Source organism: Candidatus Hydrogenedentota bacterium (genome assembly GCA_035450225.1).
GTDB lineage: Bacteria > Hydrogenedentota > Hydrogenedentia > Hydrogenedentales > SLHB01 > DSVR01.
In genome coordinates, this window is the sequence record DAOTMJ010000004.1 from 60,551 (window position 1) to 118,221 (window position 57,671).

Sequence of the window (57,671 nt, forward strand, 5' to 3'; positions counted from 1 at the left end):
TTTCGTCCGTTTCGCATGCAATCCGACACCGGCGGCGCATGAAGAAGGTCGAATGTGACAGATCCGGTTTCAGCCGTAGATGATTGGGAAGGCGGCTAGGGAGATGGCGATGCGCTGGAAATGGCCCTTGATTGTGCTGGGTTTGATGGCGGGGCTTGCGGCCCTGCCATGGGCCATCCTGATTTGCGCGATTCCGTTCAATTACCGCACGCCTTCAGAACAGGACCTCCGCAAAAGCCGACTGATGGCCGAAGCGCCGCCGCCGCTGTCCAAACCGGTGACCCTGAAAGTGGCGACTTTCAACATTCACGACATGTTATTGATATCCTTCAACCGCCCGGAACGCATGGCGGCCATCGGCGCCCTCCTCACGGAACTCGATCCTGATATTGTGGGCCTTCAGGAGGCATGGGTCGAGGCGGACCGCGAGACGTTATGGCGGGCGGTGCAGGGATCGCGCCTCAAATACCGTGAATATTATCCTAGCGGCTTCGTCGGCAGCGGCAAGTACATCCTCAGCGCGTATCCCATCAAAGAGGCGTTTTTCCACCGGTACACGCTGGGAGGCAAATGGTACAAGCCCTACCACGGCGACTGGTGGGGCGGGAAAGGCGTGGCGCTCGCGCGCATCGAATTGCCGGACAACGCGGGGTATGTTGATTTTTACGACACGCATGCGCACGCCGGATACGGTTCGCCCGAATACGACGGCGTTCGCGCGGTCCAACTGCTCGAACTGGCCGATTTTGTCAATCGCTCGGCGGCGGGCGCGTCTCCCGCGTTCATCGTCGGCGACATGAATTCGCGCGTTGACCGCCCGATGTTGCGGGACGCCATGGATCGCGGGCGATTCGTGCGCATGATGAAACTCGATTCGCATATTGACCACATCTTCGCCGTGCGCAATCCCCGATACATTTTCGAAGTGCTCGACACGCAGATCATGGACAAGGAAATTGACCTTGCCGGCGGCGGCCGCACCCACCTCAGCGATCATCCCGGCTACATCTCTACCATTCAAATTACACCCGTGCCCCATCCGCCCTCCGCCGTTCCGTAAAACGCGGGGAACCAGGCATTCGGTTTGTGCGGGAAAGCGATGTCCCGGTATGCTTCCCGTGTCGTGGAGATTTCGCGGTGCACACAAGAAAAAACCATGCAGGCCGGCCGATTGTGCGCGCGTTGCGGGCGTGGTTTCGCGCCAACGCCCGCGATCTGCCGTGGCGGCGAAACCGCACCCCATACACGGCCTGGATCGCCGAAATCCTGCTTCAGCAAACGCGCGTCGAACAGGGCACGCCCTATTTCGAACGGTTTATCGCGGCGTTTCCGACTGTCCAGGATCTGGCCGCCGCTACGGAAGACGAGGTGCTCAAGTGCTGGGAAGGGCTTGGATATTACTCGCGCGCGCGCAATCTGCACCGCGCCGCGCGGATGATCGTGAAGGAATACGGCGGACATTTCCCGCGCACGGCGTCCGAGTGGATGCGGTTACCGGGAATCGGTCGCTACACGGCGGGCGCCATTGCGAGCATGGCCTTTGGGGAACGGACGCCCGTATTGGACGGGAACGTCATCCGCGTGCTCGCGCGCGTGTTCGACGTTTCGGGGTGCGTGGACGCGGCCAAGACCCGCAACGATTTGTGGGATCTTGCCGAATCGCTCGTGCCCGAAAAAGATCCCGGCGCGTTCAACGAGGCGATCATGGAACTGGGAGCGCGGGTGTGCCTGCCGAGGCGGCCGCGTTGCGGGGAGTGCCCGTTGCGCAGGGTCTGCCGCGCGCATGCCGAAGGACGGCCGGAGTCGCGGCCGGTACGCCGTCCGGCCCAAGCGGCGCCCCATCGCGACGCGGTGGCCGCCGTGATTCGGCGAAACGGTAAAATCCTGATAGCCCGGCGTCCGCCGAAGGGCCTGCTCGGCGGCCTGTGGGAATTTCCCGGCGGAGACGTGCAGGACGGCGAATCGCATGCGGATGCGCTGGGCCGACTGCTTTCAGCGCAGTTCGGGATTTCGCTGTCGGTCGGACGGGCCGTCATGAGCACGGATCATGCGTACTCGCATTTTCGCGTCACGCTGTACAGTTACGGCTGCCGAATCCTCCGGGGCGAACCGGCGCCCGTTTTCCACACCGAGTTTCGATGGGTCGAACCGGGGCAATTACAAACATTCGCGTTCCCCAAGGTACAGCATCCGCTGGCCAGGTTGGTGGCCGCGCGAAAGAGGGACTAAATGGCCGCCGGCCTTGATCGTGTTTTTGTTCCTATTGTCCTCGCCACTTTTGTCTTGTCCGTTTTTTCCTACTCATTTCAAATGACCTCGTTCCTGCATGCCAAACTGGCCGTGTTGTGCGCGGGCGCCGTCGCGATGGCCGTGGTTTCCCTTTTCGGCAGGGGCATGGGATGGCGCGGTTTCGGGGCGCTTGCGCCGCTGTGGGCGCTGGTTGCCTTATGGCTGGCCCGCTTGATCGCGTCGCCGGTGCGCGTTCCCTCCGACGCGGTTGTGATTCTGATCCATGCTGCGTTGTTGTTGACCGTGGCCGGCTTTTCGGCGGAACATGTCCAGATGGCGCGCCGGCTCGACCTTGTGGCCAAAACGGCGGCGTTGTCGGGCGCCGCCGTCGCGCTTCTTGGAATCCTTCAATTTTCGGGCCTGTTGCCGGTTTTGTTTCCCCCGTTTCCGGAATACGGCCAGCGGATGTATGGCGTGTTCGGCAACCAGAACCTTACCGGCGGCTTTATTGCCGCGACGCTTCCCCTTCTGTTTCGACAGGCAACCGTCGCCGCGCCCGGATGGTTTCGCCGCGCGTGGTTTGCCGCGCTGCTCGTCGCCTTGGCCGGTGTTTTGCTGTCCGAGTCCCGATCGGCATGGCTTGCGGGAATTGTCGGCGTGATCGCGGCATGGGCCGCGCAGGAATCGGGGCCGTCCCGGATGAAATGGATTGCCGCCGGCATGGCGGCGTTCGTGTTCATGATCGCCGCCGCATTTCCGCAATCCACATTTCGCCGTATTCCGCAAACGGCGGGCGTCCAGTCGAGGCTGGCCATGTGGCAAGCGGCCATCGGGATGGCGCGCGATCATCCCTTGATCGGTGTCGGTCCGGGCCAGTACGCCTACTGGAGCCCGTCGTACATCGGACGCCAGGGTACGCAAACGATCATGCCCAAGGACGCCATCGAGCGGCACGCCGATCAGCCGCATTCGGAACCGTTGCGCCTTCTAGCGGAAACGGGCGTGCCGGGCCTTCTGTGCTGCGCCTGGATGGCCGCCGTGTGGTTCCGGCGGGCACGCGGTCCCGCGGCGTGGATCGCGGCGGGCCCTTTGGCGGCCCTGTTGACGTTTTCCCTGTTCAACGGAATTCTTGAAAGCGTTCCCCACAGTTTGACGCTTCTGATCTTTTTGGCTGTCCCCCTTTTGGATAAATCGCCGAGTACGCGCGGATCGCGAATTGCCGCGATACCTGTCGCGGCGGCGGCCCTGTTTTTGACATGGGCCGTCGTCGTGCCCAGCGTGATGATTCGGAAGGCCCAGGATGTCCAACTCGACAACAGTGAAGCATCGCTGGAATATTACGCGCGCGCGGTCGCATGGCCATGGCCGAATGCCGCGGCGCACCGCGCCCATGCGATTGCGCTCGCCGAATCGGGACGGGACATGGAAGCCCGGCGCGAGTTCCAGCGGGCGCTTGAAGGATTGGACACGGGGGACATCCACCTAGGGCTGGCGCTGGTTGCATACCGGCTCGGCGACAGCAATGCCGCCCGCCGCCATGCGGAGGACTGTCTGCGGCGATGGCCGGCGTGCGCCGATGCGGCGCGACTTGCCGGCGCGGACCTTACTCGTTGAATTCGGGCCGCAGAATGCCCCGGACAACCAGATCGATACGCGCGCCATGCTTGCCGTCCAACGATAATTGGTAGGGCCGGCCGGGCACAATCTCGCAAACGAAATCGAAGGGATCCGAATCCGCGTGGCCGTAATAGCGCGTGCGGTTTTCATCCTTCAACTCGATGGTCAAATTGTCCTGCGGCTTGGCGCCGGTGATTTCAAACCCCGTTACCGATCCCTTCGCGTCCAGCCACGACGATCCGGTTGAATGGAACGTGATCGTGAATTGCTTCGGCAACGAAACGGCCGGGATCGCCGTGCGGCCCGGTTCGTCGTTCCGCCCAAGAACCATGTCGTGCACGCGGGCATACCGCGCCATGGCCGGGTATTCGACGACGATGGAAAATCCTTCCATGGCGGCCAACACGACCAGCAGCACGCTGATCAGCATGGCGGCATGAATGCCCCATGCGGCAAGAGCCGGCCGTATTTCCAGATGGAATGTCATGACGACCGCCCCCGCCGATATTACCAGCATGGCCAGAAAAAGATACCCCAGCCATTCCGGCGGCGCCCAGGACGCCACATACCCCAGCGAGGCCAACGCCCCGCCGAGAATGACGACCGTCCGCACCGGAACTTCCGCGCGGGGCACGAGCGTGGCAGCCAGCCACAGGCTGCCCGGCCATGCAAGCAACAACACGATACCCATGATGAGATGGGAGGCGGCCAAGCGCCGCGCAAACAGCTCGTGTACTGTTGTATATACGGTTGTGGCGCTTTCTATGGCGCGCAACTCGGACAAATGGGCCGCCGTCAAATAGATGCCCGCAAGCAGCAGCAGGCCGCCGGCCGTCGCGACGGGAATATGCCACGCCTCGTTCGTGGTCCTTTGGCGCACGGGTCTGAAACGCGGCGTGCTGTCCGGCGACGGTGTGGGAACAAAGGGGTCGTACACGGCGCTCGCGATATTTCCCGAAGACGACAAAACCGGCGTAAACGGATCTATCGTCTTGTCCATGTCGCTGAATTCGGTGCGGCATTTCCAGCATCGCTCGAAGCCTTCCGTATTTTGCGCGCCGCAAGAAGGGCAGGTCCGGCTCATGGCTTGGGCGGCGCCCGCGATTCCGGGTTGCCGAGGCTTGTCCTGCTTCTTTTCGGGGGGCGCGGGCGCCATGCGCGGCGTGTCGGAGTCGCGCAGGGACATGCGGCTTGGATCGCGCCGGGCAAGTTCCTGCCATACGTGATCCGCCTCGGCTTGGCGGCCCGCCACTTCGAGAACCCGCGCGAGTTGTTCGCGCAGAGGCAACTCGTCCGGCCATTCCTCAACGGCCGACTCCAGTTCCGCCACGGCCTCGTCGTATTTCTTGAGGCGATAATACGTCGCGCCAAGATAGCGCCGCACGTTGACTTTCGGCACCCAATGCGCTTGCAGGAAGAGCAGGTGTTCCAATACGCGTTCGTATTCGCCGGCCATGTAGAGTTTCTTGGCCAGGCGCCAACGCGACTCATGATCGTCCGGATTCTCATTCACAAACCGGACCAAGTCTTTTATTTCGGTCATTTCGGCTTATCGTGTTTCGGGAGACGCGGCGATCATTTCCGTTTCCGCGCCTTTTTTCTTCGCTCGATGCGTTGCCTCTTCTCTCGCCACTGGAGCGCCGCGTTGACCGCCCACGAGATGAAACCCGCCAAAATGGCGGCCACCACGAAGCCCGTTCCTATGGGATAAAGCCGATTGGCCTTCGGATCGATTATTTGCCATGCCGCATACATGCAGGGTCCCGCGCACAACACGAACACCACCGTCCAGAACAACCATCCCGCCGCATCGAAACGTGAATTCGACACCATGCACTATCCTTCTCTTTGCTTGTCGGCGCCCGGAATGACCATGCGAAACAGGGCCCCGCCTTCCGGGGCGCGTTCCACGAAAATATCGCCGCCATGTTCGCGCACCACTTTCCGCGTCACGGGCAGCCCCAGACCGGTTCCACCCGAACCTTTCGTCGAATAGAACGGCTCAAAGATGAGGCGCTGTTGATCTTCCGGAACGCCAGGCCCGTTGTCGGCCACCTCGATAACGAGGTCCTTGCCGGACTCGCCCGGGGTCATCCGCGCCGAAATACGGATCACGCCGGTGTTCGGCGCCACCGCGTCCCCCGCGTTGGTCAACAAATTGAGCACGCAACTGAAGATGCCTTCCGGATCGATATAGGCCGTCGTTTTGCCGTCGGCCGGCGTCACGACGATTGACAGGTTCTTCTGCGCCTGCAGGCCAAGAAAGGTTTCCTTGGCTTCCGCGACGACGGTTTCGATGTCGCAAAGGGTGTAGGCAGGCTTGCGCGGCTTGGAAAAGGCGAGCATGTCCTGCACGAAAATCGTTATGCGTTTGGCGCTGCGCCGGAAGATCGGCCAGCATCGTTCAAGCAACTCGAAATTCTTGTCGGCCAGTCCGCGATCCACCAGATCCACGCTGCCCGTCATGCCGGTAAGGATATTCTTGATGTAATGGGAAAGACCGGCCACGGCCTGGCCGATGGCGGCCATGCGTTCCGCGCGCAAATTGTGTTCGATCAGCCGCGCATTCGAGATGGCCGTCGCGGCCAGCGAGGAAAACATTTCCATCACGCGAAGATCCGTGTCCGTGAACGCGCCGCCCCCGACCTTGTTGACGACTTCCACGACGCCTATCAGCGCGTCGCGATCCACAAGCGGCACCGCCAGCAGCGATCGCGTCTTGAACTGCGTGATGGCGTCCGCCGCCCCATAGAACCGGTGATCACGGGCCACATCGGGCACATTGATGCTTTGTCGCGCGGTGGCGGCGGCGCCGGCGATGCCTTGATCGAGTTTCAGCCGGACTTCCGTCTTGAGCGCCTGCTGATCGCCCGTCTCGCCTTGCGCCACCTGAAAATACAACTCGCCCGATTCGGGATCATAGAGCATCAGGGAACACGCCTCGGCGTTCGCGACGCCTTTGCTCTCCTCCATGATCCGTTCGAGCAGCGCGTTCAGATCGGTGATCGCGGACAGGAGGCGGTGAACGCGATACAGCGCGTCAACGATCCGTTTCATGTCCGAAGGAGGGACATCGCGCAACCATGGTATGTCGCTGTCCATGAACAACCTGGATAATCCCGCTTAGGGCCTGTCGAGAAATCTGTCTATTTCGGGCAAAGCATGATAGATCACGTCGCCCACGGCCTGCAAACTCTCCGGACAGATCCGCTCGAGGGTGTCCCGTTCCGTATGCCACGTTTCGGCGTGTTCCTTCGCCGTCGCGCCGTAGTTGAAATCTATTATATTCATGGCGGGCACGCCCGCGCGCCGGAACGGCACGTGATCGTCTTCTATCGCGTGGGCAAACGCGAGGAAGGATCGCCCGTGCCCGATGCGCCGCGCCGTGCCCCAGACCAATTGCGTCATCCAGTCCGGCGCATCGCGATCCTGCCGGATGCCGAGATCGCAATCGCCTATCATGTCCACGTTGATCATCGCCTTGATTTGCGGCAGTTCACCCGTGCCGCGCAACTCGTCCACAAACGCCCGGCTGCCGTACAGGCTGTTCGTCCTGCTCCACTCGCCGAAGGCTTCCTCGCCGTCGAAAAAGCACAGCCAGACCGTGCGTCCCTCGCGTTTTGCGCCGAGAACGCGGGCCATTTCAAGCATCCATGCCGTGGTGGAGCCACCGTCGTTCGCGCCCACAAACACGATATCGGAAAAGTGCTTCGTGTCGTAATGGTTGCCAAGGACGATGACGCCGTCTTTCGTGCCCTCCACCACGCCCACGAGGTTCACCATCGCTTTTTTTCCTATCGGGGTATTCGCCTCGAAAGCCTGTTCCCGGACGCGCACCCCGGCCTTCGCCAGTTCATCCCTGATAAATGCCCGTGTTTGCGCCAAGGTCTCCGAACCCGGCGGGCGCGGTCCGAACCCCACGATTTTTCGCGCGTCCGCATAGGCCCGCCTGCCGTCGAACGGGCTGGCCCGTTCCGGCGCCTTTGCGTCGGCCAACGGCGCGGCCCGGTTGCTCCAGACTATCGCTGCGGCCACTAAGGCGGCGGCCAACAGAACCACCGCAACCGAAACGATTACCGCAATCCGTTGAACGGCGCGCTGGCTGTACCGTCCACGCCGTTTCTGCCCTGTTTTCTTTTCCATGGCCTCATGGTACTAAGAGCGTGCAGGAAAAGTCACTTTTACCGCGGATGAAATGGACATCGTGGACGAGGGGGACACAATACTTTTGTGGGTCCCTCGAGTGCGGCGCGTCCATGCGATCATCCGGGGTCTTCCCATTCCCGCGGTCGTATTTTTTTGGCGTTTTCATGGAATAAGGGCGGGGGCTGTGACCGTAAAAGCAAGCGTATCGCCCTGTTGACCGTAATGGCCGCCCCATCCCACGCGAATGGCGCGGATTTTCGCGAGATTCAGCGGGCCTTCGGGCTGGTTCTCTCGCCAGCCGGCCCGCTCGAATTTGAACAACGGCAGGATGCAGGCCGCTTCGCCGGCCGTGCCGAGCCGCACGCCGGATTCGATGAAATATTCCCGTCCGTCGGCATCCGCCGCGACGACGAGAACCGGGGTAGATGCCTCCTGGCGTCCGGGAATCGAAAGGTTCATCGTGACGAACCGTTTTCCGCGGAGGTCCTGTGGTTCGGGGTAGGCATATTCGAGAAACAGAAAACTGTTCGTGCCGGATTTTTCCAATACGGCGACAGCCGTTGCCGTTTGGCCGTTTACGTCAACGTTTTCCCGCACGTGCGCCCCGCGCAGGACAATGGGCGGAACTTCCGGCAGCGCTTCCGAACGCCCGGTCACTTCGTCGGTTTCAAGATGCGTCCGCTCCGGCGGCGCCGCCTTGCGAAACCGAAAGATCATGCCGCCGAATGGGCCAAGTTCGAGCGGTATTTCCTTGGGACCGCCCACCGCGGTCATGCGCCCGGTTGCGGGATCCCACTGTTCGCCCGCGCCTTTGGCGGCGAACGACACGGCGCCGCGCCATGGCTGGGCGGAGTCGTTGACGACAAAGAAGACTTCGCGGCCGCCGATGCGCCGGTGCGTCGCGGGCAACGGCGATCCCTCCGGGTAGGCCACATCGCGTCCGATGAATGCGTTCAGCGCCGACGAAAGGAGCCGCTGGGCGCCGTAGGACAAGTAAAGCCCAACGCCCGCCCGATTGTTCTCGCAATACCGCCCGCTGGCGCCGTTGCCGAATATCGCGGTCCGGATCGCCCCCACCTCGTCCGACGGAAACGCCGAGTCGCTGTTGGCGGGCAGCGCGCCGATTGCCACGATGACGCCGCCTTCCCGCCAGAACCGTTCAAGATTGCGCCACGCATCGAGCGGAAGCGTGTCCACGCCGGGCAACACGATTATCCGCCATGCCATGCCGCCCAGTTCGAGGCGCCCCCCGCGCACACGCGCTTCCGCGAGGGCTTGTCCGTCGAGGATGGTGAAATCGCGCCGCGTCTCGTACAGTTGATTGCAGGCCAGCCGGTACGCGTCCGCGATCTGATGCGCAGCGGCGGACGCATCCCTGACCCATTCGCGCGACGGGGTAAAACGCGGCCACAGACTCTCGACCGGATAGACAAGGGCGACATCCGCGACCTGCCGCCCGCCTTTCAGCGCCGTGCAACATCGCCCCACCCATTCGTTGAGGCGCGCGAGTTGTTCGTCGGACAAGCCGGCGAACCGGTAATAACTCGTGATGGTCGTGATGCCGTTCATGATGAGGCGGTTGCAGGTTCCGCGAATCTCGTCTTCCGTCACCTGATAGACGGGCCGTTCGTCACCCTTCGGGCGATAGCACTGGCAATGGTCGGACGTTTCGCTCATGGTGACTTCCCGTCCGTGGAGGTCCGCCACGCTGCCAATCAGCCGCGCGACATACCACGGCGCTTCATGCGGAATGCTGGTCAGGCAGTCCATCGAAGGCGCGTCCAGCCGGCACAGACACCGGTAGAAATCGCCGTACAGCGGCACATGGGTCAAAATGTCTTCTTCCATGAGCAGATGCCCGCCGGAAAGCACGTCATGCGCCCGGCACCATGCCTGAATCTGACCGAAGAAATTTTCCGCCACCAATTCGCCCACGGTCCGCCAGAAATCGTGGCGCGTTTTAGCCGTGTCCGGTCCAATATCGGCTATCAGTTTCGGCACAGCCGGTTCCAACGCATAGCCCCGCCGCGCAAGGAATTCGCCGGGCAGGTTCGGCGACCACGGAAGCGGCATGAAGGGCTGTTTTTTCAGGAACATGCTCATCAACGACGGCTCGTCGGTGAACGTCGAAACGAAGTATCGGCCCAAATCCGCGCCAAGCCGGTCCGCATAGCGCTGGTGCGTGACTTCAATGAACCGCTTTGTCGGTTCCGGCATCAGCAGGTTGATGTACGGCAATCGATCCGCAAGACTCAATTCGGCGTGGGTTCCCTCGTACAGCCGGCATTCGGTGACGGCCAGCAGAAACCAATTGCCGGCGGGCGCCTTCCAGGTTATGGACCCGTTTGCGGCAAGCCCGGAAAGATTGATGCCGCTGTCGTCCATGCGGCCCTCGCGGACGGGATACGCCATGGCATGCACAAGACGGCCCGGGGGCAGATTGAGGACCGCGTGTCCCTCGCCGCAACGCGCTTGGACCGCGAGCAATCCGCGCGCCTCCCATTCCGGGTGATCGCGCAAGGTGATGCCGCCTGCATTGCCGGAGGGATATCCCTTTTCGTCGTACAGCCATAGGCTCATGCCGCGCCGCCGGGCTTCGGGCACGGCCCGCAGAAACGCCTTCCAGCGATCCTCGCTTTCGACATATCCGCCGCTGAAACTGACGTTTGTGGTAATGCCGCCGCACCCTTTTGTAAGCAGACGGTCGAACAACTCGTCCTGTTTTTCCGGTTCGTCGGGAAGGGTATGAACGATGGGCAGTATCCGCGATTCGGCGGGCGGATTCGCAAAGCGATCCTCGAAGGACCGGGCGGCGCCCAGCAGTCCAAACAGCAACGTCATAATCATGTTCCGCTCCCATGGGTTACGTTCGTTTCGTCGTTCGTCAGGTTCCGACGGATTTCCATACGCCCGGAATGGCGTGCCGGCACAGGGGGCAGGCCCCGTCGGTCAGACGGTTCACGCGAACATGGAAACCGCATCGCTCGACAAGCAGCGCGCCGCATTGCGGGCAATAGGTGTTTTCCGCACCGGCCATGCGGCCGGGAAGATTGCCCGCGTACACGTAACGAAGACCGGCCTCCTTGCCCGCGTCGTAGGCGCGCCGGAGGTCGCCCGCATTCGTGTCGCGCCCCTGCGTGCGGCGGTAATCGCGGTGAAAGGCCGTGACGTGCCACGGAATGCAGGGATCCAGCGCGGCCAACGTCCTTGCCATGCCGGCCAACTGTTCGGAATCGTCGTTGAAGCCGGGCACGACAAGCGTAACCACCTCGACCCAATAGTCCAATTCACGAAGAAGGCCTATCGTTTCAAGAACCGTCTTGAGCCTGCCGCCCAGTTCCCGGTAGCCCGATTCGCTGAAACATTTAAGATCCACCTTGTACAGTTTCATGACCGGACGCAGAAACGCAATGACCTCGGGCGTCGCGTACCCGTTGCTCACAAACCCGCAGACGATGCCCCGCTCGCAGGCCTTTTCGAACACCTCGCGCGCCCAGTCGGCGGTTATCAGCGGCTCGTTGTAGGTGCTGACCATGACGGGAGCGCCGGCCTCGACGGCCATGTCCGCCAGCCGTTGCGCGGTGACGGGACGAATTGAGCCGCCCGATTGGGCATCCTTCAAGGCCTGGCTCGAAATCCAATTCTGGCAGAACGAACAATGGAGGTTGCATCCCAGCATACCGAACGACAGAGCGGTTTGCCCGGGGAAGACGTGATAAAAAGGTTTTTTTTCGATGGGATCCACATTCAGGCCGGCGACGTATCCGCCCGGCACGCGAAGTTCGCCGCGGCAATTCATCCGGACCCGGCAAATGCCGCTGTCTCCGTCCATCACGCGGCACCGGTTGCCGCAGGCGAGACAACGCAACGCGCCGTCGTCCTCGCGCCGGACCAGATCCGGCGCCGCTGGCATGCTGTGCGAAAAAAGAATCTGGCGCAATTCCTCGGACATTCCGCGATCTCCGGCCCCATGATAACCCAATCCGGAACCGCGCGCCAGCCCTTTGCGTAACATCCCGGCCTCTCGCGGGTAAACTTGACGGGATCAAGCCATGTTGACATTGCGGCTGGATTGCGGCATGCTGCGGGAGTCGAAACACGAATGGGGTCTGTCCGCCTGTTGTCGTGGGCGGTCGAGGGAGACGATTATGCGAGTATCGCGAAGCGCGAGGCTGGCGGGTCTGGCGTTGGCGGCCATGTTGCCGGTGTGGCTGGCGGGGTGTCCTTCCCCCACTAATGCCATCGCCGTTTCCAATCTTTCTTACGATTTTGGAAAAAGCCAGCAATCTTGGAATTTCGAGGTCTGGAACAACGGCGCGTTGAACTCGGTCACGTTCACCGTCAAGCCCGACGTTCCCTGGATGTATTGCACGCCCGCCACGGCCACCAGCACCGGACCTGCGGACAAACGTGTCATCACGGTCGCCGTCACGCGCCAGGGATTGGCCGCCGGAACGTACCAGGGCCGCCTCAACATCACCGCGCCGGGCGTGGCCCCCGTTCAAGTGACGGTTTCCCTCTATTCGGACGGCACCCAAGGCGTAACGGGAAGCGATCTGAATGTGGCCGGCCTGACCTACGCTTATTCGGCCCCGTACCTGCTCGATTTCACGTTTTCACTGCATGATCGCTTCAAACAGCCCGTCATCGGCGAACCGGCCCAATTCAAGGTGTCGTGCCGGGAAAGCAACGCCCCCATCGTGGCCGACGAAAGCCCTCCCCGTTTCGCGAAAGCATCGAGCAAGCAGGCCAATTGTTTTCTGGTGCTCGATTATTCGGCGAGCATGGCATCCATTGCCGCAAACGGCGACCTCAACGAGGATGGCGTTTCGGACGCCATTCAAACAATGGAAGCCGGGGCGAGAAATGTCTTTCTGCCCGCGCTGAACGCCGATGCGCGCGTCGGCGTCTACGAATTTCATCGCGAGACCGAACCGGAAAAGGTGTGCGAACTGACCGCCGACAAGGACTTTGTCTCAAACCGGATCAAGGGCATCTGGCTGCAATTCGTGTATCCCTATTCGGGCATCTCGCGCTGCTGGGACGCCGTGTATTCCGCGGTCGAGGAATTCGCGCCCGAAAACCAGAACGACGAAATACGCGACGTCGTTTTCCTGTCGGACGGATTCGACACGTCGAGTTTTCACACCAAGGAGGAAGCCGTTGAAATCGCGCGTGAACGCGGCGTGCGCATCTACGCCATCGGCTACGGAAAAAATCCCAACACGGGCGTGCTGCAATCGGTCGCCTCGCAGACAAACGGCGCTTTCTATGCCGCCGAAAACGCCGTCCAACTCGAAACGGCCTTCCGCCAGATCGTGAACGACTTCGACGCGCGCTACACGCTTCGCTGGGCGACGCTGAAGCGGTCGGACGTGAAATTCTTCCCCTCGTTCTATCTGACCATCGCAAACCGGACGGCATCGTATGAATCGCCCTACGCCTACGCCGTCGCCGACTACGCCAGCGATGAACTCCGGGGCCGCCTGCGCACAGTGCCCTCGAAAAGCGGCAATCGAACGACCATTTTTCTTCGCGCGAGTTACGTGTGCCGGTATATTTGGAAACTGCGTTTTTACATCGAAAGCCCCTACGCGTTCACCGTGCAGAAGGTGGAGGCGCCGGATGGCGGCCTTTGTGCCTCATGGACCCAGTCCATCGAGCATGACGGCGTCCTGCCCGGCGTGTGGGTCGTGCTCGAAAGCCCCTCGCCCGGTTTGACGGACACACAACTTCCCTTCGCCGCATTCGGGCCTATCCTGCGGTTCGACTTCAACACGCTGATTGACGAGGACGTGGATCCGTTCCAAATCCTGTACGTGGACAATTCGTTCTACACCGGCGGCCAGGCGTTTTCGATAGACGGCTGGACCAACACGCCCCCCGGTTCGTGAAAAAACCGGCGAGGAAGAGGCGCTACCTCAACGGGTCGTGTCGTCCGGAACAAGCGTCTCCAAAAAGCCGGCGGCCGTCTTGACGGCGGAACCCAAGGCCGTCGCGAAGATGATGGAACCGATCGCCTTGCCCGCACCCGAAATGATGCCCCCGATGTCCACGCCGTCCGATGTCTCCGAGGCCGCCACTGGAAACTTCGAGATACTGCCGATGTGCTTCATGTCTTTCCCTCTCTTGGCTGTAGATCCCATCCCTGTAATCTGAATTGTGTAAATCTTACCCCGGCTTTTTACCACCGGTCAAATCGCCGATCGTCGGCCCATTGACGATCGGGAAAAGCGTCGAGGGGAAAAACATGAAGGCCGCAAACGACTCAAAGGACTTTCTCCATTGTTTTACTGTTCTTGAGGTCCTTTTCGTCCCTTTTCCCTAAAATACATCCGACCGCCACTCTGTTCGTGCGCGTGCTCGTGCGTGTAATCGTGATCGAAACAAGGAGTTACGACATCTTCAATCGCTTGCGCGATTATTCAAGAGAATTCCATTTCATCCCCCACAGGGGAGACCCAAGGTCTCATGACAACTCGTATCTCTTTCGTTGAACGGAGCTCCTTCGATTATAACCGCTGAATGCACGTTTTCCCCTTACCGCCCTCCGGAAGAACGTTTTTCCTGGGGCAGGAGCCGGAAGTCGAACAGGGTGGGCCCTTCAGTGGCTTTGAGGATATTGAGACGGAATTCCCGTGCCTTCACGGGCGCGAAGGCGGCGCGAAAATCCTCGCCGATGGTCTTGCCCTGGTAGCAGGAAATCCATGTGCCGTTTTTCATGTATTCGATGGCGAAGGATTGGACGCGCGATCCGCAGGCCTCGCGTATGTGCACCCCCGCGAACGTCGCGGGCTTCTTCAGGCGAACGGCAAGCCATGCCTTGTGCGTGCCTCCGTCGGTGGCCCAACGCGAGCCGGGGTCGTCGTCGAAGGCCATGGCCGCCGCATATTCCGGCATGTTTTGAAACACGTTCGAGGCGGACGGGCCGATCGCCTTCGATTTCGGATCAACGGCCGCGACAGGCGGCACGTCGAACGCGGGACGATCGAGCGTCAACACGACGATCGTGTCCAGATCCTGCCGAGCCGTTTCGGGAATGTCGAGTCGAATCCCCTTGGGCGTCCGGCGGACCTTGACGTTTCCACCCGTCAACATGGACGCCTCCTTGATTCGCGCATCTATTTTCGGCAACCGCCATGACGAATCCACGGCCTTCCAGTCGAGGATATGGACGTAAACCTTATCGCCCTTGCAGGTGCTCGCGCCCCACATGCCGGGCTTGAACGGCCCGCCGCGCGTTCCATAAATGGTCTCGCCGTATTGTTTCAGCCATGCGCCCATTTCAGCCAAGCGCGAGACCATCCGCCCCTCGATGCGCCCGTCCGGCATCGGGCCGACGTTGAACAGCAGGTTGCCGTCGCCGCCCGCGCAGCGGACAAGTACGTCGAGGCACTGCTTGAGCGATTTCACGCGGTCGTTGGGTTTCCACGCCCACTGATCGCCGATGGTCATGCAGGTTTCCCAGGGCCGCGAACGCTGAAACGTGCCGACGGTCTGTTCGGGCGTGTCGTGATCTTCGGGAAGTCCCGCGCGATTGTTCACGATGATGTCCGGCTGCAACCGGCGAATCATCGCAACAAGTTTTTCGGAATCCCAATCCTTGACGGTTCCGCCCAGCCCGTCGAACCAGAAGATGTCGAGCCGGCCGTAATTCGTGCACAACTCGCGCACTTGCCCGTGCAGGTATTCGAGAAATCGCGCATGGTTTTCCGTGCGGTAGTCGGGGTGATGCCAATCCGGCGGCGAATAATAAAAACCGAGGCGCAACCCGGCCTCATGGCACGCCTGCGCCAATTCGGCCACCACGTCGCGCTTGAACGGCGAATTCGTGATTTTGTAGTCCGACAACGCCGTGTCGAACATTGAAAATCCGTCGTGATGCCGCGTCGTGAACACAAGATACTTCATTCCGGCCTGTTTCGCGATTTCCACCCATTCCCTCGCGTTGAATTCGACCGGATTGAACTCTTTGTACAGGTTGTCATACACCTCCACGGGAATTTGCCCCGGCGCGCCGCCCGTGCCGCGCCGCTCGCCCCCCCGCGACCACCCGATCTCCGTGCCCTTGAGGCTGACCGGGCCCCAATGGATGAACAGGCCAAACCGCGCCTCGCGCCACCATTGCATTCGATCCGGCTGCCGATCCTCCGCAACAGCGCCGCCATTTAGCGCCATCGCGGCAAACGCCGTCATCAAAATCAAACCCAGCCACATCCGCATGCCTTGACCCTCCTCGGTTGCCTTGCCGCTCCACGGTAGCGCGTTGCGCATGCCGTGTCAACAAAGACGAAGAAACCACCTGCCCGATCCGCCCCGGATTGTTCCCGACCGCCCTGTGCATGAAACCGGGGCAACAGAGAAAGTTGCGGTTTTCCGTGTGTTCTGTTGCGTCCTCCCGTAACGGACGGACGCAGAAAGGATCAGGGCGCTACGGAACACGGGATGGAATTCAATTCATAACTTATTTCACAAAAGCAATTTATGTAACTTTTACGACACGATTATCTTTGCGATCAATCTTGGCCCTTTTCTTGCTGTAAGGATCAGTGCTCTAACCAATTTGGAAGAAAAGCATGTGAAATGGGCACGCCTGCGCACAGGCAAAAACGAAAGGATCGGACACAATGTTGAGAAGTTTGAAAGCAACGCTGGGTTTCCGCATTGAATCAACGGATGGTTCTTGTGGAAAGGTCCGGGATTTTCACTTCGACAGCGATACCGGCGCGCTGAAATACGTGGTCGTGGGCTTGGGCTTCCGCTACCCATGGCGCAATGTCCTTATTTCGGCTGACAAGATTGTCCATGTCGAATGGCGGGATATGGCCCTATGCGTGAACCTAACCCGCACCGAAATCGGGCATTCGCCGCTCATTTCCGCCGATCCGCCCATTTACAAACAAATCGAGGAACAGATGCGGGAATATTCGGCATGGGTATCACATTGGACTCCCCTCAGCGGCATGCCGGAACCGGAACCGGCGCCTCATCGCCGGCCCGGATCCAACCGGCAAAGTTTCAAGCACCTGCTGGGATACCAGATTGACACCCTGGATGGCCATGCCGCCCGGCTGGCCGATCTGTTCGTGGATGACGGCACGTGGCGCGTGCGGGCGCTCGCTGTCGAGATGGGCCGACAAGAACAGGCGATCATCTTGACCGAATGCATCCGTTCGATCGTTTGCGAGCGCCGCGTCATTTGCCTCGAAATAGACCGGGCGGGCCTTGTCTCCGCGCCGGTCCATAATCCGTTTTTAGCCGACGACGACACGCTGGAGGAACGCCTCAAGGCGCATTACGCCCGCACCCTTCAACACGCCTGATCCGGAAGAACATTTTTCGTTCCGAATCCGGCCGTTTCCGCCTCATTTTTTTTCGCGATAGACGAAAAACCCTTCGCCGGGTCTGCGCTCGATGGTGACCGGCAGACCCTTTTCCAGGAGTTCCCTGCCGGTGAGAGTCATGGGGGCATCGGGCCTGTCGAGATCCGTCACGGCATAGGTCTTGTCCGCATCGAGTCCGTGGAGCGGCAGGCGCGCGGTTTCGTAGGGGCTGTTCTCGCGCCGGAAGACCTGCGCCATGCCCTCGTTTTCGCCGGCGCGATGGAATTGCCACGCGATCCATTGATCGTTGCGCAACGAGTATTCGGTCAGCGGATAGTAGTCGCCGTAATAATTGGGTGCAAAGGCCTTCCATTGATCCACGATACGCTTGATGTTGGCCCAATCGATCGCGTCGTCGCGTTGGTCCCAACAGGCGATGTAATGGGGACACAGCGTGCTGCGGATGAGGTAGGTGTCGGTCTTCGACGATCCCGTGCCGTAGAAGGGGAACCAGAGCGGAAGCGCCCATGAGTGGCACTGGTTGCCGGTGGGCTCCATGATGTAGTCGCTGCGCAGCAGCGGGACGGCGCGCCGCAGCGTTTCGAGATCGTTGCGGCGTCCGCCGCTCGCGCACGAGTCAATGAGCATGTTCGGATGCCGCCGCCGGAGTTCGTCCCAATACTGGAAATAACCCTCGACGTGGCGAATTTCGGTGATGCCCTGCCGATCTTCGGCATCGTTCTTTCGCCAGAAGTCGAGCGGGTCCATGTTGAAATCCTGCCGGTACAGGTCAATGCCCTGCTCCGTCAGAAGTTTGTCCACGTGGTTCGTGAGCCATTCGCGGGCTTCGGGGTTGCCGAGATTGAGCAGGCCGCCGTCCTTGCCGCCGAGGATCCATTCCGGATGGTTGTCCGCGAGCCACGTGCCCGCCGTCACGCGTTCCGGCTCGAACCACACGATGATTTTGACGCCTTTCGCGTGGGCGTGATCCGAAATCGGGCGCAGGCCGCCGGGAAAGCGGTTTGTGTCTACTTCCCATGTGCCGGTGTTGGGCCACCCTGTCTTGTTCCAGTACCAACCGGCGTCCATCCACCAGTAATCGAGCATGAGGCCGCGTTCGAGGTATTTGTCCACGAAAAATTTCTGGGTGTCGCTGTTCGCGTGGATCATTTCGCCGTACTGATGCGAACTGCACGCGGCGAGATGCGGCACGGGCGGCCGTTTTCCGCCGGGCCGGGGCAGGTTGTGCGCAAGCATCCATGCGCGCCATACGTTCTGGGCGTGCAGGCGGTGGCCTTTCCAGAACTGGAGGACAACCATGGGCTGCCGGACCTCCTCGCCCGGATGCAGCGTGAAATGCGTGCGCTCCTGCCCCGCTTTCAGCGACAAGCGGACGCCTTCGTCGCGCGCGAACGCCGCGTCCCATTGTCCGGCCCAACTCAACACGAAAATCAGCCCCTCGTTGCCGGCGGAAATGTTGAAATAGGGGAACGCGATCTGCGTCGGACGCCCGCCGGTGTTGGCGATCGTCTTTTCCGTTTTCGGGCCGAGGGTTGTCTCTTGCGGCTCGAAACTGTCGGCGGTGCAATTGTCCCCTTTGTGGTAGTGCAATACATACTCGCCCATTGCGCCCCGATCGAAAACCGTATCCAGGGCGCGGATGTTTTCGATGATGGGCGTGTCTTTCGCACCGGTGTTCGCGAAGCGCAATGTCCATTCGACCGTTGGAAAGTCGTCGTAGACGATACCGATGCACCGCGCGACGAGACCCGTGTCCGGATCCGTGTACGACAGCGTGTATTCCGTTCGGTTTTCATCGAGTTTGCGCGAAGACCGTTCGAATTTCCACGAGGAAAGAAACTCCGACGAAGGGCGGCCGCCATAGGTGAACGAGATGAACGGATCGGTCGAATACGGCATGCGCGCCGGTCCTTCCAGCGGCAAATCGCCCAGCCACAGCACAGTTCCGTCGGCCAACGTGACGCGCGCTTCGGCCCAGTCGGCCTGATCGCAGCTGATGCCGTCGCCCGCATCGTCAATGTCGAGATGAAAGTCCCTTGCGCCGTTCAGTTCCACCGACACGGGCACGCCCGCCATGCCTTCGCGCATGACCTCGGATTTCCACGCTTCGCCTTCACCCACGCGCACGTGGAAGACGACACTGCCGCGTCCGCCGCTGGTCTGCTCGTTCGAATCCATGCCCGCGATGGCGTCGAACCGGGCGCCCGGCCCCGGCAGCCGCACCAGAAGACGGCTCACGGCATGGCAGTACAAACCGCGGGTGTATTCGACGCCGGCGATGCGCATGGGGCGGCCGTGGCGCGCGTTGGGCTGGACGGGATCGTTGTTCGCGAACACGACGATGCCCGCCGCGGGTTCCGGCGCCACTTGGATTCCCTCGAATTTCGCGGCCACCCAGCGCCGCGCCTCATCCAATTCCGCGGGCGTGGGCGCCGCCCCGCATGCCATTTGCGCGACCACCGTCATCAAAATCCCAGCCATGGTTCCTGCCACCTTCCGAATTGCGGGGTTCGCCGCTTCCGCGCGCGGCGCGCATGGGCGGCAAACGACGAAACTATTGGAACACATGCCGCATGGGATCTTCCAATGGACAAACGCCCGCGTGGTTGCAAACTCGGCGCCTTCACGTTATTTTGGACGGCAGTAAACGGCGGTATGTGCGCGAAAACAATGGGCGATTTGGAAAAAGCGATATGGAGTTGCGCGATTTTGGAAAACGCAGCGGGTTTCGGATACCCCGCGTGAACCTGGGTCCGATGCGGCTGCCGGCGGATTTCGACGAGGCGGCGGCGCTGATTCGGAAAGCCATTGACGCGGGCATGGTCTATATTGACGCCAGCCGCGGCTACGAGGACTGCGAATTGAAACTGGCGCGGGCCTTGAAAGACGGTTACCGCGAGAAAGTCATTCTCTCGACGAAGTGGTCGCCATGGGGGATGCCGATAGAAAAAAGCGACGATACGTCCGCGGACTGCGTCCGGCGGCGCATGGACGAGCAGATGAAACGGCTCGATGTTGATTACCTGGATTTCTACCAGATATGGAGCATCAACAGCCGCGAACAATTCAACCAGGTAACGCGGCGGGGCGGCATGCTCGACGGGATCCGCAAGGCCATGGACGAGGGAATCGTCGGCCATGCCGGCTTCACGACACACGACGAGCCGGAGAGTCTTGTTTCGTACTTGCCCGAGGCGGACTGGTGCGAAATCATCCTGTTCACGTACAACATCCTGCAAACGCGGTATGCGCCGGCCATCGCCGCCGCGCACCGGCTCGGAATCGGTACACTGGTCATGAATCCCGTCGGAGGGGGACGCCTTGCCGAACCCAGCCCGGTGCTGGCGCGGCTGGCGGAAGAAATCGGCGCGGCGTCCGTTCCCGATCTTGCCATTCGGTACCTCATGTCGAATCCAAACGTGGACACGATTCTTTCGGGCGTGGGCAAAGCCTCCGACATTCGCGATTCGATTGCCTCCGCCGAAGCGGGACCGTTTTCCGGGGATCAACTTCGCCGCATTCACGAATACATGGCGGAGGTGTCGGAGGGCGCAAGCCGGCTGTGCACCGGATGCGAATACTGCCTGCCCTGTCCGGCCGGCATCGCGATTCCGGAGATCATGGCCTGCGTGATGGACGATCGGTATTGGGGTTTCACGGCGTCGGCGCGCGAACGGTACCGCCGACAGGCAACCGGCGCAGACGCATGCACCGAATGCGGCGCGTGCGAGGAAAAATGCACGCAGAAACTGGCCATCCGCGAGGACATGGCCTATGCACGGCAACGTTTCGGCGCGTAACGCCGGCATCGCGATTCTGGTAGGATAAGCGAAGTTCGAGTTTCGACTGCACGGAGGACATTCTCGTGGTAAAGGGCCGCGGAACGGCACGGCGGCGCGGCGGCAACACGTTCGCCATTCTCGCGGGACTCTTTGCGATAATGGCGGCCGGGGTCGTGTTGGCGCTGTTTTTTGCACCGCGAAAACCGGAAGCGCCGCCTGCATCCACCATCGCCTTTCAACCCAAGCCGGAGCGGCCCGAAACGGATTTTCCGCCGGATGCGCCGTCAAGTCTTGTGCCCAGATCCCGGCGGGACCCGCCGAAACCGGTGGAACCCGCCTCGAACACCATCGAGGAAAAACAGGAAGGTCGCTGCATTTTGGAAGGGCGCGTCACCGAGGCCGGAACCGGAAAACCCGTCAATCGCGCCCTGGTTTCGTGCATCTTGACGGCGCAGGACGATCCCGAACAACGTGCGAAGGCGCGGGCCTATGCGGACAAGGACGGCCATTATGCGCTGCGCGTCGAGATCAAGGGCACGTATTTCGTCGAGGCCGCCTTCAACGGCTTTCTCACGGCCCGTCAAAAGGTAGATCTGTCGGAAGACCAAATTGCGCGCGCGGATTTCAGCCTGTCGCGCGGGGCCAGCATTTCGGGCCGCGTAACGGAACGCGGTTCGGGCACGCCGGCGGTGGGCGTCCACGTTTTCACGAACGGCAGGGCCCATTCGTCGGCGCGAACGGATCCCCAGGGGCGCTACACGCTTTCCGGCCTGCTGCCGGGCGAGTACGAAGTGCGCCTGGATGTGTCCCGTTCCCCCTACATGATTACAGGAATGGTTCCCATGCGCAACGCATCCATACGGACCGAAACCCAGGAAGTAACCGGGGTGGATTTCATGGTGGATGCGGCCGGTCAGGTCTGGGGCTATGTGACGACCCGCGATCGCAAACCGCTGCCGGCCGACATGGTGCTGTGTTCATCGGCCAGCATGATCTCGCAAATCGCCGATGCGGGCATCCGCCAGGCGCCGCCGGTCGCCGGGCGCGCCGACGCGAACGGCTATTACGAACTTTCCGGTGTGCCGCTCAACAAGGAATGGCGCGTCATGGCCATGCCCCGCGAATGCGCCCCCCAGTTGAGCGCGCCGTTCATGCTGTCGGGAACACAGCGGACGGTGCGGATAGACATGCACGTCAGTCCCGGCAGCAACGTGTATGGATACGTCGTGGACACGGACAACTCGCCGATTCCCGAAGCGGAAGTGGTCTGCATACCCGCCTATGGCCGGTTCTTTTCCCCGCTCGATTCGCCCCAGGCGCTGCGCAACGCGACGTCGGGCGAGGATGGCAGTTTCACCATTCCCAATTTGCCCATCGGCGAATATCAGATCATGGCGCGAAAGGAAGGCTACAAATTCGCGGCCATCGGCGAGCCCGTCTATCCGGACGGCACAAACGACATCCGCGGCGTGCGCATCGCCCTCACGCCCGTCGAAAGCGGAAAATCCACCGTGTACGGAACCGTCACGGATACATCGGGCGCGGCCCTGTCCGGCGTGCGCATCGAATTGGCCATGGTCGGCCAAGCCGACATGAGCGCGGGCGGCAGCAACACCGAAACGGACGCCAACGGCGCGTACCGGTTCGACAAGGTGCCCGAAGGCTTCCTCATGCTCACGGCGCAAAAGGCCGGATACCAGTCGCAAAACGTCACCGCCGTCAAACTCGACGAGCCGACCGATATCGTCATGCAATCCGCGTCGGTCATTTCCGGGACCGTGCTGGTGCGCGAAACGGGAAAACCGCCCACGGGCGGGTACTCGGTCCGCGCATCCGCGGCGAATATCGGCGGCGGCCGCACCATCGGCATGATGCTCGACGGCGCATCGGGCGGTTCGTTCAACGACCCGCAGGGTTCATTCAGCATTACCGTCGGGGGAGGCGACTACACGGTTGAAGCCCGCGCGGCGGGGCTGACTCCTGGGCGCGAGTTTGTGTCGGTCGCGCCGGGCCAACATGTCGGCCATATCACCCTCTACCTGCGCGAAGCGGGCGGGCGTATCGAGGGCCGCGTTTCGACGCCCGACGGGAAGAGTCCGCAAGGCGCCCTTGTGTGGACCGGTTCGACCGCGAATCCCGTGGCGGGCATGTTGCCCGGCATGGAGGGAGGCGGCCCGGGCAACGGCATGCAGGTCGGCGCGGACGGATCGTTCGCATTCACCAACCTTGCGGCGGACACCTATCAGATTCATGCCCGGCTGGAAGGATACGCCCAGGCGCAAACGCCTCCCATCGCGCTGGCCGAAGGACAACAAATCACCGGTGTCACGATCGCGCTGGGCTACGGCAACGCGCTTCAGGGCACCGTTCAATTCAACGGTTACCTCGAACCGGGTGCGTTTGTCGGCGTCGCCGGCAACGGCGTGTCGGAGATTACCTCGACCGACGCCCAGGGCCGGTACCGTTTTGAGCGGCTGCCCGCCGGCATCTATCTTGGGACGGCCATGTCGCTTTCGGCAGGCGGCCCCATCATGGGGTTCTTCTCGCCGCTTCACGGGAGGATTGAAATCGTGGAAGGACAACCCACGGTCTTCAATTTCGGCGAACCCACGAATACCGCGCTCGAAGGCCGCTGCGTGCCCCCGCCGCCCGGCGGCTACCTGGGGTATGCGATTCTCCAGCAACCCGGCGCGCCGCCCGTCTCGCTCAACGTCGCGAATCCACTGGCATGGTTCCAGGATCAGGCCGGTCCGTGGCAATATGTGATGGGCATGGCGCCGGTCGCGTCGAACGGCTATTTCCGCATTGACAATCTCGTCGGAGGCCAGTACCAACTCGACGTGTTCATGAGCAATCTCGGCGAGGTCATGCTGGGCAACATGCGCCAGGTGTTCCACGGCATGGTGGACATCGCCGACGGGCAAGTCGTGAACATGAATGTCGAGATCGCCAATCCGGAACGGGCACAGGGCGCGCCGCAATGAAGGATATTACATGTCGTTGACAGCCATTTCATTGAACGATGTACACGTTTCCTACGGCGACCTGAACGTGCTTCAGGGGATGACGTTCGACGTGGCGGCGGACGGTTCGACGGGGCGCGCCGTGGGTCTTCTGGGACCGAACGGCGCCGGCAAGAGCACCCTGCTCAAAACCCTGCTGGGGTTCCTGCGGCCCCGGAAAGGTTCGGCCGCCCTGTTCGGCCTGCCGATGCCCGAACGCGCGCTCGAAGCCCGACAGCGGCTCGGTTATATGCCCGAACGGGACATCGTGTCCCCGAAAGTGAGCGCGGTCTCGCTGTTGACGCATTGCGGATCGTTGTCGGGCATGTCGCGTGTGGACGCCATGGAACGCGCCCACGAGGTGCTCAACTACGTGGGTTTCGGCGAAAACCGCTACCGAAAAATGGAAACCTACTCGACCGGCATGTGCCAGCGCGTCAAATTCGCCCAGGCGCTCATCCACGATCCGAAATTGCTTCTGCTCGACGAACCCACAAACGGTCTTGATCCCGAAGGCCGCATCGAAATGCTCGACCTCGTCCGCGAACTCGCCCACAAACGCAAGGTCATTGTGCTGTTGTCGTCGCACCTGTTGCCGGATGTCGAGTACGTCTGCGACCGGATCGTCGTCATGGCGCGCGGACGGGTCGCCATTGACGATACGATCGATCGGATTACCGCGCAGCGCGAAGGGCTTTACGAAGTGCGTGTGCGCGACAACCGCGAGGCCTTCATGGCCGCGCTCGAATCCGCGGGCTGCACCTGGCGCGACGAACACTCCGGCAACCTGCTGGTCGAAACCCCGCCCGCCACGAGCGTCCGGCTGTTCTTCGAGATCGCCAAGGCGCAACAGACCCAGATTCGCCACCTGCGGCCGGTGCGCCAAAGCCTGGAAGAAGCCTTCCTGCAGGCCATATCCGCCAACGATCCCGCGGCGGATCGCTGACATCCCGCGCAACCGGACTGCCCTACGCATAGCGCGCGGCGACGGCCAACCCCGTCGCGACGCTCGTGAACGTGTCGCGCTGGATGATGCGTTTGGCCCCGTAGCGCGATTCAAGCATCTGACGCACGGCGGGAACAAGGCACGTGCCACCGGTCGTCAGCACATAGTCAATGTCGCCGGGCGCAATCCCGGCGGTTTGTTCCGCCTCCTCGATGCTTTCGAGCATGGCGTCGAGATCGTGCCCGATGATATGGGCGAATTCGACCTGCTCAAGTCGTTCACGGATTTGGATGACCTCGCGCGCGATGACGATATCGGTTTCGGTGACGGACGATAGCCGTTTCTTGGCGGCCTCGGCTTCGCGCGCCACGAGATAACCGTAATTGCGTTGGACAAGATATCGAAGCGCGCGGATCGCTTCCGGTTGATCCGAACTCATTTCGACGGCGGTAAGCCAGTTGAGCGTTTCCTCCGTGTTGAGCTTGTAGAGGTTTTGCCAGTCGAGGATATGGTTGAACAGGAACTGCGGGATGGGAAGATTCGACGGACCGTAGCGCGACTGGCTTCCAAAACGCGGAAAAAGCTTGGCCTGAACGATTTCGCGATCGATCGCGTCGCCCGCCACCGGCACACCGGCCACCCCGAGGATGCGGCTTCCCGCCACGCGTTCCATGGCGTTTCCCCCGGCGCCGAACGTCATGACGCATACGTCGCAGGTGCCGCCGCCGATGTCCACTACCATGAGCGTCAGATCGCGGTCGGTGGTGACGGCGTATTCCAGACAGGCCGCGACCGGTTCATAGAAGAAAATCACTTCCTCGAAGCCCGACAGGCCCGCCGCGACGCGCAACCGGCGTTCGGCAACGGCATCCTCGCCGGGATTGGCGCTGAATCGCACCGGACGGCCCATGACGACCTTGACGACAGGCGCGCCCGTTTCCGCCTCGATGGACTGTTTGATGCGCCGGAGGATCATGGCCACGAGTTCTTCGATCTGGTAGGTCTGGCCGAAGACCTCGGTGCCGCGAAACGCGCGGTAACGCAGAAGGCTCTTGAGCGACTGGAACAGCCGACCCGGCGAATTCACCTCCACTGTGGCCGACACACGGACACCTTCCGTCACGCGCGGCTCCATCAATTCGATCGGGCGATATCCCTCGCTCTTGTCCGGTTCCGACGCGACATAGGCCTCGATCGCCGTGTTCAGATCCACCTGTTCCAGCCGGACCTCGCGATCCACATTGCGTTCGATGAAGGCGTCGGCGGCCGCGCGCCCGACGATCTGCTCGCCCTCGCGCGACAAGTACAACAGCGACGGCAGCGATTGCGGCGCGTCGTTCAGGCGATCCAGTTCAAGCACCCACGTTCGTTCGCCGTCCGAGATCGCCGCGCTGGAATTGGTCGTGCCGAAATCTATCCCGCAATACAACTTGCTCACACGTAACACCTCGGTGTTTTCCCCGCGCATCCGGCCATGCGGCGCGCCAAAACAGCGAAGTATAGCACGCGTGCCGATAAAACCAAAAACGCGCTGGGATCAGGTGAGGCGATCCTATTGTTTGGATTTTGACCGGTCGAAACGGTAGTTGCGCTTGGGGGTGGGAGCGGACCGATCTTTTGGTTTGGATTGTTCGTTTTGCGGGGGCACGAATTCGAGTGTTGGAGGGGTGTCCGCCTTGGGTTGTTGCAATTCTTGCGGTATGACGATCGGGGCCCTAGACTGTTTCGGCGGGACGCCCCGCATGGGGGCACTGGATTCGGTTGAGGGCATGTCTGTTTCCGCGGGCACGGAGGCATTGTCGGATTGGTTTTGCTGATTCATGGCGGCCCCGGTTTCAGACCGGAAGGGTTCGCCTGGGGAAGCGCCGGACGTCTCGCCGGGAATCACAAGCCGCGAGGCGCGGAATTCCGCGGGGCCGAGAATCGCGTAAACGGCGGGTCCCTGTTCGTCGTCTGCCGTAAAGGTTCGCGATTCGGCGTCCAGCGTTTGCGCGGGCAAACGCACCCAGTCGCGCCGCGTATCGCAGGCGTGGACGGCAAGGGATGGAAGGTTTTCGCGCGCGCACAGCACGGCGGACACCGGAATTTCGAGCCGGATGTGAACAGGGGCGGCTTTGGGCGCTTTTTCGATTTCCATGTATACGGTGAAAGGCACAAGACCCTCGGGCGGGGGCGCGGGCGGTTCCGACAAGGCGTTCAGGCGCGCCTCGACGGGCGCTTCCGATGTAAGGATAATCTGGCCGCCGGTTCCCTTGGGGCGTAGACATAGGGACCGGCCCCGGGCGCTTGTCGCATGGCGCTGGACGTCTTCGAGGGCAAACCGCGTGACCTTGAAACGACGTTCCGCCATCAGGTCGAGTTGATCGGCGAAATGCGGGGATTTCGGATCCTCCGAACTTCCAAACGGGACCATCGAGACGGCCGATGTTTTCTCGCCGAACGAGACGGCCATCGCAAAGCCGTAGCCGTAGGTCACGCGCCACTTTTTCGCGTCGAAAGCCGTGTCGGACGCAACCATAATCGGTTCGCCGCTCGTGGCGCCCGCAAGTCCCGCCTCGCGTGCGCCGCGGGTGAGGGTGTGGACGCTGCCCCAGGGCACTGACACGGAATCGAATTCGTTCCGCATCATGCGGGCGGCGTCGAGCGCCGCGCTCATGATCGCATCCTGAAACGGTTCGCTGTTTTCCTGGAACGCAATCATCAGGGCGTCGTCCGCTTGCCACGGGGCGCTCATGCCCATGCCGTTCATCGGCTGGACATGGCGGCGCAGCGACGTCCACCATGCATGGTAGAACGTCATGCCCGTGCTGGCGGTGTCCGAAAGTCCGTTCCACGAACGCAGGAGATCGATCCCCGCGGCGAGATCCGGGTGGGCGTCGTTCACAAAATCGGCGCGTTGATCCGCGAGTTGAATCAAGCGCTGCACCGCGCCGCCCGCGCCCGGCACGACCACATCGTAGAGCATGGCCTGGCAATCGCGAAACGATCGTTTTCCCATGGCCAGCAGTCGCCGCACTCGTTGGGCGCGCAGGGAGTCGCGGTCGCGCGAAAACCAGCCCGGCAACCGAGCCGGATCGAGACCCGTGCCGTCTGTGACCGCCCAAGGCGGCGTGCCGCAGGCTTGCAGATAACCCGAAGGCGGATTGGCGAGCGACGGCAGCGCATCGGGGGGGATGATGCCCTGCCAGCGAAAGAGCGGATTGGCGCCGTCCAGGGGGGCTGTCCAGTCAATGAGGGCCGGTTCGCGTTGTTTCGATGCCGGCGGCCGTTCGGGCGGGGCGAGATTGGGCATGCCGGGTTCGGGTTCCTTCGGGGGCGCGGGCGGTTCGGGCGGAGGGCCGTCTGCAACGGGCTTGTCGCCCATTTTGGCATTGTAACGATAAAAGATGTTTCCCTCCCGGTCCGCGTACACGATGTGGAAACACGGCAACTGGTGCATGGCCAGCGCCGCCAGAAACGCGTCGAGATTCTGCGCGTGCGCCATTTCCATCAACTGGGCGATTGCGCCGAAATCCTCGTATCCGCCGACCAGATAGCCGCAGGGATGGCCTTTGTCCGAACCGACGATCGGACCGTGCGGGCCGGTCATGCACGACACGCTGCGCATGTCCGCGCCATGGGGAGTATGCACATAATAGGGACGGGCCGTGGCGATCATCAATTCCTGCAGGAGCCGTTCCTCGTCCGGCAGCGGCGGCAGGTTGAGGATGCGCGGATCGCGTTTCTGCATGCCGAACGATTCGACATACACGTCGGCGAAATCCGGCTGATTGGGCGTCAACGCCCAGCCCAACACCTCGTTGTGTCCCTGAAGGATTACCGGCAACCCGAACAGCGTCGCGCCCGCCATGTTGATTCCGGGGCAATTCAGGTGCGCCTCGTACCATCGGAACGGGCTGTCGTAATGCGTGTGCGGATTGATCGCCAGCAACGTCTCGCCCGATTCCGTTTTGGACGGCGCGATGGCCCATGCGTTTCCCGACAGGGAAGGCGGATCGCGCCGCCAGACATTGGGTAGATCAAACGGCGCGAAACTCATCAGGTAACAGTGCAACAGGGCCAAGGGATCGTGCGGCCGCACGCCGTCGCACCAGACCGGCACGCGATCCGGATGTTCGACGATCCACGCGTTCGCGCCCACGGCAAATCCTTCGCACAGATCGATCGTCAACGGATCGAGCGAGGCCAGCGCGCGTTGCGCCTGATCCGCATGCGCCATCTTCAGCGCGAACTCGTCGGACGGCGCCAAGGCCTCGCCCAGAACCTCGGCCGCGCGTCCGCCGGCCACCCGGTACGCCATGAGCATCGCTTCGAGGTGATCTTCCGCCTGGGCGTATCCGAAGGCGAACGCCATGGCGCGCGGCGAGTCGCCGTAAACGTGCGGAACACCCCATTCGTCCCGGTAGACGGATGCCTGCGCCCATAACGACGCCGTGTCGCCGCTGTATTGCGCGAACGCCGCGCCGAGCCACAACGACAGCGCAAGGCAAAACCCACACGCGCGAAAAAGCCGTTTGGCCGACGCGAACGACACTCCCTGCTGCGCTTGAAGCCGACACCACAACATGGCGTTTATTGTACGCATGCGGGATGACGCATGTGAAATTATGATTTCGGGAAATTGGCCGGATGAATACCGTGTGCTATAATCCGCCCGCTTTGCCGAACTGAAAAGAAGACGTTGACGATGGCATCGATTATGACGGGAAAAGTGTACGATTTGTACGGATTCGGGATCGCCGCCGTGGACGATCTCATCGAAATCGCCCATTTTCCGCAGCCGGGCACGAAGGCCGAGGTGCTTGGACGCCGCCGCCAGGGGGGCGGACTTTGCGCCACGGCGCTTGTTGCGGCGGCCCGTATGGGCGCCAAGTGCATGTACGGGGGCTTCTTGGGCCGGAACGAACTGTCGGATTTTACCCGGGCGGTCTTGCACAACGAAGGCATCGGCACGCCGGAAGACATTCCGTATCCGGACGCCGAGCCGTTTCATTCGACCATTCTCGTGGATCGCGCAACGGGCGAGCGCACCATCCTGTATTCACGGGAAAAGGTGGTCGCGCCGTGGGCCCGCGACGTCCGCGCCGATCTAATTGCCGCCAGCCGGGCGCTGTTCGTGGACCATTTTGCGCCCGAAGCGACCGCCCATGCCTGCAAAATTGCCCGGCGGTTCGGCATTCCCGTCATTGCGGATATCGAAAACGTCAACGAGGCCGGGGTGCGCGAGGTCGTCGCCTTGGCGGACCACCTGATCATCCCCATCCGGCTGGCCATCGAACTGACCGGCGCGGGCGACATCGAGTCCGTGGTGTTTGCCCTCTCGCAGCAGCGCGCATGCACGGCCGTGACGGACGGCGCCCGCGGTTGCTGGTATCTCGAAGGCGGCAAGGACATGCGCGTCCGGCATCAGCCGGCGTTCACGGTCGAGGTGGTGGACACAACCGGCTGCGGCGACGTGTTCCACGGCGCTTACGCCGCCGCCCTCCTGTCCGGAAGCGCCATTCCCGATGCCATCCGCTTCGCCGCGGCCGCCGCCGCGATCAAGGCTACGCAGCTCGGCGGCCAGCAGGGCATTCCCGACCGCGCCGCCGTCGAGTTTCTCCTACGGGATCACTGATTCCCGGAAAGGGCGACGAGTATCGGGCCGGAATCATTGCAGGCGCACAATCGCCGCCGACCACCCTTCCGGAATCCGAATCTCGCTGAATCGGTTTCCATCCCGTTCGACGGTCGGCACGACAAAATCCGCCTGTTCGCGGCCCGTGTCGTCGAAGACGTGCGTCTCGTGATGCGAGGCATCGCCCCAACCGTAGCAGCCGCTTTTCTTGGTGACGATCCGTTCTTGCCCAATGATGTATCCCTCATGCAACTCGATGGGGGTAATCGGAAACATGTATTGCGTCAGGTGCGGATGCGTCGGGATCACGGTCACGTCGCCGTACCAATGGTAGACGCACCCGTAATCGAGCGCGGCCAGCATCACGGCATACGCATCCGCCTCATTCCGTTCGGTCAGGTGATCGCCGAGCGCAATCGGCGAGTGCAGATGCGCCTGCGTGCAATGCGTGATACTGCCGGTTTCCACAAAGCAGGGAAAACGAAGCGCCGCCATCGCGCGCGTGACCGGCGGCCCATTGCCGACCAGCGGTCCGCGTTGCAGGATGCGTTTGGCCAGCGCCACGCGCCACGATTCCGACAGCAACGTGACCGACGACTTGAGGCCGCCCAGGGTAAACTTCACCGGATCGATATCGCCGGAACAGCCGTCCCACGGATCGCCGTAATGGTAATGCCAGCGGCTGTACTCGTGCTCGTCCCAATAAACACCCTCGGCGCCGATCTCGTCGAAGATGATGTCAATGTTCTTTGCGATGGCGGCGCCGTAACGATTCGTCTCCGTGGGAATGAAGATACGATCGTGCGGTTTGCCGTAATCGGCCTGACGGCCGTCGGGCCGCAACAGGCGCGCGTCCGCGTAACGTTCCGGCGCCTCGTCGAGCACATCAATGAAACAATGAAAATACACGAGGCACTGGGTGCCCGGCGCCAGGGAACGCCAGCGGTTGAAGGAAGCCGTGTAATTGTCGTGCGGGACCTCCTGGAACGACGTGCCGTGCGTGTACTGCCCTTTGTAACGCGGATAGTCAATCGAGGCGCACGCCCACCGCGCGCTCTTGAAGCGTAGGAAGTGGGCGATCTGTTCATCGGACCATGCATCCGTCAACGGGCCGGAACGCAGGAAGGCAAACCCGCCTTCGATCGTGAAATTCGCATCCAGCAGACGGCGCACGGCGTTCAGAAATGTCCAGTAGTCCGGCGCGGCCGCGGGGATGATCGCCCATTCCGCCGTGTACGTCGCGCCCGGCCGCAAGACGAGATTGTTGTCCGCGATGCCCGCATGGCCGGAGGCCGCGAAATTCGCGATATGAACGCGGAACACGTCATCGAGGGGCAGCAGTCCGATGCCTTGTTTTTCCGTTGCGGCGAAGGTCGTGGGATTGGAGGGATCCCCGCGCGAACCGCTTCCCGCGCTCTGTTCGAGTCCCGAAAGCCACACCTTGCGAAGCCGTTCGCCCAAGACGAGTTGATGGCGGTGGATCAAGGGCAGTTGTTCGTTCGTCCGGTTCGTCCAGGTGTCGCGCACGACCAGGGCCTCGGGACGCCGTTCGATCGCGCGTTGATGATCGAAAAATGCGCACGCGGTATGTGCCCACGTGGACACAGGCATCGAGAATTGGCTTTCGATCCGGAAGATTTCATCGTTGAGCTTGACCTCGATAACGGCATCGGGCTTTTCCTCGACTTCGTAGGCGACGGCCGCCACGGACGGTTCGATAAACGGCAATTCACCCGTGGGCGGACCGGCCTTGGCCTTGGCGGCCGGTGGCGGAATGCGGAACGAGACGCGGCCGTTCGCGGCGATCAACGGATTCTTCACCGAGGCCGCCGCGACGTTTTCGAGGATCAGCGTATTCTCGCCGGCGTAAACGAGCCCGGTGACGTCCCATTCGAACGAACAGGCCCTGATTCCGTCAAGCAGGCCGTAGTGCGGGTCGGCGTCTACGCTCGTGTAATCCGGCGCGTAGAACACGTTGAACACGTTGCCGCCGCCCGTGGAATACACGTCGCCTCCGCGCGACTTGACGCGGGCCGGCTTGTTGGCCAGCATCGCCATCGTCACCGGCTTGTCGTTCAGCGTCAGCCGCAGAGCGGATGTAAAACCGGCCGGACGTTCCGTGTGAAGCCGTGCGTCGAAGGCAAGGACCGCCTGTTTGCCTTCCGGGGCCGGTTTCATGGTAAACGTAAATATCTGTTTGCCGCCTTGTTCGAGTTGAAGCGCATCGAAAACGATCGTGGGCGATTCGGATGCCGGCACGGTTCCATCCGTTCTCGCCAGCACGGCGGCGCGCAGACGCGATCGCGTATGCCCCCATTTCCCGGACGAAGTCGTCATAAGCGATTCTTGCCGCGCATCCGGCCCGTCCGTATCCGAGATTCCCGCCTCGATCCGCAGCGGCGTGCCTTCTGCCGGTTTAGCGACGCCCAGCACGTTCCACGGAATCGCCGCCTCCAACGCATATCCCGCCGCCGTGGGTTTCGCGGCCACCGCAATTTCCGAGACGGACGTCCCGTGAGGACGGTAGATGAATGCCTCGGGCGGACAATCAATCAGCGGATCGCCCGAGTTGAAGAAGTTGCCAGGACTTAGCGCTATCTGGAATTGCCCGTCGCCGAACGCATCGCGCGCGGGATCCAAGTCCGGTTGCGCATCTACATAGAGTTCAACGTGATCGCCCTGCCAGATCGTATCGCCGCGCCGCGTCTGGCGAAGGTTGTCGTCCGTCACTTCCGCAGCCACGAAGAGGCATTCCGCACGCCACGCCAAATGGACAATGCCGCTGAGATCCGCGGGCGATTGCCAACCGCCCGAACCCCAAACGACCTGCTCCGGTTTATCAATAACCATCGCATTCGGCATCGTCGTCCATTCGTCCAAAACGCCATCCACGGCGATCGGCGGATCCGGACGCAGGGGAATGGCGATGGCCGATGGAGTCTCAGCGACATGAACAATCGCCAGCATGAAGATCGCAATTCCAACATTCATGGCATGCCTCCTTGCCGGATTGATGACGGCCAGACGCTTTGTTCCTTGGACTGGATAACGGGCTAAAACAGGATAGAGCGTTCTGGCCGGCTATCCCGCGCAATCCAACGCCTCGTCCACCATCGCCAGGTAGTTTTCGACGGGAATGTAACTCGGAATCGAATTTCCGGAACCGATTGCATACCGTCCGCGCGCGCCGCAGGTTTCGATGAGATGCCGCGTATGGGCGCGTACGGCTTCGGGCGCGTCCTGCGACAGGCGGTTGATGTCAACGCCGCCAAGGACGCCGATGCGATCGCCGTATCGCGCATGGAAGTCTTCGACCGGCATGATGACGTCCTCGAACGAGTGCTTCGCGTCAATGCCGACATCGGTGATAAGGTCGTCCATGATGGCCATGACGTGCCCGCACGAATGCAGAAAGAAGGGGAGGCCGTTTTCATGCGCGATCGCCGCGAACTGTTTGTGCCACGGAAGGCAATACCGGCGCAGCGCATCGGGCGGAATGAGCGTCTGCGTGCGGAAGCCCATGTCGTCGCCCTGGAACAGCGCGATGATGTTCGGTAGCGCGATAAGCCTTTTGTAGTAGCCGATCAGGAGTTCGCCGGTGCGTTCCGCGACCGCCTGCACCAGATCCGGCGCCTCGCACAATGCCATGCACAGCCCCTCCAGCGACATGAGCCGCGAAAGGTGTTCGAAATGGCCGCCGCCGTGGCAGGTGATCAGCCCCATGCCGTCCGGCAGATGCGTGGCGATGTATTCGAGCGGGAATAGATCCGCGTCTTCGGCTTTCGGCCACGGATACCGCTCGAATTCTTCCCAGTTCGTAATCGCGCCGCGGTGTTCCTCCGCCCAATAGCGCTGTTTGTCAACGCCCGGGGCCGTATCGGCCGCCGCGAGAGAAGCCGTCTGGAACGGCATGCCCGTCTCGAACCGCACGAAGTCGTACCCGAGCCGATGCCAGCACGCGATGAAATTGTCCCAATACGCCGCCTGCGATGCGCGGTCCGGGCCCTGTTCGACCCACTCGCGGCCCAGCAGTTCTGTCACGATGCGCCGCTGTACCGATTCGTCCACGATGTACTCGACCAGCGGCACGCGGCGGTTCGATCGCCCCATGACGATGTCAATGAATTCCCCCGCATTCGGCGATGGTTTTTTCAAGGGCAAATGCTTCAGCATGGTCATTTCAGTTCCTTGTTCGGAAAATCGCCTGCGCTCTTTGGCTTCTCCTTCTCGCGCCTTTTCGAAAAGGCATCCGACCGCCACTCTGTTCGTGCGCGTAATCGTGCGCATCCACACGATAGTTTCTTTGTCCGCAACTTCTGTGCATGGTACACAGAAGTTGCGGACAAAGAAATCATATCCTTGATTGAGGCATTGCAGCTAAGCCGCGTTAGGAGATTTCCGTCTGTTGCTCGATTACGAGGACGATTATGAACACGAACACGAGACAACCGCTCGCCTCCGGTCGTTGCTTTAGTTTAGCATATCCGGCATGATGCAGGGGAAACCCGTCTCTTGGAACCACAGGAGATTCTCCATGAAACACGTATTGTGTGCGCTGGCCATTCTGGCGGCGATTCTCGCTGCGCCATGCTCGGACGGGGCCGACTTGACGGCCCGGAAAGCCCCGAAAAACGGCCTGTGGATCGAAACGCTTGACCTGTCCGTCATGAATCAGGGGTTCAAGCGGCCGCAGGCCTGCAAATCGCTCATGGGATTCCCCATCGCGCTGGGCGGCGTCCAGTATCCGCACGGCATTGGCACGCACGCCGTCAGCGAGTTTTTGATCGATCTCAAGGGGGCGGCGGTGCGTTTCGACGCGATGGCCGGCGTGGACGACGAGACCCGCGGGCAGGGCTCGGTCGCGTTTGAAGTGTGGGTTGACGATCGCAAGGTCTCGGAAACCGGCCTCATGCGCGCGGGTGACAAGCCGAGGGAAATCTCCGTGGATCTCACGGGCGCTCGGTATCTTCTGCTCATGGTGTGCGACGGCGGCGACGGCACGAAACTCGATCATGCGGACTGGGCAGGGGCGTTGCTGACGCTGATGCCCGGCGCGAAGGAAAAACCCGTCTCCATCGGCATCGGTTCGGAACCCCCGCCGCCCATCGCATCCAGCATGAATCCGGAACCGGCCATTCACGGGCCGCGCATCACCGGCGCGACGCCGGGGCGGCCGTTTCTGTTCCTGATTCCCGCGACGGGCGAAGGGCCGCTGACGTTCGAGGCGCGGGACCTTCCCGCCGGTCTCGTCCTCGACTCGACGACAGGCATCATCACGGGCGCGCTGAAACAAGCGGGAAGCACGGATGTCCTGTTGACGGCGTCCGGGCCAAAGGGAAAGGCCTCGCGAACGCTGACCATCGCCGGCGGCGAAAACATGCTGGCCTTGACCCCGCCCCTCGGCTGGAATTCATGGAACGTCTGGGGCGTGGTCGTGGACGACGAGAAAGTCCGCGCCGCCGCCGATGCGCTGGTATCGAGCGGACTCGCCGCGCACGGTTTCCAATACGTAAACATTGACGATTCCTGGGAAGGCGACCGCGATGCAAAAGGTGTCATTCAGACCAACAAGCGTTTTCCGGACATGGCCGCCCTCGCGGACTATGTCCACGCGAAGGGTCTGAAACTCGGTATCTACTCGTCGCCGGGACCGAAAACCTGCGCCGGTTACACGGGCAGCTACCGGCATGAACAGCAGGATGCCGACACCTATGCGGCATGGGGGATTGACTATCTCAAGTACGACTGGTGCAGCTACCGCGACATCGCGAAGAGCGCCGAACCGGAGGAACTCAAAAAGCCTTATCGCCTCATGCGCGAAGCCTTGAACCGCTGCGGCCGCGACATCGTCTTCAGTATTTGCCAGTATGGAATGGGGGAGGTCTGGACATGGGGCGCGGAGGTAGGCGGCAATCTGTGGAGAACCACCTATGACATCGGGGACACGTGGGAAAGTGTGTCCGCCATCGGTTTCGCGCAAAGCGACAAAGCGCCCTATGCCGGGCCGGGCCATTGGAACGATCCCGACATGCTCGTCGTGGGCAAGGTGGGTTGGGGACCGAACGTGGCCCCGACCCGGCTCGCGCCCAACGCCCAAATCACCCACATCACGCTGTGGTGCATGTTGGCCGCGCCGCTGCTCATCGGATGCGATCTGGTGCAACTAGACGATTTCACCCGGGCCCTGCTCACGAACGACGAAGTCCTCGACGTGGACCAGGATCCGCTTGGCCAGGCCGCCACGCGCCGCAGGCAGGAAGGCGCCTGCGAAGTCTGGGCGCGCCCCCTCTTCGACGGGACGACCGCCGTCGCCCTGTTCAATCGAGGCCCCATCAGGCGTCCCGTTACGGCTTCATGGGACGATGTCGGAGTCAAGGGCCGACAGCCCGTTCGCGATCTATGGCGGCAAAAAGACTGGCCGCCCGCCGAAGGTTCGATAACCGCCGAAGTCCCCGGACGCGGAGCGGTCCTGCTGAAAATCGGAAAGGTGCGCTGAAAATCGCGATCGGAAAAATCCCGCGTGACCGCTGCGCCGGCTCATTCATTGCTTGCGGGCAATCACCAGCATCTCGAAATTTTCCGGCGTCAGGGCGTTGTCCCGCGAAAAAGCGCCCAATTTCGCGCCGAAGATTTCAATGCGGGCGTAGCCGAGCGTCTTCAACAGCCAGGTGATCTCACACGGCACGTAGTAGCGTTCGTTGCAGGAAAGGGCCTTCTTGTTTCCGGAGTCGTCCTCGAATTCCACGACATTGAAATCGCGAAAAGTCATCAGATCAAAGCGATTCTTCCCGCAGGCGCTCGTGTCCTCCTGTTTCGCTTCGGCATAGAACGCCTCCACATTATGGAACAAGGGGAACAGCCCGTTGAGCGTGGTGAACAGGAACACGCCATGGTCGTTCAGGGAACGTGTCACGTTCTTCAGTATCTCGAAATTCATCTCGTCCGTTTCCATCAACGAGAATCCGCCCTCGCACAGCATGATGGCCGCATCGAATTCCGCGTGAAATGGAAGCGCCCTCGCATCATGCCGCAGGAACTCGATGCTCAGACCTTGTGCCGTTGCCTTCTCCCGTGCTCTCGCCAATTGCGATTCGGACAAGTCTACCCCCGTTACGCGATAACCCCGCTTTGTCAACTCGATCGCGTGCCGCCCGGTGCCGCAGCCGACATCGAGGATCCTCAGCGACTTGTCAAACCCAAGTTCCTTCTCGATGAAATCGCATTCTCCCTGCGTGCCCTGCGTGAAGGGCTCCTTGTCGTACTTTTGTCCGTAGTTTTCAAACAGGCTCTCATACCATTGCTTTTCACTCATACGTCACTCTGTTTTCCTTGTACTTATTGCGATTCTTCTGCCGTTAGCAACCCTCTTGCCGGCGCCGGCAGGATCCCGGTTGGCCGCCGTGAAGTAGTGCGAATGCCGCGTCGGATCGTCCATCAACAAAGTACCCGCTACGCTTTTTATAAGCCCCTCTTGATGTCGCACGACGTCGGCGGACGAGGAGGCAAAGACTCCAGCAGGGGACGAAGTTGTTCCGGCACAGGAACCTGATTTTCAACATAAAACCGCTGAACGGCCCATAATATTTGATTGAGTCGCTGAGGATTCTCCACCAACTTCGGTACGCCGATCGCCCATTCCGGAATGCGCGCTTCTAAATCCTTTTCAAGTGTTTCGGCTTTCCCGGCCTTGAGTTGCTGAAGTATATTATGCATATCAAGTCACTTGATTACATTTTTGAGAGTACCGTGTTCTCGGAGACGTGAAGGTCTCGGAATGTAACGCCGATTTCCAAATCGGCTTGCTGAAACACGACATGCCGATTGGGAAATCGGCGCTACCAAGCGGCCATTTTCAATTTCAGCACAAGATTTCGTTGCCTGATCCGGCATGAAATGGCCCGGAAATGCCAATCTTCGTGGAAATTTTCATCCTGGCAAACAGTGCTGAAAACCGTCAATGACTTCTTGTTCGAAGTCAAGGCAACTACGCGGCAGTTGGATTGGAAGGAGCGATGGCGAACGATTCTCAGCCGAATATTGACCAAGATCCTGAAAGAACGACCGCTTGCCTCTCCCAACCTGCTTCCGGCTCCGATATAAACTCGCACTCGGAAGGTCTATTCTTTACAAAATCGAGGGCGGCAAGACTCACGAACAGGGTCCTGCTGCCTTTTTTAGGATGAAACACGTCGTTGGTCAATCGCGTACATAAAGTCCATTTCGCGCATGCCAAGCCCCACCTCAGTGTATTTCCCAGCCGCCGCCCAGCGCCTTGATCAATAAGACCGTCGAAACCATCCGTTGGCTGAGAATTTGCGCCGCCGACAATTCGTTCGTCAACAAGGTCCGTTCGGCATCGATCATCTGCAGATAGTCGATCGTTCCAGCCCTATATTGAATCTGTGTCAGCTTCAGATATTCCCGTGCGGCATCGACCGCCTTTGCTTGGTTCTCCGCTTCATCGGCACGCACGTGCAGGTCCGTTAGCGAGTCCTCCACATCGCGAAATGCATCCAGAACGGTTCCTCGATAGGTGGCCTGAAGCTCATCGTACCGCGCTTGGGCTTTTTGCAGCGAGGCGCGCAATCGTCTCCCGTTGAAGATGGGCAGCGAGAGATTCGGCCCAAAAGACCACGTCCGCTGTTGCCATTTCAAGAGGTCGCCGGCATCCACGCTCTGGAAACCGGCCGTCCCGGTCAGACTTATGCTTGGAAAGAAATCCGCCTTGGCCACGCCGATCTCGGCACAGGCTGCGGCAAGATTCCGTTCGGCCTCCGCCACATCGGGACGCCGCCGCAATAGATCCGAGGGCAAGCCCGCCGGGATAATGGGTGGAACGGCATCCAACGGGTGGGGCTCCAACGAAAACTCTGATGGCGGACGGCCAAGCAGAATAGCGATGGCATGTTCGAGATCGGTGCGTTGCCGACGGACATCCGCGGCTTGTACACGCGCTGACTCCAACTGCACCTGCGCCTGCAACAAGCTGGTCGCATCGACCAATCCGGCATTCACTTGACATTGCGTTAGCTCCACTTGTTCTCGATAGAGCGCCAAGTTCCTCGTCAGGATTTCATCCTGCGCATCGAGCGAACGAAGTTCGAAGTAGTCTTTGGCCAAGTCCGCCAAGAGGGTTTGGCGGACGACCTCCAACTCGCAAACGGAAGCCTGAGCGGTTGCATCGGCGGCCTCATAGGAACGGCGAAGCCGTCCCCAAATGTCGATCTCGTAGGAAACGTCGAACGGCAACGAAAGGCGGGTACTGGTCGTGCCGGAAGACGATCCGCCGCTCTGGACGCCTTCCGCGCCGGGCGGAGAAACTGCACCAGACGCCGACACGCCCGGCGAACGTGAACGCGTGGCCGAGGGCGACAACGCTACAACGGGAAAGAACGAACTCCGGACGGACACGGTGGATGCGCGGGCCTGTTCGACGCGCGCCATGGCCGCTTTCAGACTCTCATTGGCTTCGAGCGCTTTTGTCGCGAGGGCCGCGAGGTCAGGATCTTGGAAGAGCAACCACCAGTCGCTCCCAAAGCCGGGTTGTGCCTTTTCGCTTTCGGTGGCGCTTTTGTACTGTCCGGGCACATCCAGCGCCGGACGTTGATAATCCGGCCCCGTTACACAAGAGCAGACAACAAGGATCAGACCGGATACCGCCGTCGCTTGCATCCATGCTCCCACTTTGTTTCCGCGCATATTCCCTCCGCTCCCCGGACGTGATCCGATGGCCTCCACCACCGTTTTTCTCGAATACAGCCTATTCATGGCGCAGCGCCTCGATTGGATCCAGCCGGGCGGCCTTCCGTGCCGGGAAATACCCGAAAACCACGCCGATTGCCCCGGAAAACAAAAAACCGACGAGAACGATCGGCGCGTTGAAGACGAACGGCACTTGCAGGACGCCCGCAAGCGCAATCGAAGTGCCCAACGCAAGCAATATTCCAATCAGTCCGCCGAAAGAGGACAGAACGACCGCTTCCACGAGGAACTGCATCAGCACTTCCCGCTCCAATGCACCGATGGCGAGGCGTGTGCCGATTTCCCGCGTGCGTTCCGTAACCGATACCAGCATGATGTTCATGATGCCGATACCGCCCACCAACAGACTCACCGCCGCCACCGCGCCCAACAACCCGGTAAGAACCCGCGTGGTGCCCGAAAGCATCGTGGCGATCTCCTTGAGGTCCATTACGCTGAAATCATCCTCTTCGTTCGCGGACAAATGCCTGCGGACGCGCATCAGGCGCGAAATGTCCGCCTTGACCCGGTCGGTGGACTCACCCTCTTTGACAGAAACTTGGATGATGCCGATGTCTTCCTTACCCGCGATGCGCCGCTGGAATGTGCGCAACGGAACGACGAGGAGGTCGTCTTGATCCGTGCCCATCGTAGACTGGCCTTTGCTTTCCAACAATCCAATCACCTCGCATGCGAGCTTGCCCAAACGCACCTTGCTGCCGATGGGGTCTTGGCCGCCAAATAGCTTGCCCCGGATCGTCTCGCCGATGACGCAGACCGCCACGCCCGCGCGCGTTTCGGCCTCCGTAAACGCACGGCCTTCTTTGATGCGCCGGTTGCTTACGGTGAAATACTCGACGGTGCTTCCGGTAACCGTGCTCGACCAATTCTCGTTCGCGTAGATCACGGTCGAGGCGGCGCTCGCCGCAGGCGCCACGGCAGCCAGCGACGGGACCTCGCGGGCGATGGCTTCCGCATCGGCCAGCTTAAACGGCGCTCCGCCCGATTCCCTTCCCGGCCCCATACGCTTGCCCGGCGTAACCATCATCAAGTTACTGCCGAGGCTCGATATCTGTTCCGTGACCTGCTTGGTGGCGCCGCCTCCGAGGGTGACCAGGATGATCACCGCCGCCACGCCGATAATGATGCCCAACATCGTCAGGAAGGAACGCATCACGTTGCGGCGGAGTTCGCGTAATGCCAGTAGCAAGGCATTTCCTATCATTGGACGTTGTCCTTGTGTGAATGATCGGTGTCGATCAGTCCATCCTTGAAATGAACGGTACGCTTGGCATAGGCGGCCATATCGGGTTCATGGGTCACCATGACGATGGTGATTCCCTGTTCCCGGTTGAAAGCCGTCAGCAAATCCATGATCTCGACACTGCGCGCGGAATCCAGATTGCCGGTCGGTTCGTCCGCCAGTAGGACCAACGGTTGCGTGACGATCGCACGCGCGATGGCGACCCGTTGCTGCTGGCCGCCTGACAGTTCGCCCGGCGTGTGGTGTTCCCAGCCGCTCAATCCCACGTCGCACATGGCCTGTCGGGCGCGCGCATGCCGCGTATGGGCTGCTTCACCGCGGTAGATCAATGGCAACTCGACATTCTCGAGCGCCGAAGTACGATTCAGGAGATTGAAGCCCTGGAACACGAAGCCGAGGCAATGACGGCGCAACAGCGCCCGCTGATTGCGCGTGAGTTGGCCGACTTCGATGCCCTGAAAGCGATACGTACCGTCCGTGGGCGTGTCCAAACAGCCTAGAATGTTCATGCAGGTGCTCTTGCCCGACCCGCTCGGACCCATCACCGCGACGAACTCGCCCGGATAGATCCGCAAGTCCACACCGCGCAACGCTTCCATGGTGGCGGTGCCGGTCCCATAGACCTTGGTCACCCCCACGAGTTCGATGAGGGGCGCGTCGGTTGTGCCATGGCCATTCTTGTCGCTCATCATTTCAACGTCGCCACTTCGGTCACCAGTTCCATGCCCGGTTCGAGTTCGCCAGCGACGATCTCCGTCACCTTCCCGTCGGTCATTCCCTTGGTAATCGCAATGGATACAAGTTGCCCATTGCGCACAGTCCACACGCACTGGTCCTTGTTCTTTGCTCTGGAGTCATCGCGCGGCGCCGCCTTTTCACGCGGCGGGTGTGGCAGGATTGCGCTCAGCAGACTGCCGCCGCCGGACTTCTTCGCCGTCTGTGTTTGAGGCGGCGAGAACCGCAACGCCGCATTCGGCGCCAGTAGCACATTCTCTCGTTTGTTTACTATCAACGAAGCCGTGGCCGTCATCCCCGGCCGCAGAGTCAGATCCGAATTGTCCACCTTCAATACCGTTTTGTACGTCACAACCCCATCGACCGTTTCCGAACCGAAACGCACTTGCGTAATCCGGGCCGGAAACACACGATCCGGGTAGGCATCCACGGTGAACGACGCCTCTTGGCCTTTCTTCACAAGTCCCACGTCGGCTTCATCGACATCCACCAGCAGTTGCATCTGTGCCAGATCCTCCGCCAGCGTAAAGAGCACGGGCGATTGGAACTGCGCGGCGACCGTCTGTCCCGGCTCGACCGAACGAGTCAGCACGACCCCGTTGATGGGGGAATGAACAACGGCTTTCGCCAAGTCGGACTTGTTCGCGTCCAGAGTCGCTTGCGCTTGCGCCACGGCGGCTTTCGCGCTGGCTTCGTCGGCTTGCGCCCGCTCTTGAACGGCCTTCTGTGCATCGAAATCGTGTTGCGAAGGCATCTTGCCGCCGCTCTGTTCGCGGACCTCTTTCAGTCGGGCCATCTGGGCTTCTGTCTCTCGAACGGTCGCTTGCGCCTGAAGCAGTTTGGCGCGTGCGGCTTCGAGTGCGGCAGCGGACTGGAGCGATTGCGCCTCGAGTTTCGATGTGTCGAGCCGCGCCAAGACTTGGCCAACTTCGACCTCGTCGTTGTAATCGACATCTACGGACATGATCGTCCCCGATACTTCGATGCCGACCTCCACTTCCTTGATCGGTTCCAGGGCGCCGGTTGCGCTTACCGTCACCACCAAGTCTCCCCGGGTTACGGGCTGCGTCTCATATTTCAAGGAACTCGATGCGGTCCTCGAGTGCCACGAGACGCCCGCAGCCAATGCCGCGGCTGCAATCCCGATTCCCAAGAAATATCGCAGCATGCGGGATCCGCGTGAACGGGACTTCCCCAGTCCAAGCATCTTGGCAACATTGGATTTCGGATCGGCACACGGATTCGTCATGGCATACTCCTTAATCATCGGCGTTATCGTTATTGACGGACGGCGCCGAGAACTCCATTTCGTACTTTTCCCGAATGGCCCGCACCCCGGCCAGGGAAAACCGCAAGATATGTTCTGCCAGCTGGTCCACGTTGCTTGCCGCGAGTCCAAAGACGACGCGCGGCCCTTTGTCGCGCGGTCCCGGCGCTCCCATGAAACACTGGCCGACAATGCTCATCTCGCACCATGTCACATCGCGCTCCGGAACCTGAGGTCCCAGCAATTCGCGTAGGATTCCCAAGATCTGCTTCCTGCCATACGCCAGGCTCCGTTCCAGCAAGTCATCCAAGAGGCCCGTCGGCTCGAAAATCTCCCTCATGCGAATGTGGTGAAGATGGCCTAGACGCACCGGATCGAACATCCGGCTGAGGTGCGCATGGATAAACCCCTGGAGACGTTGCTCCGGTTCCGCCGTCTCCGGCACCCCTCCGCTCAAGGGATAAAAGGATTCAGCTTTTTCTTCCAGATGCTCGAAAACCGCACGATAGAGCGATTCCTTCGACTCGAAGTAATAATTGATGGCCGCTACATTCGTGCCTGCCCGACGGCATATCTCCGCATGGGTGCCATCTCGGTAGCCCTTTTCGGAAAAGACCTTGCAGGCCGCCTCCAGAATGCGATCTTTGGTTTCCTGCCCGCGTCTTTGATCGGTCATCTGCCAACCCTCCAAATCAAAATATGCAATTCAATTATATATTTCAATTATACAATAGATTCTTCGGCTTGTCAAGTTCTCGCGGAATCTCAACGGCGCGCCCTGGGCCGCCCATGCGGTTGAAGAGCTTGTTGTGGCCGAGGCAATAGTTCGCATTGTCCGACAGGCGTCTCGATCTTGGGTCCACTTCCGGTCTGTTGGACGCATGGGACTTTCCGTGGATCATGTCACACTATACGGTCACATGGGATTCCTTGGCCCGAAGCGACGCCCAAGTCTTCGCGGATGGCGAACAAAGCAATCATACCCTTGATTGAGACTTTGCGACTGCGCCGCCTTGGGCTGGTTTTGTCCTTCTGGGGCAAACAGACACCTTGTTTTTGATGATGGCGCGGTTGTTGTCCGATAATGGGACGGGCAAACCGGCCTTTGTTCCCGTCGGAGCGAAAGGAGGTTTTGACATGCCGGGAATCAGGAAGTCGGATCTGAAGATGTCCATTCGCGAACAGGCCAGGCAGAAGGTGCGTCCGGTAAGCGGCAACATCGGCGCCGACCGCGTGTATCGCGAGAAAGTGGAGGCGGGCCGCCGGCATTTTTTGGAGGTGTCCGCCGAGGGCGGCGACCCGCGCGGAAAGAAAATCAAGGGCGAATTGACCTATCTGCTCAACAACTACCTGCCGTCGTACGATACCCGCATCGAACAATTGATCGACGCATGGCGGCGATCGGGCGATCCGTCCTATGACGCGAGTATCCGAGTGAAACTGCGCCAGGCAAGGCTCAAATACCAGAGTCAGAGCAAGCCCATCTGAAGGAGACCCTCAGCCGGCCGGTTGCGCGGGGAACCCGGACAATCGGGCGGGCCAATCCGCGGGCAACACCCCGTGATCGCGGATGACGATGCGGCGTTGTCCTTCCGCGGCGTGCGCAAACGTGAGGTCGAGACGGCGATCGGGAAGCCATTCCTCCGCCCGTTCGGCCCACTCGACAAGGCTGATTCCGTCCGGATCGAAAAGATCCTCGTATCCAAGATCGGTCAGTTCCGCCGCCGCCGAAAGCCGGTACAGATCGACGTGATAAAGGCACGGCGCGCTTCCGTATTGATTGACGAGCGTGAACGTGGGACTGCTGACGTGTTCGGCGCGGCCGTAATGACGCGCCACGCCCCGCACAAAACAGGTTTTGCCCGCGGCAAGCGGCCCGTGCAGCGCCACAACCGTACCGGCCGGAATCAGGCCCGCAAGGGCACAGCCCAACGATTCGGTCTCTTCCGGATTTCGGGTGACCAGGACACGTTCCAATCCTTCAGAAGGCATTTCCAATTAGGCAGCCTCCGGTTCAAGAATGCGAAGGAGGGGCGCGTACCGGTCCGCTGCTGAAGCCTGTCGCCGGGAGGGGGGCATGTCACTTGGCCGGCGCTTCAAGCGCCTGCATGCGCTCAATGGTTCGCGGTTGATCGGTTTTCAGTTCAAGCGAACGGGCATACGCGTTGCGCGCGCGGTCGTTCATGCCAAGTTGTGCGGCGACGTCTCCGATGAAATTGAACACGGTCTCGTCGTCCGGCGCGAGCCGCGCGGACCGTTCGGCGGCTTCCAGCGCGTCCTGCAGCCGCTGGGCGCGCAGCATGACTTTCGCATACGCCATGGCGTCTTCGGCGGTGTCGGGCGCAATGCGTCGGGCATCGAGAAGACGATCCACGGCCTCCTTGATACTGTCGGTGTATTCATCCGCATATTCGGGGGACGGCGGGCCAAGGGCTTCGAGATCGGCGTTGCCGTCCCGCACGCGCCCGGTTTGGATTTTCAGCGCCGCCATGGCCAAGCGGGCGCCCCAATGCGACGGTTCGCTTTCCAAGGCCTTTTCGAGCGCTTCTGCGGCCAAATCGGACAAGCCTTCCTTTCGGTATACGCGGCTCATTAAAAAATGGATGTCGCCATCCGGGGATAATTGCAGCGCGCGCCGCAGCGCGGCCAAGGCCTCAGGCGCCCGGAAATGTCCCGGCGCGGACAAATTGCGTCCGAGTTCTTTCCATGCGCAAGCATCGTCCGGTTTCAAATCCGTCAGCCTTCGCCACGTTTCCGAGGAAAGATCATATTCTCCGGCGGCGGAAAGCATTTCGGCGAATTCGCGCAACACCTGAGGATCCCTCGAAGCGCCGGCCCCCGCTTGTTCATAGCATCTGACAGCTTGTTTCAGGGAATCGTTCGCTTTGTCCGCCTGTTGCTGAAGCGCGGCGGGATCCTCTTGTCCCTGGGGGGCGGCCACGGCCGCCTTGTCCGCGCGATATTGCGCCCATGCGGACCGTGCGGCGGTGAAATCGTTTGCGGGGTGGCATGAAACACAAAGCAATAGGCCCGCAACACCCGTTTTCCCGACACAAAAAAGGCGGGACATCAAAACCGTACGGATTTTCTCCACCATTATCCTTGGAGCATGACGCGGCGGATTATCTTCTGGCTTTCGACGGCATCAAGCGTACGCTGGGCCTTGCGAAGCTCCGCGATGTCTAATTTTTCTAGTTTTTTCCAAAAAATCGAGAGATTGCCCACCGCAATTTGGCACGCATGGCATGGATCCATCCGGTGCGGGAGCATGTCGAGAATGGCATATCCTTTATAGCGCGCAATTTTGAGATAAAGCAGCGCTTCCATGATTTCCCACATGTTGACGCTGCCCGGTATCATCATGTCGTCGGTCAGGCGGTACGAATCGCTGAAATACATCTGAAACAGTTTGTTGGCCCGTGTCAGGAAGGCGATGGATTCTGCGGGATTCTCTCCCGCCATCAGCGCATGGGAAAAATTCATGGCCACGCCGACATTCTTCATCGCGATTTCCTGGCAGAGGCTAAGCGACTTGCCCACCGAAGCGATGGTCAAATATTTGCGGGGTTCGCGCGGCTTGTAGGCGATCGCCACATTGATGTCCGGCGAGGCGTACTTGGCGATGGTTTTAATGGACGAAATAACCGTGTTCCAATGGGTTGCATAGTCTACATGGAAGGGATAATCGAAACCATCCGTATAAAGCCGCAGCGTTACTTCGGTCGCACCCAGTTGCCGGGCGATGTCGGACGCTTTACGGCCTTCCTCGATGGCGATGTTTCGTGTCTTGGGATGTTGATGACCGAACGCGCTCAACGCAAACCGTTTGTCCTGCATGAAATTGACCGACACCCCCGAACAGAGTAATCCATATTCCTTCAACACCCGTTTGAGTTCACGGACAGGAAAATCGGGCGTTACATCGGTCTGCGCAATCTCTACCGCCTTCAGGCCCTTGATTTTTGCGGCCATCGCAAGGCGATCCTGCACCCGGGGCATCTCGCGAAATCCTTCGGGCGTCGTCGGATCCACCCCGCTCGCAAAAATCCACAACCCCGCTGAAATCCGAAGGCTCATCCGGCTGTCCCGTGATGCTACGTGATCGGCGACCATGCCGGGATCGTCGCCTGCGGCTGAACTATTTTGCGTCTTGGTATCCACTGGGTTCACTAATCCATGCGCCTACATGCGCGTTGCATGTCCAATCGTTCCATTGGACACGGTCAAGCGGAACAACATCCTCACTTTTCTCTGAACTTCCGCGTTGGGGTTATTTTAGATGATAATTACGCCATTGTCAATACTTTTCATGGAATTTATTGCCTTGATAAGAGAATAAATTGATATTTGTGATAAATAATAAAACCATAAACTCCACTTTTGGTCATTAAACTGCCAATAATTATGGAAAAACATCAGCCTCAATAACGTATAAGTCTTTTTATTTCAATGTGTTGTATTGCGGTATTAAGAGGCAGGAAAAAAAAGGAGGCGAGTGCGGGCAGCGGGGGGACTGCCACGAAGCGCACTCGCCGGTGGTGGGAACCAGTCATTGCTGACTGTGGCTGTGAGTACAAGCTGGGGGAAAGGCTTCGCTCACAGCTGTCTATGGAACACCGCATGTTCCAAAATCTATTCCCGATAAAATTTTTTTGGAACCGCCGTTGCCGTTTGACATTGGCGGAAACCTTTATCAAGATTATACCATGAAATCGGGGATTGTGTGATGCGGTGGTGTCTGTACGGAATAATGCTGGTTCAGATTGTTACATCGGCGGAGGATGAAGCCGTGGCCCGGCGGACGGCGGATCGCGCGATGGAATTGATGCGCCGTGGTTCGGTGGACTGGGTCGTCTTTTCCGTTTCATCGGGCATGCCTTCGGTTCCGCGTCCGCAGACGGCTTCGCCCGTTCTTGAGGAAACCGCGCAGGCCGAGGATCCGGAAACGCGTTTTCAAGCGTTGGAGGCGCTTTCGGAATCTGGAAATCCTGATTACCTGGATCGTTTTCTGGTTGCGCTGAACGATCCATCGCCGCCCATTCGCGAATTGGCGGCGGGGTATCTCGCGAAACAGGACGCGGGTCAAGTCTTTGCGCGGCTCATGGAATTGTTTGCGCGCGGGGGCGGCGAAGCATTGGCCCGGCTCGATCCGGCCATCCCTCTCTTGGGGGCAAGATTTGAGCCGCGATTCATGGAAGCGCTTGCGGATCCGGACGAGACGCCCGCGCGCAAGCGGATCGCCGCCCATTGCCTGGGCCGGATGAACAGTGTCGCGGCGATACCGGCGCTGGCGGAATGCGCGTGGAATTCGGACGAGGCGACGGCCCTGGCCTGCATACAGGCTTTGCTGGCCGTTCGGGATCCGATAATCATCGCACGGCTGGGCGAATTGGCGGGGCATTCGCTTCCGAGCATCCGCAAGGCAGCCATTGAAGGGCTTGCCGATGCAGGCGGGCCGGAGGCGTTTGACGTGCTGGGACGGCTGGCCATGGCGCCTCCGGACGGCAACGAGGAAACAGCACGCGAGGCGGTGTTGGCGCTGGGCGCGATGAACACGGAAGCCGCCATTCCGCTCTTGATCGAAATCATGCGGACCAACGTGGCGGCACGGCGGACGGCCGTGCAGGTCCTGCGCCAATTGACCGGCGACGATGCCGGCGATCAGCCCTCCGAGTGGCAGGCGTGGTACGAGCGGCGGATCAAGGCCCTGCAACAGCAGATCGAGCAGGAGCAAAAATCACTTTACGATGTCGAATACATGAAATGAGCCGGAAGGCACAGGGAGTAAATTTTGAAAGAGTCATGGGACGCCACAGCAATCCGCCCGCGCGTGATGTCCGTGGACGCGCTGCGCGGCTTCGACATGTTCTGGATCATGGGCGGCGGCGAGGCGGTCAAGCAGTTCATCCGGCTGTTCGGCGATCCGATGCCGGCCGGCATAGCGCGCCAGTTCAGCCATGTCGAGTGGGAAGGATTCGCGGCGTGGGATTTGATCATGCCGCTGTTCCTGTTCATCGTGGGCGTGGCGATGCCGTTTTCGGTGGGCCGGCGCATCGAACGGGGCGACACGCGCGCCGGCATATACCGGCACACGGCCCGGCGCGTCATCGTTTTGTTCATTCTTGGCATGATTGCGCAGGGCCACCTACTGACTTTCGATCTCGATCGCATTCACATCTACTGCAACACGTTGCAGGCGATTGCCGCCGGCTATCTCGTCGCGACGATGGCGCTGGTTCACCTGCGCATCGCGGGGCAGGCGGCCTTGTGCGCGGCGCTGCTGATCGGATTTTGGCTGATCATGATTCTTGTGCCCGTGCCGGGGCACGGCGCGGGCGTGCTGACGCCCGACGGCAATCTGGCGATGTTCATTGACGAGGCCGTGCTGGGCCGGTTTCGCGATGGCACACATTACACGTGGATCCTCAGCAGCATGGGGTTCGCGGGGTCGGTGCTGTTGGGCATGTTCGGCGGACATATCCTGAAATCGGAGCGTCTCACGCAAGGCCGCAAGGCCTTCGCGCTGGTGGGCATGGGCGTGGCATTGACGGCCGGGGGATTGATTTGGAGCCTCTGGTTTCCGATCATCAAGCATATCTGGACCAGTTCCTTCGTGCTGTTTGCCGCAGGACTGAGTTATCTTTTGCTGGCGGCGTTCTACACGGTCATGGATGTGTTTGGACACAAAACGTGGGCGTTTCCCTTTGCAGTCATCGGCGCGAACGCCCTGCTGGCCTATCTGGCCGAAGGACTTGTCAGCGCGCATGGCATCGCGGCGTGGTTGTTCGGTGAAAGCGCCCGCGAATGGCCCGCAATGTATTCATTCCCCTTTGCGCTGCTGGTATTCGTCCTGTTGTGGATCGGCCTTTACGTCCTTTACCGGAAACGAGTCTTCGTCCGCGTGTGATGCGGGCATCGTTTTCGCTCCATTCTTTGAAACCCTCCCGGTCCCAATTGCCGCATGCAGAAAGCCATTTTGCGTAAAATAGACCACGGTTTTTCGGGATAGCGTTCTTGGGATACCGCGTCTTCGCGATGAAGAAGAAGTTTCCCCGATCTCTTTTATTTTGGACAACACTGACAGGCGGATTTGAGTTTGGAATTACCTGGCCCGAACATCCATGTCCTGTTTTCCATCTGCGTGCATCTGCGTCATCGGCGGATCGTGTGGTCTTCCGCCGATGACGCAGATACGCGCAGATATCGAAAAGATGAACGGGATAACGAGGTCAAACGTGATTCCTTGCGGTATTGTGGCTTTTTTACAATTCTTTTAGACAGCAATGAATTGAAATCAGCCGTCGTGAACGAATTTTTCGTCCATGAGACACCTCCGATTTCCACTGCCGAATTCAGGTTGAAACGCGCCTCCTGTATTACCTACAGCCGGAGTTGTCACCGGGCATCGTTCATGCCCCATTGAAGGGTGCGATATGTTTTGAACATCGCCGGATCGCCGGGGAGCCAGACGTGCATCAGGAGGGGAAAGGGCGCGAGGTCCCGCACACGGTAAAAACCGATTGGGCGAAGCGAATCGGGCACGGCAATGCCCTGAAAATCGGCGATCGGCTCCCATGCGTTCTTCCGATAATGCGGCGAGAAATCGAACACCGGAAAGAAATACCGGACGGTCGAGAGGTTCTCCCATTCGGGGAGATCGTCTTCGCGGTCCCATGCGGCGTCTGCCGGTTTGTAGCGAAAGCCAAGACGGACGGGCGCGGACCTGTTGTTCGCACATTCAAAATCAATCGCGAAATAATGAGCGAACACATCCGGCGCCAACCAGGCGCGCTCCACATCCGGCATGCGGGCCGGCGCAATCAGGATCCGTCCATCCGCGTCTTGCTGCTGGATCATGGGAATCGGTTCAAGTGCGGCGTTCCGGTAATTCATGATAATCGGCGCCATCGCGGAGGTTTGATATTTTCGTGCCGCATACAGCGGGGCGCCAAGCAGGACGGCCAGCAGGATCGTCGCCAGGATGGGCCGCGCGACCAGCGTTCCCGCCGGCGCATGGGGCAGTCCTGCGGCCGCCAAAGCAGCCCGCGGCGATTTCCCCCGTATCCAGCCGTCCGCGAAGCGCACCAGCAGGCTCAGGAGAAATCCGGCCGGCCAATAGGCCGCGAAATCCAGGTGAAACGCATGGCGCATCTGAAATGCAAGACTCGTGTAGCCGCAGAAATACAAGGGGATGATCGCCGCGGCCAACCCCATGCGCATCCCGTGCAGACTGATTGCCAGGAACGCCGCCGCGGCATAATAAACGCCATAGGCGCGCAAATGACGCGCGAGCGGGGCATGAAGCGCCGCGGATTTCCGCATGCCCATGACGGATGCATCGAAACTAGCGTTTTTCCCCTGTAATCCGCGGATGCAGCGCAATGCCGCACCGTACCATCGCGCAACGATGTCCGCCGGATACAGGGCCGCCAGATCGCAGACCATGCGCCGGCCGACCTGCTCGGCTTCGGTGCTCCAAATGTCCAGATCGGTGCGCAGGGACCACGCGGCCGCCGTGTAAATCAATGACACGGCCGGATGAAACGGCGCTTCGGCGGCGGCGTTCAACAGGAGGCCCGTTTTGGCGTCCACGGCCGCCTGCCGCTTGTCCGCCTGCGTCTGATTGCGATAATGCGAGATGACCGCATGCACGTAAAAGTCGTGATCGTCCAGCATCGGAACGGATGAGGAGCGCGCGGTGTCCGCGTCGGCCATCATAAAATGTGCAAAACCCTGGATCAGATAATATGCATTGTTTCCGCCGGTGTCTCTGTTCATTCGCAACACAGGATAGGCGGGAATGAGAAAACACCCCACAAAGATCGCCATGGCGGCGGCTTTCAGCCGAAACCGTCGTTTTTCCGTTCCCGGCGAGAAGGCGATCGCCGCCAAGATTGCGGGCACGCCAATGAGGGTGTCCTGGCGGAATCCGAAACCGAAACCGGTGAACAGGCCGGCGGCGCATGCTAGCGCCAGGAGCGTTTTTCCGGACGGCCTCCGCGCAATCAGATACCCCGTGGCAAGGATCGCGCCCAGAATGAACGGCGCTTTGCAAAAATCGCGCAGGGCGGGCAGATAGGTCAGGTACACGGGAGACGACACAAACAGGATCGCGCATGCGAGGCTGATCAGGCGCGTCATTCCGAGGCGGAATATGCCGTAAGCCAGCGCGGCGGTCAGTCCGCCGGCCACCGAAACGATCCAATTCAATATCCCCCATGAAATGCCAAAGATTCGCCACAGGATCCCTGTCGCATACAAAAGATATATACGATCGTAGATGAATTTATCGCGTCTGGCCAGGCAGATCGGGGTGGACGGCATCTGCTCCGGCGACAATGTTTCGGTTTTTTGGAGGAGAAAATCGGCGAGGGCGGGCGGATAGAATCCGGGAACGATTTCCGACATGCCGTGGCCCATGGTCCACAGCGCCGGGGGAACGAACATCATGAGCGAATCGCCATGGCGGTAGCCGGGCGTCTCGCCCGCCAGCGTCAGATAGGTCCAGTTGGCCAGCGACGCCAGAACAAACAAGGCGGCGGCGATTGCGGCATCACGCCGCGAGAAGGTATGATCGCTTCGCCTGAGTTCATCGGGACGCATCGGCCGCCGTGTTCCTTTCCCCGGTTATTATAGGGAGCGCGCCATGGCCGGGGCGAACGGCCGTGCCGTGTGGAGCAATCCGTATATTTTGGAAACAGCATACACCATAGTGGGCGTGGCGGGATCCGTCCTGTTCTTCGGGCGATTCTACGTCCAGTGGATCGTCGCCGAGATCAAAAAACAATATGTGGTACCCGTCTCGTTTTGGTATATGAGCGCCGCGGGATCGCTGATGCTTTTCGTCTATGCCTTTGGGCGCGGATCTCCGGGCGGCACCTTGGGCGTTTGCTTCAATCTCATCGTATATTGCCGCAACCTTATCCACATCTGGCGCGAACGCGGGGTGCTGACCCCGTTCTGGAACGTGGCCGCGCACGTTTTCGCGTGCGTGACAATCGGAATTGCATCGGCGCTGACCTTTTTCACGTGGCGGGCCGGTTACAGCAACACGACGGAATTCTGGGCGTGGTCGGCCGTTTGGGCGGTGGGGCAGGCCGTGTTTTTCCTGAGATTCCTCATCCAGTGGGCCGTAACGGAAATCCGGCACAAGAGCATCATACCCGCATCGTTCTGGTGGCTGAGCCTTGCCGGCCTGTTTCTGCACGGGAGTTATTTTTTTCATCGCGGCGACTGGCTTTTGGCCATCGGGACCATTTCCGACGGGTTGCCCTATGTTCGCAATCTGTGGCTGATGCGGCGGTATCCGCCCGCCGGGGAATAACGCCGGCCATGAAAGACCCGTCGGGCGATCGATACATGGAACGCATCATGGCGCGGGAAACGTCGAACAAAAAACCAGTCCCGCGTTCACGATGAAAGGGACAAGCCGCTTTATGGATACCCGCCTCACGCCCGCCCGGTCAGGCGGCGCCAGGCGATCTTCAACAGGCTATAACCGACGGAAACGAAATTGCGTGGGTGAAAGGCCTTTGAAACGCCGTGCTGCCGTTCTTCACTCGGGACTTCGACCTGCACATAGGTCGCGCCGCGCGCAAGCAGCCGGGTAATCAATTCGGCTTCATAGGCGAATCCCCGCGTGCCGGGATGATGCCGGACGACATTTTCGCGCAGGTGGACGACCGCGCCGTTGTAATAGCCGATATGGTTCCCGCTGATGGCGTTGACGAGGGCGGTAAACGTGCGCGAAATAATGCGCCGAAACAACGGACGATTGTCCAGTGCGCCAAAGTACGGTATGATCATGTCCGCCTGTCCCAGTTTCGACAACAATGCGACGATGACTTCCTGCCGTTCGACATTGTCGCCGTTGACCAGCATGTAGTATTTGCCGCGGGCGATGCGTGCGCCCTCTTCGTGCATGACGCCGAGTCCCTGGTGGCGGTCATGGGTTTTGAGGGTGATGGGAATGTCCGGGTGCGCTCTTTGAAATGCTTCGACAACGGCCACCGTGCCGTCCGTCGAGCAGTCGTCCATCACCAGAATTTCATACGAAACCGGCACTTCCGCCACGGCTTTCATGATTACGTCAAAGGTGCCCGTGACGTTTTTTTCCTCGTTGAGACAGGGCACAAAAAACGTAATATCGGCGGAGGGCGCCGTTTCGTTCAGCATGGACCGGCTTCCTTCGATAGGCCGCAAGTGTTCAGCCCAACAACAAGGCCATTGTACCGGCGTGCGGCCCTAGGTGCAAACCCGCGCATTGCCTCATGCCAAATCCGGTTCCTCGCAGGAATCTATGCAATGAGTAATTGGACAAGCATGCGCCAACGCGTGTATTTCCAAAATTGGAAACGCATTGGAAAGCGCGCAGGCAAGCACATATTGTCAGTTTCTTTGTCCGCGACTTCTGTGCATGGTACACAGAAGTTGCGGACAAAGAAATCATATCCTGGATTGAGGCATTACGGCTGAGCCGCGTCAGTTTCTTAGGAGCACGAGGAGCGCGAGCCAGTACGAACAGGGTGGCGGCCGGATGTATTTTCGGCATAGCACGAAGAGAAACTGGGTTGTGGGCGCTCCCTGCGTTAGCCGGCGTCATCCGAAGGACGCTGGGAATCAGGCGTCGTGTGGTCAAGAAGGTTACAGGAGCCGATTTTTTATTTGGGACAATAGGGTTCGCTATAATCGCATAATGGCCGGCATTGAAGAAGGAAAATGCAAATGGAATATGTTTTCATGGCCCGTACCGGTTTGCGCGTGTCGCGTGTATGCCTGGGCACGATGACGTTTGGAAAAGAAGCGGACGAAGAAGTTTCACGCGCCATCATGGATCACGCGTGGGATCTGGGCGTCAATTTCTTCGACACGGCGAACATTTACAACAAGGGGTTGACCGAGGAAATCGTCGGACGCTGGATCGGCGACCGGCGCGAATCGCTCGTGCTCGCGTCGAAGGTTCATTTCCCGACGGGCGATGGCCCGCTCGATCGCGGCAGCTCGCGGCGGCATATTCTGATCGAGGTCGAAAAAAGCCTGAAGCGTCTCCGGACGGACTGGTTGGACATTCTCTATCTTCATCATTGGGACGAACACACGGACATCGGGGAAACCCTGGGCGCTGTGGACACGCTGGTCCGCCAGGGCAAGGTCATGTATTGCGGCGTGTCGAATTTCTCCGCATGGCAGACGATGAAGGCCCTGGATTGTGCTGCGGCCCGCAACCTGATGCCGATCGTGTGCATGCAGCCCATGTACAACCTGATCAAGCGGCAGGCGGAAGTCGAATTGTTCCCGTTGGCGCTGGCCGAGCGCGTGGCCGTGTTTCCGTACAATCCGCTGGCGGCGGGCGTGTTGACGGGCAAGTACCTGCGGGGCGAATCGGGCCGTTTGCACGAAAGCGACATGTATCGCGAGCGGTATAAGGCGCCGGTCTATGCGGAAGTCGCCCAACGCTTCGTGGACTATGCGGCGGCGCATGGCTATTCGCCGGCCCCGCTGGCGTTGGCATGGGTCGCGGGCCATCCGGCCGTCACGGCGCCAATCCTCGGCGCGCGAAACATGGCGCAGTTTACGGATTGCCTGAAATTTCTCGACCTTGCCTTGACGCCCGAACAGCGCGCGGAAATCTCGGCCTTGTCCATCGAGCCGCCCTTGGCGACGGATCGCTGATTACTCTTCCGCGATGAATCCGTGGTAAAGGCCCATGTAATAGGGCAGCAGGAACACGCCGCCGTGGGCCAGTTCGCGTCCGTCGCCGGGATAGTCGAGTTGCCACGGATCGGTGTTCCAGTAATTGAAGTGGCGTTCGTCCACCGGCAGGACAAATCCATTGCGACGAAAGCCTTTTCCGCGGGCCTCGCGCCCTTCGCGCACATGGGCGGGCAACGGTACGAGGTCCTTGCGGTGGCTGTTTTCATGCGCCCAGTTGCATCGGTCGAGCGGAAAACGCACCAGGGTTTCGACCGACTGCTCAAGCCATTCGCCGTCCGGCGACAGATCCACGGTCTGATACTGGTCGCTGAAACTCGCGCCCGATCCCATGGCGGCATAGGCAAAATTGAAGAAGGGATTGAGTTCGGGTTTTTCAACGTCCCAATACTGCTTGAACGAATAGCGGGCCATCTCGGTGACCTTGGGATCGTGCGAGTAGAGGATCAGGTTGTAGAAGTTCATGAAGGCCATTTCATCGTCGGACTGGTTTCCGCCGCCGACGACCAGGGGAATCTTGGGCGTCATGAGGTTCATTGCGTAACCGTGATCGCGCACGAGCATGTCGAACGCGTCGCGGTATTTCGTGTCGCCGCAGATGTGATGCGCGGTGGCCAGATACGACAGGATGCTGAGCGAGTTGAGTCCGCGCTCGATCATCCACAGGGGGTTCCGGTTGAGCTGGCTTGGACTGAACACGGCCCAGCGGGTGCGCTGGCCGTCCCAGTCCACCAGGTTGAAATCGTGCTCGACCAAGTGATCGGTCAGCGCGCCGACGACCTCGCGCACGCGCTGTTTTTCCTCGTCGGTGTCGGCAACGAGGTCGTAATAGCGCCCGTGAAAAAAGTAGTGTCCGTCGAGTTCGTCCGAACTCGTGTCGCATTTCCAATACCATTTGCGGTCGGCGCTGAGCGGCCAGCGCGGGGTGATGATTTTCCACAGGGCGTCGGATGAATTGCGAATACGCTCGTCGCGTTCGCGGGTATATTCGGTTTCGTTGGGGTTCGGCCCGTCCGCCGGCAGGACGCAGCGCGCGACGAAACCCTTAAGGGCGGGCGGATCGCCGCCCTGCGTGACGGTTTGCAGAAAGCGCAAGGCCTCGAACGCCTTTTGGGCGCGTTTTTTGGCGAGCGGATCTTTCGTTGCGGCATACGCGAAACATTCGCCCGCGCCGTACATGCTCGTCCACAGGCCGTCGTTGTCGGTGTCGTGCAGTTTCGATTCGGACTTGTCGCCCGGTCGTTTGAGGCGCGCCTCGAGCACGTATTCG

General features: G+C 60.5%; 40 protein-coding genes (1 of these 40 cut by a window edge). 15 read left to right on the forward strand and 25 right to left on the reverse strand.

Features of this window, described 5'->3' with window-relative positions:
* The first annotated feature begins 109 nt into the window (after positions 1–109).
* The 3 genes from P5540_04230 (at position 110) to P5540_04240 (ending at position 3,843) form a co-directional block, all read left to right on the forward strand.
* Entirely contained in the window at positions 110–1,060 is a 951-nt protein-coding gene (locus tag P5540_04230) for an endonuclease/exonuclease/phosphatase family protein (protein HRT64012.1), read from the forward strand.
* A gap of 77 nt (positions 1,061–1,137) precedes the next feature.
* The gene (gene mutY, locus P5540_04235) at positions 1,138–2,229 is read left to right on the forward strand and encodes an A/G-specific adenine glycosylase (protein HRT64013.1); all 1,092 of its coding nucleotides are present in this window, start codon (positions 1,138–1,140) and stop codon (positions 2,227–2,229) included.
* Entirely contained in the window at positions 2,230–3,843 is a 1,614-nt protein-coding gene (locus P5540_04240) for an O-antigen ligase family protein (GenBank protein HRT64014.1), read from the forward strand.
* On the opposite strand, the gene P5540_04245 is transcribed toward P5540_04240, so the two are convergent.
* The 6 genes from P5540_04245 to amrS all read right to left on the reverse strand — a co-directional run bounded on the left by P5540_04245 (position 3,833) and on the right by amrS (position 12,007).
* Entirely contained in the window at positions 3,833–5,389 is a 1,557-nt protein-coding gene (locus P5540_04245) for a hypothetical protein (protein ID HRT64015.1), read from the reverse strand. The genes P5540_04240 and P5540_04245 overlap by 11 nt on opposite strands.
* 32 nt (positions 5,390–5,421) lie before the next feature.
* Positions 5,422–5,679, reverse strand: coding sequence for a hypothetical protein (locus P5540_04250; GenBank protein HRT64016.1), 258 nt, complete (start codon positions 5,677–5,679; stop codon positions 5,422–5,424).
* A 3-nt stretch (positions 5,680–5,682) separates the two neighbouring features.
* The gene (locus P5540_04255) at positions 5,683–6,948 is read right to left on the reverse strand and encodes an ATP-binding protein (protein ID HRT64017.1); all 1,266 of its coding nucleotides are present in this window, start codon (positions 6,946–6,948) and stop codon (positions 5,683–5,685) included.
* A gap of 21 nt (positions 6,949–6,969) precedes the next feature.
* Positions 6,970–7,989 (reverse strand): M28 family peptidase, encoded by a 1,020-nt coding sequence (locus tag P5540_04260; protein HRT64018.1) that lies wholly within the window; start codon positions 7,987–7,989, stop codon positions 6,970–6,972.
* 165 nt (positions 7,990–8,154) lie between these two features.
* On the reverse strand, positions 8,155–10,839 hold the full coding sequence (locus P5540_04265; protein HRT64019.1) for a glycosyl hydrolase: 2,685 nt from the start codon (positions 10,837–10,839) through the stop codon (positions 8,155–8,157).
* A 37-nt stretch (positions 10,840–10,876) separates the two neighbouring features.
* Entirely contained in the window at positions 10,877–12,007 is a 1,131-nt protein-coding gene (amrS, locus tag P5540_04270; GenBank protein HRT64020.1) for an AmmeMemoRadiSam system radical SAM enzyme, read from the reverse strand.
* 133 nt (positions 12,008–12,140) lie between these two features.
* Here amrS and P5540_04275 point away from each other — a divergent pair, with 133 nt between their 5' ends.
* Positions 12,141–13,886 (forward strand): VWA domain-containing protein, encoded by a 1,746-nt coding sequence (locus P5540_04275; GenBank protein ID HRT64021.1) that lies wholly within the window; start codon positions 12,141–12,143, stop codon positions 13,884–13,886.
* A gap of 27 nt (positions 13,887–13,913) precedes the next feature.
* Here P5540_04275 and P5540_04280 read toward each other — a convergent pair whose 3' ends face one another.
* Complete coding sequence (locus tag P5540_04280) at positions 13,914–14,108, reverse strand: hypothetical protein (GenBank protein HRT64022.1); 195 nt, start codon at positions 14,106–14,108, stop codon at positions 13,914–13,916.
* Positions 14,109–14,532: 424 nt separating this feature from the next.
* Positions 14,533–16,215 (reverse strand): alpha-L-fucosidase, encoded by a 1,683-nt coding sequence (locus tag P5540_04285; protein HRT64023.1) that lies wholly within the window; start codon positions 16,213–16,215, stop codon positions 14,533–14,535.
* A gap of 404 nt (positions 16,216–16,619) precedes the next feature.
* Here P5540_04285 and P5540_04290 point away from each other — a divergent pair, with 404 nt between their 5' ends.
* Complete coding sequence (locus P5540_04290; protein ID HRT64024.1) at positions 16,620–17,315, forward strand: PRC-barrel domain-containing protein; 696 nt, start codon at positions 16,620–16,622, stop codon at positions 17,313–17,315.
* A 42-nt stretch (positions 17,316–17,357) separates the two neighbouring features.
* Here the strand turns inward: P5540_04290 and P5540_04295 are convergent, their stop codons facing one another.
* Positions 17,358–19,817 (reverse strand): alpha-galactosidase, encoded by a 2,460-nt coding sequence (locus tag P5540_04295; GenBank protein HRT64025.1) that lies wholly within the window; start codon positions 19,815–19,817, stop codon positions 17,358–17,360.
* A 212-nt stretch (positions 19,818–20,029) separates the two neighbouring features.
* On the opposite strand from P5540_04295, the gene P5540_04300 reads away from it, so the two are divergent.
* From P5540_04300 to P5540_04310, 3 genes are all read left to right on the forward strand, one after another.
* Positions 20,030–21,136 carry an aldo/keto reductase gene (locus P5540_04300; GenBank protein HRT64026.1) on the forward strand — a complete coding sequence of 369 codons (1,107 nt, stop codon included), beginning with the start codon at positions 20,030–20,032 and terminating at the stop codon, positions 21,134–21,136.
* A 65-nt stretch (positions 21,137–21,201) separates the two neighbouring features.
* Complete coding sequence (locus P5540_04305; protein HRT64027.1) at positions 21,202–24,102, forward strand: carboxypeptidase-like regulatory domain-containing protein; 2,901 nt, start codon at positions 21,202–21,204, stop codon at positions 24,100–24,102.
* Positions 24,103–24,112: 10 nt separating this feature from the next.
* Complete coding sequence (locus P5540_04310) at positions 24,113–25,066, forward strand: ABC transporter ATP-binding protein (protein HRT64028.1); 954 nt, start codon at positions 24,113–24,115, stop codon at positions 25,064–25,066.
* A gap of 22 nt (positions 25,067–25,088) precedes the next feature.
* On the opposite strand, the gene P5540_04315 is transcribed toward P5540_04310, so the two are convergent.
* The gene (locus P5540_04315) at positions 25,089–26,504 is read right to left on the reverse strand and encodes an Hsp70 family protein (GenBank protein ID HRT64029.1); all 1,416 of its coding nucleotides are present in this window, start codon (positions 26,502–26,504) and stop codon (positions 25,089–25,091) included.
* Between the two features lie 114 nt (positions 26,505–26,618).
* Positions 26,619–29,651, reverse strand: a complete 3,033-nt coding sequence (locus P5540_04320) for a penicillin acylase family protein (protein ID HRT64030.1) — start codon at positions 29,649–29,651, stop codon at positions 26,619–26,621.
* A 102-nt stretch (positions 29,652–29,753) separates the two neighbouring features.
* Here P5540_04320 and P5540_04325 point away from each other — a divergent pair, with 102 nt between their 5' ends.
* Entirely contained in the window at positions 29,754–30,683 is a 930-nt protein-coding gene (locus tag P5540_04325; GenBank protein ID HRT64031.1) for a PfkB family carbohydrate kinase, read from the forward strand.
* A 33-nt stretch (positions 30,684–30,716) separates the two neighbouring features.
* On the opposite strand, the gene P5540_04330 is transcribed toward P5540_04325, so the two are convergent.
* Together P5540_04330 and P5540_04335 are read right to left on the reverse strand one after the other, a co-directional pair.
* A complete protein-coding gene (locus P5540_04330; GenBank protein ID HRT64032.1) occupies positions 30,717–33,674 on the reverse strand; it encodes a sugar-binding protein in 2,958 nt (985 codons plus the stop codon).
* Positions 33,675–33,764: 90 nt separating this feature from the next.
* Positions 33,765–34,856: a uroporphyrinogen decarboxylase family protein gene (locus P5540_04335; protein ID HRT64033.1), complete on the reverse strand. Its 1,092-nt coding sequence runs from the start codon at positions 34,854–34,856 to the stop codon at positions 33,765–33,767.
* A gap of 361 nt (positions 34,857–35,217) precedes the next feature.
* On the opposite strand from P5540_04335, the gene P5540_04340 reads away from it, so the two are divergent.
* Positions 35,218–37,179, forward strand: a complete 1,962-nt coding sequence (locus P5540_04340; GenBank protein HRT64034.1) for an NPCBM/NEW2 domain-containing protein — start codon at positions 35,218–35,220, stop codon at positions 37,177–37,179.
* Between the two features lie 45 nt (positions 37,180–37,224).
* On the opposite strand, the gene P5540_04345 is transcribed toward P5540_04340, so the two are convergent.
* The 6 genes from P5540_04345 to P5540_04370 all read right to left on the reverse strand — a co-directional run bounded on the left by P5540_04345 (position 37,225) and on the right by P5540_04370 (position 44,366).
* Positions 37,225–37,995, reverse strand: a complete 771-nt coding sequence (locus P5540_04345; protein ID HRT64035.1) for a class I SAM-dependent methyltransferase — start codon at positions 37,993–37,995, stop codon at positions 37,225–37,227.
* A gap of 929 nt (positions 37,996–38,924) precedes the next feature.
* Complete coding sequence (locus P5540_04350) at positions 38,925–40,382, reverse strand: efflux transporter outer membrane subunit (protein HRT64036.1); 1,458 nt, start codon at positions 40,380–40,382, stop codon at positions 38,925–38,927.
* Between the two features lie 61 nt (positions 40,383–40,443).
* Positions 40,444–41,649, reverse strand: coding sequence for an ABC transporter permease (locus tag P5540_04355; GenBank protein ID HRT64037.1), 1,206 nt, complete (start codon positions 41,647–41,649; stop codon positions 40,444–40,446).
* Positions 41,646–42,380 carry an ABC transporter ATP-binding protein gene (locus P5540_04360; protein ID HRT64038.1) on the reverse strand — a complete coding sequence of 245 codons (735 nt, stop codon included), beginning with the start codon at positions 42,378–42,380 and terminating at the stop codon, positions 41,646–41,648. Before P5540_04360 ends, P5540_04355 begins: the two co-directional genes overlap by 4 nt.
* A complete protein-coding gene (locus tag P5540_04365) occupies positions 42,377–43,672 on the reverse strand; it encodes an efflux RND transporter periplasmic adaptor subunit (GenBank protein HRT64039.1) in 1,296 nt (431 codons plus the stop codon). The genes P5540_04360 and P5540_04365 overlap by 4 nt, the downstream gene beginning before the upstream one ends.
* A gap of 10 nt (positions 43,673–43,682) precedes the next feature.
* Positions 43,683–44,366, reverse strand: coding sequence for a CerR family C-terminal domain-containing protein (locus P5540_04370; GenBank protein HRT64040.1), 684 nt, complete (start codon positions 44,364–44,366; stop codon positions 43,683–43,685).
* A 461-nt stretch (positions 44,367–44,827) separates the two neighbouring features.
* On the opposite strand from P5540_04370, the gene P5540_04375 reads away from it, so the two are divergent.
* Positions 44,828–45,178: a hypothetical protein gene (locus P5540_04375; protein ID HRT64041.1), complete on the forward strand. Its 351-nt coding sequence runs from the start codon at positions 44,828–44,830 to the stop codon at positions 45,176–45,178.
* A gap of 9 nt (positions 45,179–45,187) precedes the next feature.
* Here the strand turns inward: P5540_04375 and tsaE are convergent, their stop codons facing one another.
* The 3 genes from tsaE to P5540_04390 all read right to left on the reverse strand — a co-directional run bounded on the left by tsaE (position 45,188) and on the right by P5540_04390 (position 47,851).
* On the reverse strand, positions 45,188–45,682 hold the full coding sequence (gene tsaE, locus P5540_04380; protein ID HRT64042.1) for a tRNA (adenosine(37)-N6)-threonylcarbamoyltransferase complex ATPase subunit type 1 TsaE: 495 nt from the start codon (positions 45,680–45,682) through the stop codon (positions 45,188–45,190).
* Positions 45,683–45,770: 88 nt separating this feature from the next.
* Complete coding sequence (locus P5540_04385; protein ID HRT64043.1) at positions 45,771–46,502, reverse strand: hypothetical protein; 732 nt, start codon at positions 46,500–46,502, stop codon at positions 45,771–45,773.
* A 284-nt stretch (positions 46,503–46,786) separates the two neighbouring features.
* Positions 46,787–47,851, reverse strand: coding sequence for a TIM barrel protein (locus P5540_04390; protein HRT64044.1), 1,065 nt, complete (start codon positions 47,849–47,851; stop codon positions 46,787–46,789).
* A 565-nt stretch (positions 47,852–48,416) separates the two neighbouring features.
* On the opposite strand from P5540_04390, the gene P5540_04395 reads away from it, so the two are divergent.
* Positions 48,417–49,457, forward strand: a complete 1,041-nt coding sequence (locus P5540_04395; protein HRT64045.1) for a HEAT repeat domain-containing protein — start codon at positions 48,417–48,419, stop codon at positions 49,455–49,457.
* A gap of 24 nt (positions 49,458–49,481) precedes the next feature.
* Positions 49,482–50,597 (forward strand): DUF5009 domain-containing protein, encoded by a 1,116-nt coding sequence (locus P5540_04400; GenBank protein ID HRT64046.1) that lies wholly within the window; start codon positions 49,482–49,484, stop codon positions 50,595–50,597.
* Between the two features lie 488 nt (positions 50,598–51,085).
* Here the strand turns inward: P5540_04400 and P5540_04405 are convergent, their stop codons facing one another.
* Positions 51,086–53,293: a hypothetical protein gene (locus tag P5540_04405; GenBank protein HRT64047.1), complete on the reverse strand. Its 2,208-nt coding sequence runs from the start codon at positions 53,291–53,293 to the stop codon at positions 51,086–51,088.
* A 43-nt stretch (positions 53,294–53,336) separates the two neighbouring features.
* On the opposite strand from P5540_04405, the gene P5540_04410 reads away from it, so the two are divergent.
* The gene (locus tag P5540_04410) at positions 53,337–54,014 is read left to right on the forward strand and encodes a lipid-A-disaccharide synthase N-terminal domain-containing protein (protein ID HRT64048.1); all 678 of its coding nucleotides are present in this window, start codon (positions 53,337–53,339) and stop codon (positions 54,012–54,014) included.
* A 125-nt stretch (positions 54,015–54,139) separates the two neighbouring features.
* Here P5540_04410 and P5540_04415 read toward each other — a convergent pair whose 3' ends face one another.
* Entirely contained in the window at positions 54,140–54,865 is a 726-nt protein-coding gene (locus tag P5540_04415; GenBank protein ID HRT64049.1) for a glycosyltransferase family 2 protein, read from the reverse strand.
* A gap of 549 nt (positions 54,866–55,414) precedes the next feature.
* Between P5540_04415 and P5540_04420 the strand changes: the two genes are divergently transcribed.
* The gene (locus tag P5540_04420) at positions 55,415–56,362 is read left to right on the forward strand and encodes an aldo/keto reductase (protein ID HRT64050.1); all 948 of its coding nucleotides are present in this window, start codon (positions 55,415–55,417) and stop codon (positions 56,360–56,362) included.
* Here the strand turns inward: P5540_04420 and P5540_04425 are convergent, their stop codons facing one another.
* Positions 56,363–57,671, reverse strand: the 3' portion of a protein-coding gene (locus P5540_04425; protein ID HRT64051.1) for a two-component regulator propeller domain-containing protein. It continues 1,097 nt past the right edge of the window; only the last 1,309 of its 2,406 coding nucleotides appear in the window; its start codon lies beyond the right edge, outside the window — the gene reads right to left on this strand; the stop codon is at positions 56,363–56,365.

What these genes read in the sequence shown, in the direction of transcription:
- P5540_04230 (HRT64012.1), top strand. Translation starts at nt 110, where the DNA reads ATGCGCTGGAAATGGCCCTTGATTGTGCTGGGTTTGATGGCGGGGCTT.
- P5540_04240 (HRT64014.1), top strand. Translation starts at nt 2,230, where the DNA reads ATGGCCGCCGGCCTTGATCGTGTTTTTGTTCCTATTGTCCTCGCCACT.
- P5540_04245 (HRT64015.1), bottom strand. Translation starts at nt 5,389, where the DNA reads ATGACCGAAATAAAAGACTTGGTCCGGTTTGTGAATGAGAATCCGGAC.
- P5540_04250 (HRT64016.1), bottom strand. Translation starts at nt 5,679, where the DNA reads ATGGTGTCGAATTCACGTTTCGATGCGGCGGGATGGTTGTTCTGGACG.
- P5540_04255 (HRT64017.1), bottom strand. Translation starts at nt 6,948, where the DNA reads ATGGACAGCGACATACCATGGTTGCGCGATGTCCCTCCTTCGGACATG.
- P5540_04260 (HRT64018.1), bottom strand. Translation starts at nt 7,989, where the DNA reads ATGGAAAAGAAAACAGGGCAGAAACGGCGTGGACGGTACAGCCAGCGC.
- P5540_04265 (HRT64019.1), bottom strand. Translation starts at nt 10,839, where the DNA reads ATGATTATGACGTTGCTGTTTGGACTGCTGGGCGCCGCCCGGTCCTTC.
- amrS (HRT64020.1), bottom strand. Translation starts at nt 12,007, where the DNA reads ATGTTACGCAAAGGGCTGGCGCGCGGTTCCGGATTGGGTTATCATGGG.
- P5540_04275 (HRT64021.1), top strand. Translation starts at nt 12,141, where the DNA reads ATGCGAGTATCGCGAAGCGCGAGGCTGGCGGGTCTGGCGTTGGCGGCC.
- P5540_04280 (HRT64022.1), bottom strand. Translation starts at nt 14,108, where the DNA reads ATGAAGCACATCGGCAGTATCTCGAAGTTTCCAGTGGCGGCCTCGGAG.
- P5540_04285 (HRT64023.1), bottom strand. Translation starts at nt 16,215, where the DNA reads ATGCGGATGTGGCTGGGTTTGATTTTGATGACGGCGTTTGCCGCGATG.
- P5540_04290 (HRT64024.1), top strand. Translation starts at nt 16,620, where the DNA reads ATGTTGAGAAGTTTGAAAGCAACGCTGGGTTTCCGCATTGAATCAACG.
- P5540_04295 (HRT64025.1), bottom strand. Translation starts at nt 19,817, where the DNA reads ATGGCTGGGATTTTGATGACGGTGGTCGCGCAAATGGCATGCGGGGCG.
- P5540_04300 (HRT64026.1), top strand. Translation starts at nt 20,030, where the DNA reads ATGGAGTTGCGCGATTTTGGAAAACGCAGCGGGTTTCGGATACCCCGC.
- P5540_04310 (HRT64028.1), top strand. Translation starts at nt 24,113, where the DNA reads ATGTCGTTGACAGCCATTTCATTGAACGATGTACACGTTTCCTACGGC.
- P5540_04320 (HRT64030.1), bottom strand. Translation starts at nt 29,651, where the DNA reads ATGCGTACAATAAACGCCATGTTGTGGTGTCGGCTTCAAGCGCAGCAG.
- P5540_04325 (HRT64031.1), top strand. Translation starts at nt 29,754, where the DNA reads ATGGCATCGATTATGACGGGAAAAGTGTACGATTTGTACGGATTCGGG.
- P5540_04330 (HRT64032.1), bottom strand. Translation starts at nt 33,674, where the DNA reads ATGAATGTTGGAATTGCGATCTTCATGCTGGCGATTGTTCATGTCGCT.
- P5540_04335 (HRT64033.1), bottom strand. Translation starts at nt 34,856, where the DNA reads ATGCTGAAGCATTTGCCCTTGAAAAAACCATCGCCGAATGCGGGGGAA.
- P5540_04340 (HRT64034.1), top strand. Translation starts at nt 35,218, where the DNA reads ATGAAACACGTATTGTGTGCGCTGGCCATTCTGGCGGCGATTCTCGCT.
- P5540_04345 (HRT64035.1), bottom strand. Translation starts at nt 37,995, where the DNA reads ATGAGTGAAAAGCAATGGTATGAGAGCCTGTTTGAAAACTACGGACAA.
- P5540_04350 (HRT64036.1), bottom strand. Translation starts at nt 40,382, where the DNA reads ATGCGCGGAAACAAAGTGGGAGCATGGATGCAAGCGACGGCGGTATCC.
- P5540_04355 (HRT64037.1), bottom strand. Translation starts at nt 41,649, where the DNA reads ATGATAGGAAATGCCTTGCTACTGGCATTACGCGAACTCCGCCGCAAC.
- P5540_04360 (HRT64038.1), bottom strand. Translation starts at nt 42,380, where the DNA reads ATGATGAGCGACAAGAATGGCCATGGCACAACCGACGCGCCCCTCATC.
- P5540_04365 (HRT64039.1), bottom strand. Translation starts at nt 43,672, where the DNA reads ATGACGAATCCGTGTGCCGATCCGAAATCCAATGTTGCCAAGATGCTT.
- P5540_04370 (HRT64040.1), bottom strand. Translation starts at nt 44,366, where the DNA reads ATGACCGATCAAAGACGCGGGCAGGAAACCAAAGATCGCATTCTGGAG.
- P5540_04375 (HRT64041.1), top strand. Translation starts at nt 44,828, where the DNA reads ATGCCGGGAATCAGGAAGTCGGATCTGAAGATGTCCATTCGCGAACAG.
- tsaE (HRT64042.1), bottom strand. Translation starts at nt 45,682, where the DNA reads ATGCCTTCTGAAGGATTGGAACGTGTCCTGGTCACCCGAAATCCGGAA.
- P5540_04395 (HRT64045.1), top strand. Translation starts at nt 48,417, where the DNA reads ATGCGGTGGTGTCTGTACGGAATAATGCTGGTTCAGATTGTTACATCG.
- P5540_04405 (HRT64047.1), bottom strand. Translation starts at nt 53,293, where the DNA reads ATGCGTCCCGATGAACTCAGGCGAAGCGATCATACCTTCTCGCGGCGT.
- P5540_04410 (HRT64048.1), top strand. Translation starts at nt 53,337, where the DNA reads ATGGCCGGGGCGAACGGCCGTGCCGTGTGGAGCAATCCGTATATTTTG.
- P5540_04415 (HRT64049.1), bottom strand. Translation starts at nt 54,865, where the DNA reads ATGCTGAACGAAACGGCGCCCTCCGCCGATATTACGTTTTTTGTGCCC.
- P5540_04420 (HRT64050.1), top strand. Translation starts at nt 55,415, where the DNA reads ATGGAATATGTTTTCATGGCCCGTACCGGTTTGCGCGTGTCGCGTGTA.